This window comes from Streptomyces sp. NPDC047042 (assembly GCF_040644035.1).
GTDB lineage: Bacteria > Actinomycetota > Actinomycetes > Streptomycetales > Streptomycetaceae > Streptomyces.
Genome location: NZ_JBEYVP010000041.1, coordinates 56,395 through 104,923, shown reverse-complemented (window position 1 = coordinate 104,923; position 48,529 = coordinate 56,395). Strand labels below are relative to the sequence as shown.

Annotated in this window: 46 protein-coding genes (1 of these 46 cut by a window edge); 18 read left to right on the top strand and 28 right to left on the bottom strand. The window is 70.8% G+C overall.

From position 1 onward, the window contains the following. Nucleotides 1-219: 219 nt before the first annotated feature. Nucleotides 220-1,011, bottom strand: coding sequence for an ABC transporter permease (locus tag ABZ855_RS37905; protein WP_360814900.1), 792 nt, complete (start codon nt 1,009-1,011; stop codon nt 220-222). Next, nucleotides 1,008-1,820, bottom strand: a complete 813-nt coding sequence (locus ABZ855_RS37900; RefSeq protein ID WP_360814897.1) for an ABC transporter ATP-binding protein — start codon at nt 1,818-1,820, stop codon at nt 1,008-1,010. Before ABZ855_RS37900 ends, ABZ855_RS37905 begins: the two co-directional genes overlap by 4 nt. Before the next feature lie 249 nt (nt 1,821-2,069). On the opposite strand from ABZ855_RS37900, the gene ABZ855_RS37895 reads away from it, so the two are divergent. Next, nucleotides 2,070-3,626: a SulP family inorganic anion transporter gene (locus ABZ855_RS37895; protein WP_360814894.1), complete on the top strand. Its 1,557-nt coding sequence runs from the start codon at nt 2,070-2,072 to the stop codon at nt 3,624-3,626. On the opposite strand, the gene ABZ855_RS37890 is transcribed toward ABZ855_RS37895, so the two are convergent. From ABZ855_RS37890 to ABZ855_RS37880, 3 genes are all read right to left on the bottom strand, one after another. Beyond that, nucleotides 3,533-4,399 (bottom strand): class I SAM-dependent methyltransferase, encoded by an 867-nt coding sequence (locus ABZ855_RS37890; protein WP_360814891.1) that lies wholly within the window; start codon nt 4,397-4,399, stop codon nt 3,533-3,535. The two genes, ABZ855_RS37895 and ABZ855_RS37890, sit on opposite strands and share 94 nt — an antisense overlap. Nucleotides 4,400-4,574: 175 nt before the next feature. Then, a complete protein-coding gene (locus ABZ855_RS37885; protein WP_360814909.1) occupies nt 4,575-5,003 on the bottom strand; it encodes an EamA/RhaT family transporter in 429 nt (142 codons plus the stop codon). Nucleotides 5,004-5,152: 149 nt separating this feature from the next. After that, nucleotides 5,153-5,497 (bottom strand): SH3 domain-containing protein, encoded by a 345-nt coding sequence (locus tag ABZ855_RS37880; protein WP_360814888.1) that lies wholly within the window; start codon nt 5,495-5,497, stop codon nt 5,153-5,155. A gap of 184 nt (nt 5,498-5,681) precedes the next feature. Between ABZ855_RS37880 and ABZ855_RS37875 the strand changes: the two genes are divergently transcribed. After that, a complete protein-coding gene (locus ABZ855_RS37875) occupies nt 5,682-7,844 on the top strand; it encodes a serine/threonine-protein kinase (protein WP_360814885.1) in 2,163 nt (720 codons plus the stop codon). A gap of 102 nt (nt 7,845-7,946) precedes the next feature. On the opposite strand, the gene ilvD is transcribed toward ABZ855_RS37875, so the two are convergent. The 5 genes from ilvD to ABZ855_RS37850 all read right to left on the bottom strand — a co-directional run bounded on the left by ilvD (nt 7,947) and on the right by ABZ855_RS37850 (nt 12,727). After that, nucleotides 7,947-9,800, bottom strand: a complete 1,854-nt coding sequence (gene ilvD, locus ABZ855_RS37870; protein WP_360814882.1) for a dihydroxy-acid dehydratase — start codon at nt 9,798-9,800, stop codon at nt 7,947-7,949. Between the two features lie 79 nt (nt 9,801-9,879). Next, nucleotides 9,880-10,200: a hypothetical protein gene (locus ABZ855_RS37865; RefSeq protein WP_360814880.1), complete on the bottom strand. Its 321-nt coding sequence runs from the start codon at nt 10,198-10,200 to the stop codon at nt 9,880-9,882. Then, the gene (locus tag ABZ855_RS37860) at nt 10,200-10,817 is read right to left on the bottom strand and encodes a TetR family transcriptional regulator (RefSeq protein ID WP_360814877.1); all 618 of its coding nucleotides are present in this window, start codon (nt 10,815-10,817) and stop codon (nt 10,200-10,202) included. The genes ABZ855_RS37865 and ABZ855_RS37860 overlap by 1 nt, the downstream gene beginning before the upstream one ends. Next, nucleotides 10,814-11,638 carry a sugar phosphate isomerase/epimerase gene (locus ABZ855_RS37855; RefSeq protein ID WP_360814874.1) on the bottom strand — a complete coding sequence of 275 codons (825 nt, stop codon included), beginning with the start codon at nt 11,636-11,638 and terminating at the stop codon, nt 10,814-10,816. Before ABZ855_RS37855 ends, ABZ855_RS37860 begins: the two co-directional genes overlap by 4 nt. Nucleotides 11,639-11,794: 156 nt before the next feature. After that, complete coding sequence (locus tag ABZ855_RS37850; protein WP_360814871.1) at nt 11,795-12,727, bottom strand: Ppx/GppA phosphatase family protein; 933 nt, start codon at nt 12,725-12,727, stop codon at nt 11,795-11,797. 83 nt (nt 12,728-12,810) lie between these two features. Between ABZ855_RS37850 and ABZ855_RS37845 the strand changes: the two genes are divergently transcribed. Continuing rightward, nucleotides 12,811-13,605: a hypothetical protein gene (locus tag ABZ855_RS37845; protein WP_360814869.1), complete on the top strand. Its 795-nt coding sequence runs from the start codon at nt 12,811-12,813 to the stop codon at nt 13,603-13,605. 13 nt (nt 13,606-13,618) lie between these two features. On the opposite strand, the gene ABZ855_RS37840 is transcribed toward ABZ855_RS37845, so the two are convergent. Beyond that, entirely contained in the window at nt 13,619-15,445 is a 1,827-nt protein-coding gene (locus ABZ855_RS37840; protein ID WP_360814866.1) for a hypothetical protein, read from the bottom strand. A gap of 208 nt (nt 15,446-15,653) precedes the next feature. On the opposite strand from ABZ855_RS37840, the gene radA reads away from it, so the two are divergent. Beyond that, nucleotides 15,654-17,063, top strand: a complete 1,410-nt coding sequence (gene radA / locus ABZ855_RS37835) for a DNA repair protein RadA (protein WP_360814863.1) — start codon at nt 15,654-15,656, stop codon at nt 17,061-17,063. Between the two features lie 81 nt (nt 17,064-17,144). Next, entirely contained in the window at nt 17,145-18,269 is a 1,125-nt protein-coding gene (gene disA, locus ABZ855_RS37830) for a DNA integrity scanning diadenylate cyclase DisA (protein ID WP_319210309.1), read from the top strand. Between the two features lie 46 nt (nt 18,270-18,315). On the opposite strand, the gene ABZ855_RS37825 is transcribed toward disA, so the two are convergent. Beyond that, nucleotides 18,316-19,194 carry a hypothetical protein gene (locus ABZ855_RS37825; protein ID WP_360814859.1) on the bottom strand — a complete coding sequence of 293 codons (879 nt, stop codon included), beginning with the start codon at nt 19,192-19,194 and terminating at the stop codon, nt 18,316-18,318. A gap of 307 nt (nt 19,195-19,501) precedes the next feature. Here ABZ855_RS37825 and ABZ855_RS37820 point away from each other — a divergent pair, with 307 nt between their 5' ends. The 5 genes from ABZ855_RS37820 (at nt 19,502) to cseC (ending at nt 24,209) form a co-directional block, all read left to right on the top strand. Continuing rightward, nucleotides 19,502-20,413 (top strand): A/G-specific adenine glycosylase, encoded by a 912-nt coding sequence (locus ABZ855_RS37820; RefSeq protein WP_360814856.1) that lies wholly within the window; start codon nt 19,502-19,504, stop codon nt 20,411-20,413. A 236-nt stretch (nt 20,414-20,649) separates the two neighbouring features. Then, entirely contained in the window at nt 20,650-21,192 is a 543-nt protein-coding gene (locus ABZ855_RS37815; RefSeq protein ID WP_319210306.1) for a SigE family RNA polymerase sigma factor, read from the top strand. Nucleotides 21,193-21,413: 221 nt separating this feature from the next. Beyond that, entirely contained in the window at nt 21,414-22,079 is a 666-nt protein-coding gene (locus tag ABZ855_RS37810) for a hypothetical protein (protein WP_360814852.1), read from the top strand. A gap of 28 nt (nt 22,080-22,107) precedes the next feature. Next, nucleotides 22,108-22,815: a two-component system response regulator CseB gene (gene cseB / locus ABZ855_RS37805; protein WP_360814849.1), complete on the top strand. Its 708-nt coding sequence runs from the start codon at nt 22,108-22,110 to the stop codon at nt 22,813-22,815. Between the two features lie 11 nt (nt 22,816-22,826). After that, nucleotides 22,827-24,209, top strand: coding sequence for a two-component system sensor histidine kinase CseC (gene cseC / locus ABZ855_RS37800; RefSeq protein WP_360814846.1), 1,383 nt, complete (start codon nt 22,827-22,829; stop codon nt 24,207-24,209). Nucleotides 24,210-24,390: 181 nt separating this feature from the next. On the opposite strand, the gene ABZ855_RS37795 is transcribed toward cseC, so the two are convergent. Next, nucleotides 24,391-26,028 carry an MDR family MFS transporter gene (locus ABZ855_RS37795; protein WP_360814843.1) on the bottom strand — a complete coding sequence of 546 codons (1,638 nt, stop codon included), beginning with the start codon at nt 26,026-26,028 and terminating at the stop codon, nt 24,391-24,393. Between the two features lie 144 nt (nt 26,029-26,172). Between ABZ855_RS37795 and ABZ855_RS37790 the strand changes: the two genes are divergently transcribed. Next, nucleotides 26,173-26,760, top strand: a complete 588-nt coding sequence (locus ABZ855_RS37790) for a TetR/AcrR family transcriptional regulator (RefSeq protein WP_360814840.1) — start codon at nt 26,173-26,175, stop codon at nt 26,758-26,760. Between the two features lie 233 nt (nt 26,761-26,993). Here ABZ855_RS37790 and ABZ855_RS37785 read toward each other — a convergent pair whose 3' ends face one another. Then, nucleotides 26,994-27,590 carry a M23 family metallopeptidase gene (locus ABZ855_RS37785; RefSeq protein ID WP_360814837.1) on the bottom strand — a complete coding sequence of 199 codons (597 nt, stop codon included), beginning with the start codon at nt 27,588-27,590 and terminating at the stop codon, nt 26,994-26,996. Between the two features lie 457 nt (nt 27,591-28,047). Between ABZ855_RS37785 and ABZ855_RS37780 the strand changes: the two genes are divergently transcribed. After that, nucleotides 28,048-28,689 (top strand): HAD family acid phosphatase, encoded by a 642-nt coding sequence (locus ABZ855_RS37780; RefSeq protein WP_360814834.1) that lies wholly within the window; start codon nt 28,048-28,050, stop codon nt 28,687-28,689. A 135-nt stretch (nt 28,690-28,824) separates the two neighbouring features. Here the strand turns inward: ABZ855_RS37780 and ABZ855_RS37775 are convergent, their stop codons facing one another. Next, complete coding sequence (locus ABZ855_RS37775; RefSeq protein WP_360814831.1) at nt 28,825-31,353, bottom strand: ATP-dependent Clp protease ATP-binding subunit; 2,529 nt, start codon at nt 31,351-31,353, stop codon at nt 28,825-28,827. Nucleotides 31,354-31,794: 441 nt separating this feature from the next. Between ABZ855_RS37775 and ABZ855_RS37770 the strand changes: the two genes are divergently transcribed. Beyond that, nucleotides 31,795-32,472, top strand: a complete 678-nt coding sequence (locus ABZ855_RS37770) for an SCO3374 family protein (RefSeq protein ID WP_360814828.1) — start codon at nt 31,795-31,797, stop codon at nt 32,470-32,472. On the opposite strand, the gene ABZ855_RS37765 is transcribed toward ABZ855_RS37770, so the two are convergent. The 10 genes from ABZ855_RS37765 to ABZ855_RS37720 all read right to left on the bottom strand — a co-directional run bounded on the left by ABZ855_RS37765 (nt 32,451) and on the right by ABZ855_RS37720 (nt 40,587). Beyond that, complete coding sequence (locus ABZ855_RS37765; protein WP_053742239.1) at nt 32,451-32,786, bottom strand: Lsr2 family protein; 336 nt, start codon at nt 32,784-32,786, stop codon at nt 32,451-32,453. The genes ABZ855_RS37770 and ABZ855_RS37765 overlap by 22 nt on opposite strands. 227 nt (nt 32,787-33,013) lie before the next feature. Continuing rightward, nucleotides 33,014-33,547 carry an amino-acid N-acetyltransferase gene (locus ABZ855_RS37760; RefSeq protein WP_053742238.1) on the bottom strand — a complete coding sequence of 178 codons (534 nt, stop codon included), beginning with the start codon at nt 33,545-33,547 and terminating at the stop codon, nt 33,014-33,016. 9 nt (nt 33,548-33,556) lie between these two features. After that, complete coding sequence (locus ABZ855_RS37755; RefSeq protein WP_360814824.1) at nt 33,557-33,994, bottom strand: BlaI/MecI/CopY family transcriptional regulator; 438 nt, start codon at nt 33,992-33,994, stop codon at nt 33,557-33,559. A 78-nt stretch (nt 33,995-34,072) separates the two neighbouring features. Next, nucleotides 34,073-34,255 carry a hypothetical protein gene (locus tag ABZ855_RS37750; protein WP_319210289.1) on the bottom strand — a complete coding sequence of 61 codons (183 nt, stop codon included), beginning with the start codon at nt 34,253-34,255 and terminating at the stop codon, nt 34,073-34,075. Nucleotides 34,256-34,340: 85 nt separating this feature from the next. Next, nucleotides 34,341-34,976, bottom strand: a complete 636-nt coding sequence (locus ABZ855_RS37745) for a hypothetical protein (RefSeq protein WP_360814906.1) — start codon at nt 34,974-34,976, stop codon at nt 34,341-34,343. 117 nt (nt 34,977-35,093) lie between these two features. Beyond that, nucleotides 35,094-35,891, bottom strand: a complete 798-nt coding sequence (locus tag ABZ855_RS37740) for a type III pantothenate kinase (RefSeq protein WP_006383273.1) — start codon at nt 35,889-35,891, stop codon at nt 35,094-35,096. A 10-nt stretch (nt 35,892-35,901) separates the two neighbouring features. After that, nucleotides 35,902-36,879 carry a carboxylating nicotinate-nucleotide diphosphorylase gene (nadC, locus tag ABZ855_RS37735; protein WP_360814819.1) on the bottom strand — a complete coding sequence of 326 codons (978 nt, stop codon included), beginning with the start codon at nt 36,877-36,879 and terminating at the stop codon, nt 35,902-35,904. A 5-nt stretch (nt 36,880-36,884) separates the two neighbouring features. Next, entirely contained in the window at nt 36,885-38,639 is a 1,755-nt protein-coding gene (locus ABZ855_RS37730) for an L-aspartate oxidase (RefSeq protein ID WP_360814816.1), read from the bottom strand. After that, a complete protein-coding gene (gene panC, locus ABZ855_RS37725; protein WP_360814813.1) occupies nt 38,636-39,670 on the bottom strand; it encodes a pantoate--beta-alanine ligase in 1,035 nt (344 codons plus the stop codon). Before panC ends, ABZ855_RS37730 begins: the two co-directional genes overlap by 4 nt. Then, a complete protein-coding gene (locus ABZ855_RS37720) occupies nt 39,667-40,587 on the bottom strand; it encodes a DUF2520 domain-containing protein (protein ID WP_360814810.1) in 921 nt (306 codons plus the stop codon). Before ABZ855_RS37720 ends, panC begins: the two co-directional genes overlap by 4 nt. A 194-nt stretch (nt 40,588-40,781) precedes the next feature. Here ABZ855_RS37720 and ABZ855_RS37715 point away from each other — a divergent pair, with 194 nt between their 5' ends. Next, entirely contained in the window at nt 40,782-41,936 is a 1,155-nt protein-coding gene (locus ABZ855_RS37715; RefSeq protein WP_360814807.1) for a beta-eliminating lyase-related protein, read from the top strand. 68 nt (nt 41,937-42,004) lie between these two features. Then, nucleotides 42,005-43,105 (top strand): DUF5937 family protein, encoded by a 1,101-nt coding sequence (locus tag ABZ855_RS37710; protein ID WP_360814804.1) that lies wholly within the window; start codon nt 42,005-42,007, stop codon nt 43,103-43,105. A 42-nt stretch (nt 43,106-43,147) separates the two neighbouring features. Here ABZ855_RS37710 and ABZ855_RS37705 read toward each other — a convergent pair whose 3' ends face one another. Beyond that, on the bottom strand, nt 43,148-43,819 hold the full coding sequence (locus ABZ855_RS37705; protein WP_360814802.1) for a response regulator transcription factor: 672 nt from the start codon (nt 43,817-43,819) through the stop codon (nt 43,148-43,150). 59 nt (nt 43,820-43,878) lie between these two features. After that, nucleotides 43,879-45,078, bottom strand: a complete 1,200-nt coding sequence (locus ABZ855_RS37700) for a sensor histidine kinase (RefSeq protein ID WP_360814799.1) — start codon at nt 45,076-45,078, stop codon at nt 43,879-43,881. 131 nt (nt 45,079-45,209) lie between these two features. Here ABZ855_RS37700 and ABZ855_RS37695 point away from each other — a divergent pair, with 131 nt between their 5' ends. Then, entirely contained in the window at nt 45,210-46,199 is a 990-nt protein-coding gene (locus ABZ855_RS37695; protein WP_360814796.1) for an SAM-dependent methyltransferase, read from the top strand. A gap of 5 nt (nt 46,200-46,204) precedes the next feature. Here ABZ855_RS37695 and ABZ855_RS37690 read toward each other — a convergent pair whose 3' ends face one another. Continuing rightward, nucleotides 46,205-47,374 (bottom strand): NADH-quinone oxidoreductase subunit D, encoded by a 1,170-nt coding sequence (locus tag ABZ855_RS37690; protein WP_360814793.1) that lies wholly within the window; start codon nt 47,372-47,374, stop codon nt 46,205-46,207. Nucleotides 47,375-47,405: 31 nt separating this feature from the next. Here ABZ855_RS37690 and ABZ855_RS37685 point away from each other — a divergent pair, with 31 nt between their 5' ends. Both ABZ855_RS37685 and ABZ855_RS37680 read left to right on the top strand, forming a co-directional pair. After that, nucleotides 47,406-47,921, top strand: coding sequence for a PH domain-containing protein (locus ABZ855_RS37685; RefSeq protein WP_360814790.1), 516 nt, complete (start codon nt 47,406-47,408; stop codon nt 47,919-47,921). Beyond that, a protein-coding gene (locus ABZ855_RS37680; protein ID WP_360814787.1) for a PH domain-containing protein crosses the window boundary here: on the top strand, nt 47,918-48,529 show its 5' end (the start). Its footprint extends 735 nt past the window's final position; the window shows 612 of its 1,347 coding nt (coding positions 1-612); the start codon lies at nt 47,918-47,920; its stop codon lies off the right edge, out of view. The genes ABZ855_RS37685 and ABZ855_RS37680 overlap by 4 nt, the downstream gene beginning before the upstream one ends.

Here is a 48,529-nt window from a genome sequence, read left to right as displayed (position 1 = left end):
GGCTTGGGGGCCGCCGCGCGGGGGGGGCTGCTCTGCGGGGCGGGCGGGGTTTTGGGGGGGGGGGGGGGGGGGGGGGGGGCGGGGGGGGGGCCATTTTTTCGCCCCCGCCGCCCCTACCCGTCCCATCCCGTTCCTGGGGGCTGCCGCCCCCAGACCCCCCTACGGCCCTGAACGGGCCTCGTCCTCAAACGCCGGACGGGCTGACAGTGCCGGCCGGGGTCATTGGGTTCGGCGGCGGAGGGTTGCTGCGCCCAGGGTCAGGACCAGTAGGGCGCAGAGGGCGACGATCAGAGTGTCCCGTACGAAGGCGGCTGTGATGTCCGTGTGGGTGAGGACCTCGTTCATGCCGTCCACCGCGTAGGACATGGGGAGGACGTCGGAGATCGCCTCCAGGACCGGGTGCATGTTGGAACGGGGGGTGAAGAGGCCGCACAGGAGGAGCTGGGGGAAGATCACCGCCGGCATGAACTGGACCGCCTGGAACTCCGACGACGCGAAGGCCGATACGAAGAGGCCGAGGGCGGTGCCCAGGAGTGCGTCGAGCAGGGCCACCAGGAGAAGCAGCCAGGGGGAGCCCGTGACGTCCAGGCCCAGGAGCCAGACCGCCAGGGCTGTGGCCAGGGCCGACTGGATGATCGCGAGGACTCCGAACGCGAGGGCGTAGCCGGCGATCAGGTCTCCCTTGCCCAGGGGCATCGCGAGGAGGCGTTCCAAGGTGCCCGAGGTGCGTTCGCGGAGCGTGGCGATCGAGGTCACCAGGAACATCGTGATGAGGGGGAAGATCCCGAGGAGGGATGCCCCGATTCCGTCGAAAGTGCGTGCGCTGCCGTCGAAGACGTAGCGCAGGAGGAGCAGGAGCAGGCTCGGGAGCACGATCAGCATCGCGATGGTGCGGGGGTCGTGGCGGAGTTGGGCCAGGACGCGGATCGCGGTGGCTGTGGTTCGGGAGGCGTTCAGGGCGGTTGTGGGTGCCGAAGAAGAGGTGGTTTGTGTAGGGGTGGTCGTGGTCACCGGGTCTGCTCCTTCTCTTTCTTCTCTTCCTTCTTCTCTTGCTTCTTTTCCTTGTTCGCCTCGTCCACCAAGTGCAGGAACGCCTCTTCGACTGTTTCCGTCGCTGTGCGGGTGCGGAGGGTCTCGGGGGTGTCGTCGGCGAGTAGTTCGCCGTCTCGCATGAGGAGGAGGCGGTGGCAGCGCTCGGCCTCGTCCATGACGTGGGAGGAGATGAGGAGCGTCGCTCCGCGGGTGGCCGCGATGGTGTGGAAGAGGGACCACAGGTCTCGGCGGAGGACCGGGTCGAGGCCCACCGTCGGCTCGTCCAGGACCAGGAGTTCGGGGGCGCCGAGGAGGGCCACCGCCAGGGAGACACGGTTGCGCTGGCCGCCGGAGAGGTTGCCGGCGAGGGCGTCGGCGCGGGTGGTGAGGTCGACGTCGGCGATGGCGCGGTTGACGTTCTCGTGGCGGCGGTCTGCCGCTGCGCGGCCCGGGTCGAGGATCGCGGCGAAGTAGGCCAGGTTCTGGCGGACCGTCAGGTCGTCGTAGACCGAGGGGGCCTGGGTCACGTAGCCGATACGGGTGCGGAGCTCGGCGTGGCCGGCGGGGCGGCCGAGGACCTCCAGGGTGCCGGTGACCTTGGCCTGGGTGCCGACGATCGCCCGCATGAGGGTCGACTTTCCGCAGCCCGAGGGGCCCAGCAGGCCGGTGATCTGGCCGCGCGGGACCGTGAAGTCGAGGCCGCGCAGGACCTTTCGGGTGCCTCGTACGACGGTGAGGGCTTCGGCTTGTACGGCCCTTCCGGGGGGAGGGTCGTTGAAATTCATCATGTGATGAATAGTGCTCGCGGTCCGGCCGTGCGTCAAGCGAGTTGGAGGGGGCCGGTCGGCGGTGGGGGCGCAGGCGCGCGGTGGGGGTGTCGGAGGGGCGCGGTCCGGTTCGGGTGACTCCCAGGGCTTCCTTTGACTCCGGATCGTGGGGGCGGGGGCGCGGAAGTGGGTGCTCTGTCCGCCCTCCTTGCCGACAATGGGTTTCATTCGCCGTGCACTGCTTCCTTCGTTGTCGGAGGTGCTTTCGTCATGCGTTTTGGCGTGCGCAAGGCCGATCTGCCGGTTTCTTTCTTGGCCTTTCTCGTGGCGTTGCCTCTGTGCGTGGGCATCGCCGTCGCCTGCGGTGTGCCCGCCGAGTTGGGGGTGGTCACGGCGGTCGTCGGCGGGCTCGTCGGCGGGGTGGTACCCGGGAGCAGCGTTCAGGTGAGCGGGCCTGCGGCGGGGCTCACCGTGCTCGTGTACGGGGCTGTGCAGGCGTACGGGGTCGCCGTGCTCGGGGTGCTCGTGTTCGCGGCCGGGTTGGTGCAGCTCGGGCTCGGGGCGTTGCGGCTCGGGCGGTGGTTCCGGGCCGTGTCCGTGTCGGTCGTCCAGGGGATGCTTGCCGGGATCGGGATCGCGCTGGTCGCCGGGCAGTTGTACGCCCTGGGTGATGTGCGCGTGCCCGCGACCGCGCTCGGGGCGGTGGGCGGGCTGGGCTCGCTTCCCGGGGACGTCGATCCCGTGGCGTTGGGCGTCGGCGGCGCCACCATCGTCGTACTCCTGCTGTGGCGGCGTTGGGGACGGGCGGCGCGGCTGGTGCCCGGGCCGTTGGTGGCGGTGGCGTTGGCCTCGGGGGTGACCTCGGTGTGCGATCTGGACGTGCGGCGGGTGGAGGTTCGGGGGCTGGTGGCCGCCGTACGGGTGCCGGAGCCGGCGGATTTCGGGCGGCTCGGGGAGGTGGGGGTGGTCGGGACGGTCGTCGGGCTTGCTCTGCTCGCTTCCGCGCAGTCGTTGTTCGGGGCGGTTGCTGGAGAGCGGTTGCCTCGGGGGCGAGAGGGTCAACCAAGGCGACAGGGGCAACGGGTTGATTTTGATCGGGAGTTGATGGCTCAGGGGGTTGCGAACGCTGTGTGCAGGGTGCTGGGGGCGTTGCCTTTGGCTGCGGGGGGTGTGGGTGAGCTTTCTCGGGGTGGGCCACGGGCGACGGTGGCGCGGGTGCTCTATGGGGGGTGGTTGCTCGTCTTCGTGGGGGTGTTGTTTGTGGTGCCTGAGGTGCTTGGGGTGGTTCCGGTGGCTGCGTTGGCCGGGCTGCTGGTGTGGGCCGGGTGCGGGCTTGTGCCGGTGCGGGAGGTGGGGGTGCTGTGGCGGGAGCATCGGGGGGAGGTGTGCGTGTTCGGGGTGACCGCCGGTGCCGTCGTTGTGGCGGGGTTGTTCCAGGGGGTGGTGGTCGGGCTTGCGCTTGCCGTGGGGAAGACCGCCTGGGACGTCAGCCGTGTGCGGGTGGAGGTCGGTGAGCGGGGTGACGGCGTGGTCGTCGTACGGGTCGTCGGGCATGCCACGTTTCTGCGGTTGCCCAAGTTGCTGGATGAGTTGGAGGCGCTCGAGGCGCTGGAGGCGCCGGGTGGGCTGCGGAATCTGCCCCCGGGGCGGGAAGTGCGGCTGGAGTTGGACGGGCTCCGGCACGTTGATCACGCTTGTGCGGCGGCCCTGGAGGGGTGGGCCGCCGCACGGGGTCACGTGGTGGGTGTGGTGGCGGGTCTGGTGGCGGGTCTGGTGGCGGGCTCTGCGGTGAGTGCGGTGGTCGCCAGCAACAGGTCCACCTCGTAGGTCTCCTCGACCGTTTCCGACGGGAAGAGCTTGAGCAGGAGGTTGCGTTCCTCGGCCAGGAACGCCTCGGTCTCCGCCTTGTCGTGGACCAGGAACAGTGAGTGGCTGCCGATGTTCGCCAGGTGCGTGTCGATCGGGACTCGGCGGCTCCAGCGGAGTTGGCGGCGGGCGAAGTCGAGGCGGCCCGAGGGGTCCGCGGCTCGGCTGCCGGCTTCGCTCTGCTCCACGGCCGGGTTGATGCCGAAGAAGTACTTGATGCGGTTCGCCTGCGCGGCGATCCACGGGACGTCCACGGCGTACGTGTTCCACCACAGGGCGAGTGCGCCGCCCGGGCGCAGGACGCGCAATGCCTCCGGGATGGCCTGGTCCGGGTCTGTCCAGTGCCAGGACTGGGCGTAGGTGAGGAAGTCGAGGGAGGCGTCGGCCAGGGGGAGGGCGTTGCCGTTGCCTCGGACGATCGGGACGTCGGGGAGGGTGCGGCGGAACTGGGCTGCCATGCCGTCGCCGGGTTCCACGGCGATGACGTGGGCGCCGCGGGCGTGGAGGAGGGCGGTGGATATGCCGGTGCCGGCGCCGATGTCTGCGACGCGGGAGCCGGTCAGGGGGTGGGCGGCCAGGTGTTCTATGGCGTCCAGGAGGGTCGGGGGGTAGGAGGGGCGGTTTTTGGCGTATTGGGCTGCGGCTGCGTTGAAGGAAGTGGCTCGGGTGGGGGTTGGGGGGTCGGTGGGGGTGGGGGGTTCGGTGGGAGTGGGGGGTTGGGTTGAGGCCGTCATGTGGACATGGTGACTGGGGTGTTGGGGAGGGGGGTGGGGTTTGGGGAAGTGTTTTCTCGCCCCCGCCGCCCCTACCCGTCCCATCCCTTTCTGGGGGCTGCGCCCCCAGGCCCCCCTACGGCCCTGAACGGGCCTTGTCCTCAAACGCCGGACGGGCTGAGGGTGCGGGTGGGAATCAGGGGCGCCTTTGTTTCTTGGCCGGGTTGCCTGTTCTGCGGGTGTGTTGGGTTCGGGCCGCTTCGTATTCCTGGCGGTGCAGGGACTCGCCTGGGGCCTCTTTCAGGGAGCGGAGGAAGTAGGCCGTCAGGGCACCTACGAAGCCGACTGCCAGGAGGCCCCGGAGTGAGGCCTGGCGGGACGGGTCCGGGCGGGTTGTGAAGGCGCCCCAGGTGTGGCCGAACGTCAGGGCGCTGCACACCGCGAACATCACCACCATCAGCAGGGACACCAGGCCCCCTACCTCCGCGATCCGCAGGCCCTCGTAGGCGAAGCGCAGGATCAGGCAGGAGGCGATCGTCGCCGTCAGCGCGCCCGCGGCCACCCCTGCCCGGCGGGCCGTGTAGCCGGCGTCGTGCTCCACCCAGGTCGTGCCGAAGAAGCGGATGGGTTCGGGGCGGGGGGCCGGGCGGGTGCCGCCTGTCGGGGCCGTCGAGGCCGTCGGGTCCGGCTTGCCTGGTTTTGCGGTCTTGTCGCTCACCGTTCGATTATGGGCAGCCCGGGCACCGGTGCCGGTGCCCGGGTGCGGTGTGCGGGTCAGGAGCAGTGCGCTGCCACGTAGCCGTCGCTGCCTGTCAGGACGTACGCGTCCGAGACGTACTCGCCGTTGTCGATGTTGTCCCAGATGTTCGACGTGCCGTACGGACCGGCGATGGCCTCGCCGGGGCGCTGGCAGAAGATCGGGACCCGGGCGCCCTCGGAGAGTACGCGGATGATCGTGTAGCTGGTGCCCGGGCCGCTGCGGACGTTGAGGCGGTAGCCGGGGGCGACCGCGTAGGTGCGGACGGACGTCGTCGTGACCTTCAGTTCCGTACGGCTCGCGGCGGCTTCCTGCTCTGTCGCCTCGTCGGCCCTTCTCTCCCCGATGTGCTCTGTGGACATGGAAAACCCTCCCCCGTCGTACGCCCATGGCTGTCATGGGATCGGGGTGATACCCCTAAATCCGGCCATGAAACACATGTACGAAACCCGTACACCAACATCAGCAAGCCGCCTCTGTCCGCCACCCCTCATCGACTAGGCTCCGTGCGTCGCGCGCGCGGCCGAACAGCACGGGGGTGAGTCCATGACGCCACAGCGGAACTCCGGAACCGGCGCGGAAGCGGAATTTCCGGAGTACGCCGGTCAGTACCGTCTGGAGTCACGGCTGGGCTCCGGCGGCATGGGCGTGGTGCATCTGGCCCGGAGTACGTCCGGGATGAAGCTCGCCGTCAAGGTCGTGCATGGCGAGTTCGCCAAGAATCCCGAGTTCAGGGGGCGGTTCCGGCAGGAGATCGCCGCCGCCCGGCGCGTCAGCGGTGCCTTCACCGCGCCCGTCGTCGACGCCGATCCCGATGCCGAACGGCCTTGGATGGCCACCCTGTTCATTCCCGGCCCGACCCTTGCCGACGAGGTGAAGCGGAACGGGTCCATGAGTGCCGGCCAGTTGCGGCGGCTGATGGCCGGGCTCGCCGAGGCACTGCGGGACATCCACCGGGTCGGAGTCGTCCACCGGGACCTGAAACCCAGCAATGTGCTGCTCGCCGAGGACGGTCCGAAGGTCATCGACTTCGGCATTTCTCGGCCGAAGGACAGCGAACTGCGCACCGAGACAGGGAAGTTGATCGGCACGCCGCCGTTCATGGCTCCCGAGCAGTTCCGGCGGCCACGTGAGGTGGGTTCCGCCGCCGACATCTTCGCCCTCGGGTCGGTGATGGTGCACGCGTCGACCGGGCGCGGGCCGTTCGACTCCGACAGCCCTTATGTCGTCGCCTACCAAGTCGTGCACGACGAGCCCGACTTGACCGGCGTGCCCGCCAACCTCGCCCCGCTGGTGCTGCGTTGCCTCGCCAAGGAGCCCGAGGACCGTCCGACTCCCGATGAACTGATGCGGGAGCTGCGGTCCGTTGCCGCCTCTTACGACACCCAGACGTTCGAGCCCGAGGAGCGGCGGCGCGACGGCAGTCGCTCCTCCAAGTCGCCCGGCACAGCTTCGCCTGCGGCTGCTTCTGCCGACTCCCCCTCCGCCTCCGGGAGTTCGGGGTCGCGGCGGCCGCGCAAGCGCGTGTTCCTCGCGGCGGGGGCGCTCGTTCTCGCCGCCGGGTGTGTGTTCGCCTCGGTGCAGGTGTTCGGGAGTGATCCGGTCGCTCAGACCAAGGGCCCTTCCGCCGGGGCCGGTTCGACGACCGCGGCGGCCGGTTTCCGGGCGTGGGCGGTGCGGCCGGACGACGACGGCAACGCCGGCATGCCCCAATGCACGTACGGCGCAGGGAAGTTGTTCTGCGCCCAGCAGGGTCTCGTCTCCGCCATCGACCCCGACGACGGCACCGTCCTGTGGCGGCATCCGATCGACGCCTCCATCATTCCGAGCCGCCCGCCCGTCCTGTCGGGCGGCCTCGTGCACCCCCCGCTGGACTCGGGACCCCGCATCGAGGCGCTCGACCCCGCTACGGGCGCCCCGCGCTGGCAGGAGACCTTTCCGGGCCGCGTCGGCCTCCGGTACGCCGGCGGTATGGCCCTTCTGACCGGCCCCGACGGGAAGGTCACCGGCGTCGACAGCGCGTCCGGCGACAGCAAGTGGAAGCGGCGCGTCGCCGGTCTGAGCGGCCCGGAGCTGTTCTCCTTCGCCGGTGACCGGCTCGCGTACGCCACCGCCAAGGTCGCGGGCGGGGCGGCGGCCACCCGGGTCGCCGCGCTGGACCCGGGCACGGGTGACGTGCGCTGGCAGGACAGCTTGGCCGGGCGGCTGAAGCCCATCGGCACCACCGACGCGGGCAGCTCCGTCTTCTTCGCCGCCCTCGACACCGTGGCCGGGGAGACGGTCGCCGTCCTCGACTACGACCCGGCGACCGGCGCCTCCCGCAAGGTCGAGGTGGAGGTTGCGCTCCAGCGGGCCCATGCGGTCGTACGGGGGAACACGGTCTATCTGCTGGCCGCCGGGGGCTCGATGTTCGCCCTGGACCTGAAGGCGGGGAAGCAACTGTGGCGGCTGGAGACGTCCGTGACCCTCGGCTCCGCGCCGGCTGTGGACGGGCGGTATGTGTACTTCACCTCCGCCGACGGACGCCTCCTCGCGGTGAACGCCCGTACGGGCAGGCTCGCGGGGCAGACCTCGCCCCGGCTCGGCGCGGACTCGGACACGATCGCCGCCGCGCTGCCCGCCCCCGTCGTCGCCGGCGGACGCGTCTACGCGAGCGCGCCCGACGGTTCCGTCTTCGCCGTGGACGCGGCGGACCCGGCCGCCTGGTGACGCTCGTACCGGAAACGCGTGAGACATGAGAAAGGGCCGCTCGTCGGGGATCCTCGGGGAGCGGCCCTTCTCATGCGGATGTGCGCGGATGTACGACCGGGGTCAGCCCAGCTTGGACACGTCCCGCACCGCGCCGCGGTCGGCGCTCGTCGCCATCGCCGCGTACGCGCGCAGGGCCGCGGAGACCTTGCGCTCGCGGGAGACGGGGGCGTAGACGCCGTTCAGGGCCTGCTCGCGGCGGGCCAGCTCGGTGTCGTCGACCAGCAGCTCGATCGTGCGGTTCGGGATGTCGATGCGGATGCGGTCGCCGTCCTCGACGAGGGCGATGGTGCCGCCGGAGGCCGCCTCGGGGGAGGCGTGTCCGATGGAGAGGCCCGAGGTGCCGCCGGAGAAGCGGCCGTCCGTGATGAGGGCGCAGGTCTTGCCGAGGCCGCGGCCCTTGAGGAACGAGGTCGGGTAGAGCATCTCCTGCATACCGGGGCCGCCCTTGGGACCCTCGTAGCGGATGACGACGACGTCGCCGTGCGTGATCTGCTTGTTGAGGATCTTCTCGACGGCCTCTTCCTGCGACTCGCAGACGACCGCGGGGCCCTCGAAGGTCCAGATCGACTCGTCGACGCCGGCCGTCTTCACGACACAGCCGTCGACGGCGAGGTTGCCCTTGAGGACGGCCAGGCCGCCGTCCTTCGAGTACGCGTGTTCGGCGCTGCGGATGCAGCCGCCGGCGGCGTCCGTGTCCAGGGCCTCCCAGCGCTCCGACTGGGAGAAGGCCTGGGCGGAGCGGACGCAGCCCGGCGCCGCGTGCCACAGCTCCACGGCCTCCGGCGACGGCGAGCCGCCACGCACGTCCCATGTCTTCAGCCAGTCGGCGAGGGACGCGCTGTGAACCGAGTTCACGTCCTCGTTGAGGAGTCCGGCGCGGTGCAGCTCACCGAGGAGGGCGGGGATGCCGCCGGCGCGGTGCACGTCCTCCATGTAGTACGTGCGGTCCTTGGCGACGTTCGGCGCGACCTTCGCAAGGCACGGGACGCGGCGCGAGACCTCGTTGATGTCGTCCAGGCCGAACGGGACGCCCGCCTCCTGGGCGGCGGCCAGCAGGTGCAGGATCGTGTTGGTGGAGCCGCCCATCGCGATGTCGAGGGCCATGGCGTTCTGGAAGGCCGCGAAGGTGGCGATGCTGCGGGGCAGGACCGTCTCGTCGTCCTGCTCGTAGTAGCGGCGGGTGATGTCCATCACCGTGCGGGCCGCGTTCTCGTACAGGGCCTTGCGGGCCGTGTGCGTGGCCAGGACCGAGCCGTTGCCGGGGAGGGCGAGGCCGATGGCCTCCGCGAGGCAGTTCATCGAGTTGGCCGTGAACATGCCGGAACAGGATCCGCAGGTCGGACAGGCGTTCTCCTCGATACGGAGGATGTCCTCGTCCGAGATCTTCTCGTTCACGGCGTCGGAGATCGCGTCGACCAGGTCGAGCGTACGGACCGTGCCGTCGACGAGGGTCGCGCGGCCGGACTCCATCGGGCCGCCGGAGACGAAGACCGTGGGGATGTTGAGCCGCAGGGCGGCGTTCAGCATGCCCGGGGTGATCTTGTCGCAGTTGGAGATGCAGATCAGGGCGTCGGCGCAGTGGGCCTCGACCATGTACTCGACGCTGTCCGCGATGAGGTCGCGGGAGGGCAGGGAGTACAGCATGCCGCCGTGGCCCATCGCGATGCCGTCGTCGACGGCGATCGTGTTGAACTCGCGGGCGATGCCTCCGGCGGCGGTGATGGCCTCGCTGACGATGCGGCCGACCGGCTGGAGGTGGGTGTGGCCGGGCACGAACTCCGTGAAGCTGTTCGCGACCGCGATGATCGGCTTGCGCCCGATGTCGGCGCCCGGTACACCGGAGGCGCGCATAAGGGCGCGGGCGCCCGCCATGTTGCGGCCGTGGGTGACTGTGCGGGACCTCAGCTCGGGCATCTTCGCTCGCCTCGCTACTTCGAAGAGTGTGACTCCGTCGAGGGTACGCCGGTTATCCACGGGTTGGACGGGGAGTCCGTCATGCGGGATGGGTGTCTCGTTTTTGGGTGCGGGTCGGTGGGGGCTTTTCGCGCAGTTCCCCGCGCCCCTGGAAGACGATGGCCGCGTCCCGGGTTTCGGGTGCGGGTCCGTGGGGGCTTTCGCGCAGTTCCCCGCGCCCCTGAAAGGCGATGGCCGCGTCCCGGGTTTCGGGTGCGGGTCCGTGGGGGCTTTCGCGCAGTTCCCCGCGCCCCTGGAAGACGATGGCCGCGTCCCGGGTTTCGGGTGCGGGTCCGTGGGGGCTTTCGCGCAGTTCCCCGCGCCCCTGGAAGGCGATGGCCGCGTCCCGCCGCTGAAACATCAGGCGTTGGTCAGGTGGGACTGGATTGCTGGGGCCACTCTGGTGATGATCTCGTCCGGGTTTGCCGAGGCCAGGGGTTCTACCTTGATGACGTAGCGGAGCATCGCGATTCCGACCAGTTGGGCGGCGGCCAGTTCGGCTCGGAGTTCGGCGTCCGGGAGGTTCAGCTGGACTGCGAGGCGGCGCAGGAGCTGGGCGGAGATCAGGCGGCGGAAGACTCCGGCGGCCGCCTCGTTGTTCATGGCGGAGCGGACGATCGCGAGCAGCGCCTTGCGGGTGGCCGGGTTCTCCCAGACGCCGAAGAAGAAGCGGGCCAGCCGCTCACCGACGCCGTCCAGGGGGCCTTCGGCGATCGAGCCGGGGGCGCTCAGGAGAGGGCCGACGGCGACCTCGATGGACGCCTCGAAGACCTGCTCCTTGGTGCCGAAGTAGTGGTGGACCAGCGCCGAGTCCACTCCCGCCGACTTGGCGATGCCGCGTACGGACGTCTTCTCGTACCCCCGTTCGGCGAACTCCTCGCGGGCCGCCGTCAGGATGCGGTCGCGGGCGGCGGGGGCGTCGGCGGAGTCCGTACGGGAGGGGCGTCCCCGTCCGCGACGGGGTTCCGTGCCGGTCATGGGCGCGGGACCTTCACCGCCGAGGCCAGATGGAGGCGGGTGAAGGCGAGCGCCTCGGCGAGGTCGGCCTCGCGCTCGACCCCTGACATCGCGCGCCGGGTGTTCACCTCTATGACCACGTGCCCGTCGAAACCGGTCAGCGCGAGCCGTTCGAGCAGTTCGGCGCAGGGTTGCGTGCCGCGGCCGGGGACCAGGTGCTCGTCCTTGTTGGAGCCGTTGCCGTCGGCGAGGTGGACGTGGCCGAGCCTGTCGCCCATGAGGTCGACCATTTCCAGGGCGTCGCTGCGGGCGGTCGCGGTGTGGCTCAGGTCGATCGTGAAGTGCCGGTAGTCGTCCTTGGTGACGTCCCAGTCGGGGGCGTACGCGAGCATCTCGCGGTCGCGGTAGCGCCAGGGGTACATGTTCTCGACGCCGAACCGGACGTCCGTCTCGTCGGCCATGCGCCAGATGCCGGTGACGAAGTCACGCGCGTACTGGCGCTGCCAGCGGAAGGGGGGGTGTACGACGACGGTCGACGCGCCGAGCTTCTCGGCGGCCGCCTGGGCGCGCTGGAGCTTGGTCCAGGGGTCGGTGGACCAGACGCGCTGGGTGATGAGGAGGCAGGGCGCGTGGATGGCGAGGATGGGGATCTGGTGGTAGTCGCTCAGTCTGCGCAGGGCTTCGATGTCCTGGCTGACAGGGTCCGTCCAGACCATGACCTCGACGCCGTCGTATCCGAGACGCGCGGCGATCTCGAAGGCCGTCGCCGTCGACTCCGGGTACACGGAGGCTGTGGACAGGGCGACCTTCGCATCCGGGATGCGTACGACTGGCTCCGCCATGGGGACAGGTTACGGGGTGCGCGAGTTGGTCGGGGTTGGGGTGCCTGTTCGCCGTCGGGGGATCCGTTGTCGGGGGCGTGCGGGTGCGTTGTGGCTTGTCGCGCAGTTCCCCGCGCCCCTAGGTACGCCCGAGCGCGGGTCTGTTGAGAAGTACCGTTACTCCGTGCCCATGTGGTCCAGGCGGCGGAGGATCACGCCCTCTCTCAGGGCCCAGGGGCAGACTTCCAGGGTTTTCACGGCGAAGAGGTCCATCGCAGCCTCGGCGACCAGGGCTCCCGCGAGGAGCTGGCCGGCTCGGCCTTCCGAGACTCCGGGGAGGGCTGCTCGTTCCGCTGTCGTCATGGAGGCGAGTTCGGGGACCAGGGTCGCCAGGGACTCGCTCTTCAGTTCGCGCTGGACGTACAGGCCCTCCGTGGAGCGGGCCGCGCCGGCCAGGCGGGCGAGCTGCTTGAACGTCTTCGACGTGGCGACGACGTGGTCCGGAGCGCCGAAGCGGCTGAACTCGCCCACCGTACGGGCGATCTGGGCGCGTACATGGCGGCGCAGCGACCTGATGTCGTCGGGGTCGGGCGGGTCGCCGGGGAGCCAGCCCGCGGTCAGGCGGCCGGCGCCGAGGGGGAGGGAGACTGCGGTGTCGGGCTCCTCGTCGATGCCGTAGGCGATCTCCAGGGAGCCGCCGCCGATGTCGAGGACGAGGAGTTTGCCCGCCGACCAGCCGAACCAGCGGCGGGCGGCGAGGAAGGTGAGGCGGGCCTCCTCGGAGCCGGTCAGGACCTGGAGCTCGACGCCTGTCTCGGCCTGCACGCGCGCGAGGACGTCGTCGGCGTTGCTGGCCTCGCGCACGGCGGAGGTGGCGAACGGCAGCAGGTCCTCGACGCCCTTGTCCTCGGCCGCCTGGAGCGCGTCCTGGATCACGGCTACGAGTTTGTCGACCCCCTTGGGGCCGATGGCTCCGGCGTCGTCGAGGAGTTGGGCGAGCCGCAGCTCGACCTTGTGCGAATGCGCGGGCAGGGGGCGTGCGCCGGGGTGCGCGTCCACCACCAGCAGATGCACCGTGTTCGATCCCACGTCGAGGACACCGAGTCTCATGGGCGGAACGCTACTGCCAGCCGCGCCCGCGTCGGCCCCCGGAGCGGTGCCGGAAGGGGCCCCGAGCGACTTACCCTGGTCTCGTGCCCAAGACGAAAAAGACAAAGGCCGACAAGTCGGCGGTGGTGAGCGACGAGAAGGGGCTCGACTTCGCGCGCGCGTGGGTGGAGTTCCCTGATCCGGCGGACGAGGAGCAGGTCTTCCGCTGCGATCTGACCTGGCTGACCTCCCGCTGGAACTGCGTCTTCGGAAGCGGCTGCCAGGGCATCCAGGCCGGCCGCGCGGACGACGGCTGCTGCACGCTGGGTGCCCATTTCTCCGACGAGGACGACGAGAAGCGCGTCGCCGGATTTGTGGCGCGTCTCACGCCCGACATCTGGCAGCACCACGACGTCGGCACCGAGTCGGGCTGGACGTCGGAGGACGAGGAGGGCTCGCGGCAGACCCGGCCCTACCAGGGGTCCTGCATCTTCCAGAACCGGCCCGGGTTCGCGGGCGGCGCGGGCTGCTCGCTGCACATCCTGGCGCTGCGCGAGGGCCGGGAGCCGCTGGAGACCAAGCCGGACGTCTGCTGGCAGCTTCCGGTGCGCCGGACGTACGACTGGATCGACCGGCCCGACGACACGCGCGTGCTCCAGGTGTCGATCGGTGAGTACGACCGGCGCGGCTGGGGGCCGGGCGGCCACGACCTGCACTGGTGGTGCACATCGGCGACCTCGGCGCACGGCGCGGGCGAACCGGTGTACGTGTCGTACCGGCCGGAGCTGGTCGAGCTGATGGGCAAGGCGGGGTACGACCGGCTGGTGGAGCTCTGTGAGGAGCGGCTGGCCTCGCAGCTGCCGCTGCTGGCTCCGCATCCCGCCGATCCCGTTCGCTGAGGCGGGCGGGGGATCAGGACGCCATCGAGGGGCTCGGGCTGCCGCTGTCGACGGGCGGCGAGGAGCCCCCGGGGTCGGCCGGGGTCGAGGTCACCGAGGCCGTCGGGGTGGGTGTCGGGGTGGGTTCCGGGTCGGGTGACGAGGACGGCGGCGGGTCGCTGGGCGGCGGGGTCGCGGGCGCCGAGGTCGTGGGGGCGGGGGTCGTGGGAGCCGGGGGCGTGGGAGCCGGGGGCGTGGGGCGGGGCGGGCCGGGGGCCGGTGGGTTCGCGGGCGTCGGGTCGGGGAGTGTGGGCGCGGTGCCGTACCCCTCGATGGAGACGACGGCGGACGCCGGTGCGATCGACACCCGCGCGCTCCAGTGACCGGCCGGCTCGCGCAGAGGATCGACGTACACCTTGATCGTGAACGACTCGCCGGGCCGCAGCGTTCCCGCCGACCGGCTCGGGTACAGCCAGGACGCCCCGGTGTACGCCGTCCAGCGCACGGGTGTGTGCCCGGACGCGGTGAGGGTGATGAGCGTCGTGTCGCCGTCGCTGGAGGCCTCCACGGTGAGCACGCCGGGGCTCTCCTTGGCGCCGGGGACCGCGCTGATCACCTCCACGGAGACGTCCGGAGTGCCGTGGTCCTTCCTGACGGGGCCGTTGCCGGGGCCGGTGCCGGCGCTGCCCGCGTTCCCGGCGTTCTCGTAGCCGCCGCCCGACTCGCCGTCGAGGGTGTCGGGGCGCTGAGCCTCGCTCGCGGTGGCCGACCGGTCCCCCGGGATGCCCTCTCCGGTCACCGGCGCCCCGCGGTAGGCGGCCCACAGGGCGAGCACGGGGGCGGCGACCACGGTGGCGACGACCGTGGTCGTGACGGCACGCGCGCGTAGGCGGTCCCTTCGGGCGGCGCGGTCCTTGGGGTCCATCGGGAAGCCGCGCCGGTCGAAGCGCGGGGCTGCGGCGCCCCGCGCGCGCGGGAGGTGCGCCATCGCGACGTGGAGGGCCGCGCGGGGTGCCTCCAGGACGGGCAGTTCGGCGGGCGGCGCGACCTCGGCGCCGGGCCAGGTGGCGGGGGCGGCCCGCTCGGCGGTGCGGCGGCAGCGCGGGCAGTCGTCGACATGCCGGACCAGTTCGCGGCGCAGTGCGCTGCTGAGCACCAGCTGCTGGTCGCCGGTGAGGCGGGAGACGCTCGGACAGGTGCCGGTCTCGACGACGGCGAGGGCCGCGCGGGTGCGTTCGACCTCGCAGGCGGCGGAGGCCAGCAGTTCGCGGGCGGCGGTGGCGTCGAGGCCCAGGACGGCGGCGACCTCGGGGGCGGCGAGCTTGTGGCGTACGGCCAGTTCGAGAGCCTCGCGCTGTTCGGGGGTGGTGCCGGCGGCCTCCGGCCAGGCGAGCTGGGCCAGTTCACGGCGGTGCGCCTCCTGGACCTCCTCGGAGACGGGAACGGCGCCGGAGGCGGCGGAGTCCGGGGCCGCCTGGGACGTCGGGGCGGCGGACGTCTGCCGCTTGCCGCGCCGGCCGGCCGCGTGCGTGTTCTGACGTTTCTGCTTGGCCTCGGCGAGCTTGCGCAGACAGGCCCAGCGGGCCAGGGCGTACAGCCAGGCCCTGCGGTCACCCGCGGACTCCGGGCCGCGCGGGCTACGGCGCTCGGCGACCGCGAGGACGTCACCGAGGGCGGCGGTGGCCGTGTCGTGGTCGCACAGGACGGACAGGCAGTAGGTGAACAGGCCGTCCAGATACGGCTCGTAGCGCGCGGGCGGGCGCTGGACCAGCGTGCGCCCCGCCGACCGGTCGCGCGCCTCACGGTGCGCCCGGTGCGCACCGGTGCTGCGGGTCGGGGTGTCCGGACTGCTGCTCGTCATCCGTGCGACCGTAGGCCCCTTACGCCGACCCCTTCGCCCCCCTTGAGCACTTTTAATCCGTACGGGTGAAACGATCCCTCAATAGGGGACAGGAACTCCGTATTCCGTGGCCTGTTCCTGACCTGACGTGGCCGGTTGTCGCCGGGAGCCCGGCTTCCGGCACCCGTCGGCGGCGGCGATGTCAGTGGTCCCGGATACGGTTCGTCTCATGGCTGCCCGTACGAAGACCGCGAAGGACCGACCGTCCTACCGCTGCACCGAGTGCGGCTGGCAGACGGTCAAATGGCTCGGCCGCTGCGGCGAGTGCCAGGCGTGGGGCACTGTGGAGGAGTACGGCGCGCCCGCGGTGCGTACGACGACACCGGGCCGTGTCACCAACTCCGCGCTCCCCATCGGCCAGGTCGACGGCCGCCAGGCAACGGCCCGCTCCACCGGCGTGCCCGAGTTCGACCGCGTACTGGGCGGCGGGCTGGTCCCGGGCGCCGTGGTCCTGCTGGCCGGTGAACCGGGCGTGGGCAAGTCGACGCTCCTCCTCGACGTGGCGGCGAAGTCGGCGAGTGACGAACACCGCACGCTCTACATCACCGGTGAGGAGTCCGCGAGCCAGGTCCGGCTGCGCGCCGACCGCATCAAGGCGATCGACGACCACCTGTACCTGGCCGCGGAGACGGACCTGGCGGCGGTGCTGGGCCACCTGGACGCGGTGAAGCCGGCCCTCCTGATCCTCGACTCCGTCCAGACCGTGGCCTCGCCCGAGATCGACGGCGCCCCGGGCGGCATGGCACAGGTCCGCGAGGTCGCCGGGGCGCTGATCCGCGCGTCCAAGGAGCGCGGGATGTCGACACTCCTTGTGGGCCATGTCACCAAGGACGGCGCCATCGCGGGCCCGCGCCTCCTGGAGCACCTGGTGGACGTCGTCCTGTCCTTCGAGGGCGACCGGCACGCGCGCCTGCGTCTCGTGCGGGGCGTCAAGAACCGCTACGGCACGACGGACGAGGTCGGCTGCTTCGAACTGCACGACGAGGGCATCACGGGCCTCGCCGATCCGAGCGGCCTGTTCCTGACCCGGCGGGCCGAGCCGGTGCCGGGCACCTGTCTGACCGTCACCCTGGAGGGGCGGCGCCCGCTCGTCGCCGAGGTCCAGGCGCTCACCGTGGACTCGCAGATCCCCTCCCCCAGGCGTACGACGTCGGGTCTGGAGACGTCCCGGGTGTCGATGATGCTCGCGGTTCTCGAACAACGGGGCAGGATCAGCGCGCTCGGAAAGCGGGACATCTATTCGGCGACGGTCGGCGGGGTGAAGCTCTCCGAGCCCGCCGCGGACCTCGCGATCGCCCTCGCGCTGGCCTCCGCCGCGAGTGACACCCCGCTGCCCAAAAACCTGGTGGCGATCGGCGAAGTGGGCCTCGCGGGCGAGGTCAGACGGGTGACGGGGGTCCAGCGCCGGCTGGCCGAGGCCCACCGTCTGGGCTTCACCCACGCCCTCGTTCCGTCGGACCCGGGCAAGATCCCCGCCGGTATGAAAGTCCTTGAAGTCGCCGACATGGGGGACGCCCTGCGGGTGCTCCCGAGGTCGCGTAGGCGAGAGGCCCCACGGGACGAGGAGGACCGCCGGTAGACTTTGCGCAGGTCTCGCCCGTCCGTACGAACAACGTGTGCGGAACGGCAGCGCCTCAGAACCTGCGACCGGAGGAGTGCAGTGGCAGCCAACGACCGGGCAGCAGCTCCCGGAAAGTACGGTGGGAGCTCCGGTGCCGATGGCCTGATGCGCGCCTCACTGAGCGCCGTGGCACCCGGCACGGCGCTGCGCGACGGGCTTGAACGGATTCTCCGCGGCAACACCGGCGGACTCATCGTGCTGGGCTCCGACAAGACCGTCGAGGCGATGTGCACGGGCGGTTTCGTCCTGGACGTCGAGTTCTCGGCGACCCGGCTGCGCGAGCTGTGCAAGCTCGACGGCGGCATCGTGATCTCCTCGGACCTGTCCAAGATCCTGCGGGCCGGCGTGCAGCTGGTCCCCGACCCGACGATCCCCACCGAGGAGACCGGCACCCGGCACCGCACCGCCGACCGCGTCTCGAAGCAGGTGGGCTTCTCTGTGGTCTCCGTCTCCCAGTCCATGAGACTCATCGCGCTGTACGTGGACGGCCAGCGCCGCGTCCTGGAGGACTCGGCCGCGATCCTCTCCCGCGCGAACCAGGCCCTGGCGACCCTGGAGCGCTACAAGCTCCGCCTCGACGAGGTCGCGGGCACGCTCTCCGCCCTGGAGATCGAGGACCTGGTGACGGTCCGGGACGTCTCCGCGGTGGTGCAGCGCCTGGAGATGGTCCGCCTCATCGCGACGGAGATCGCAGGGTACGTGCTCGAGTTGGGCACCGACGGACGGCTTCTGGCCCTCCAGCTGGAGGAGTTGATCGCGGGCGTGGAGCCGGAGCGCGAACTGGTGGTCCGGGACTACGTTCCCGAGCCGACCGCCAAGCGCTCCCGCACGGTCGACGAGGCGCTCGCCGAACTCGACGCGCTCAGCCACGCCGAACTGCTCGAACTCTCCACGGTGGCCAAGGCCCTGGGCTACACCGGCTCGCCCGAGACCCTCGACTCGGCGGTCTCCCCCCGCGGCTTCCGCCTGCTGGCGAAGGTGCCGCGGCTGCCCGGCGCGATCATCGACCGTCTGGTGGAGCACTTCGGCGGCCTGCAGAAGCTGCTGGCGGCGAGCGTCGACGACCTCCAGACGGTGGACGGGGTCGGCGAGGCGAGGGCACGCAGCGTCCGGGAGGGCCTGTCACGACTGGCGGAGTCGTCGATCCTCGAGCGGTACGTGTAACTCCCGCCGACCTCGCTGACTCTCGCTGTTTCCTGCTGACTCCCGCTCAGTCCTTGTCCAGTACGAAGGACGTCTGGGCCTTCGGGAATCCCGGGGCCTGTGCCTCCACGAGGTAGGTGTCGGCCGTCGCCGACCCCGCCTTCGGGGTGGCGCACTCGGGGGCGCTCGCCCTGCGGTCCCACTCGAAGGTGTACGTGATGCTGTCGCCGGCCGAGACCCGGAACAGCAGGCCGGCGGTGTCCTTGGGGCAGTCGTCCGAGGACCAGATGTCGTCGTCGCTGCTGGTCTGCGTGATCGTCACCACGGCCGACTTCGGGCCGAGGTCGATCTTGCAGTCGTTGGCGGAGGAGTTCTTGGCGACGAGCTGGAAGGTGGGCGTCTCGTCGGGTGCGTAGGCGTTCTGCACACTGCGCAGGCTCAACCGGACGACGGCCGCTGTGCAGTTGGGCAGGGTGGAACCGGCCGGAAGGGTGTCGCCGCTGCCGACGCTGCCGTTGACGCCGTCGTCCGCACCGGCGCCGCCGGCACCGGTCCCGGCGGAACCGCTGCCGGAGCCGCTGCTGTCGGAGCCGCCGGTACCGCCTGAGTCCCCGGACCCGGCGGACCCCTCGGACCCCCCTGACCCGGAACCCGAGCCGGATCCCGATCCCCCGCTGTCCGAACCGCCGCCCGAACCGCTCGACTCGTCGCGTCCGCCCGGGGCTTGGCTGATCGCGGGGCCCGAACCGGAGGGTCCCGGGGTGATCGTCTGCACTGGAGCCTTGCCGTTGGCGCCGTCCGTGCGGTGGTCACCGCCTCCGCCGCCGGAGGCGAGCAGCCAGATGCCCAGCAACGTCAACAGGGCGAGCGCAGACAGCAGAACGGCCCTCCGTCGCCAGTAGATGGAGGAGGGAAGCGGCCCGACCGGATTGCGCATAGATCCCACGGCGCAAACTGTACGAGAGATCGGACACTCCACTCGCCCCACCCGCCGCCGGGACCTCAACTTTTCCGGATCATCATCCCGGCAAACCCCGTCCGGCGGACAGCAGTTCACACCAGAGGGTTTCTCGCCCCCGCCGCCCCTACCCGTCCCATCCCTGAGGGCTGCCGCCCCCAGACCCCCGCGCACTACTCAGCCCCTCCGGCGTTTGAGGAGCGGGGGTTCGGGGGCAGCGCCCCCGAGACGGATGGGACGGGTAGGGGCGGCGGGGGCGAAAACAACCACCCCACATGGCAGGATCGGAATCGCCATGACTGCGCCCACAAAACCCCCGCACCGAATCGCCGACGGCACCCCCCTCCATTCCCCCGTCATCCACTGGTTCAACGACCACGCCCGCGACCTCCCCTGGCGCCACCCCGACGCCGGCCCCTGGGGCGTGATGGTCAGCGAGTTCATGCTCCAGCAGACCCCCGTCACCCGCGTACTCCCCGTCTACGAGCAGTGGCTCGCCCGCTGGCCCCGCCCCGCCGACCTCGCCGCCGCCCCCTCCGGCGAAGCAGTCCGCGCCTGGGGCCGCCTCGGCTACCCGCGCCGCGCCCTGCGCCTGCACGGCGCCGCCGTCGCCATAACGGAACGCCACGGTGGCGACGTACCCACCGACCACGCACAGCTCCTCGCCCTGCCCGGCATCGGCGAGTACACCGCCGCGGCCGTCGCCTCCTTCGCGTACGGCCAGCGGCACGCCGTACTGGACACCAACGTGCGCCGGGTCTTCGCCCGTGCCGTCACCGGCGTCCAGTACCCCCCGAACGCCACCACCGCCGCCGAACGCAAGCTCGCCCGCGCCCTGTTGCCCGACGACGAGCACACGGCCGCCCGCTGGGCAGCCGCCTCCATGGAACTCGGCGCGCTCGTCTGCACGGCCAGGAACGAGACCTGCCACCGCTGTCCGATCGCCGCCCAGTGCGCCTGGCGGCTCGCCGGCAAGCCCGAGCACGACGGACCCGCCCGGCGCGGTCAGACGTACGCGGGCACGGATCGTCAGGTACGCGGCAAGCTGCTCGCCGTACTCCGCGAAGCCCACACCCCCGTACCGCAGGCCGCGCTCGACAGTGTGTGGCACGAGCCGGTGCAGCGGGCCCGGGCTCTCGACGGCCTGGTCTCCGACGGTCTGGTGGAACCCCTGCCGGGCGGGCTGTACCGCCTGCCGCACAGCTGAAACACATACTCGGGGTTCTGTAACGGCCCCCAAATCGCCCTATACCCCCACCAATTGCCCTTCCCGCTTACCCCTTCCCTATTTCCGTTACACAACCGACGGACAGCCGCGCGCTCCCCGCAGGCTGGCTCGGACAACCCCGTGACAACCCCTCCGTAGCTTCATCCCTGTACGGACCACAAGGCGGAAAGCCGGCCGGCAGACGGGTCGGAAACGGGGAGCGGGAGGCGGTCGACATGGCGCAGCAGGGCGAGGTGCTCGAGTTCGAGGAGTACGTCCGCACACGGCAGGACGCGCTGTTGCGCAGCGCCCGTCGACTGGTCCCGGACCCCGTCGACGCTCAGGACCTGCTGCAGACGGCGCTCGTGCGTACGTACGGCCGCTGGGAGGGCATAGCGGACAAGCGGCTCGCGGACGCCTACCTCCGCCGGGTGATGATCAACACCCGGACCGAGTGGTGGCGGGCGCGGAAGCTGGAGGAGGTGCCCACCGAGCAGCTCCCGGACGCGTGTGTGGACGACTCCACCGAGCAGCACGCGGACCGTGCACTTCTGATGGATGTCATGAAGGTGCTCGCACCCAAGCAACGGAGTGTCGTCGTGCTGCGACACTGGGAGCAGATGTCCACGGAGGAGACGGCCGCCGCCCTCGGCATGTCGGCCGGAACGGTCAAGAGCACGCTGCACCGGGCGCTCGCCCGGCTCCGGGAGGAGCTGGAGGCCCGCGATCTGGACGCACGCGCGCTGGAGCATGAGGAGCGGGAGCGTTGCGCGGCCTAGGCACAGGGGCGACCGATCCCGGGATCCCACGGACACGGACGGGACGGACGGGGACGGACGCGAACGACGAGGACGCGGGCTCGGGCACGGGCACGAACACGGGCACGGGCACCGGCTCGCTCCCGTCGGCGGGCCAGGGGCCGCCCGGTGCCGGTATGCGTAAGGACCCCGGTGGGGGTCCGGGATCACGGGGATGGCCGGGGCACGCCCCGGGGCTGCCCATGGGGCCGGCCCTGTCCGCCCCTCTCCGGCGGGCTTTTCAAGCGGTGATCGCGGCGACGGCCGTGCTCGCCGCTTTCGCCCTGTTCGTCTCCGCCTGCGCCACCGGCGGCACGGGCGCGCGTGACGAGGGCCCGGCGGGCGCGGACGCCGTCACGGGCAGGCTGAACCCGTCCCCGATGGCCTCGGCGTACGCCACTCCGGACGATGTGAACGCGGTCAGACTCGTGCTGGCCGATCCGGGGGTCGCGCCCTCGGTCAAGCGTGCACTGAAGCCGTGCGTGGGGAACGAGTACCCGGTCGACGTGTCGTACGGAAACCTGACCGGCGGAATCGCGGACGACGTCGTCGTCAATGTCATGACCTGCAGCGACGTGGTCGGCGTCGGTTCCTATGTGTATCGCCGGGACGATGACGGCGGTGGTGCGGACGACGGGTACCGCAACGTCTTCAGGGCCGAGGAGCCTCCGGTGTACGCGGAGATCGACCGGGGCGACCTGGTGGTCACCAAACAGGTGTACAAGAAGGACGACCCCGTGACGAGCCCGTCCGGTGAGAATGTGATCACCTATCACTGGACCGCGGGCCGCTTCACGCTGGAGTACCGCACCCACAACGAGTACAGCAGCGCGGTCGACGGCGACACACCGACGACGCCCCCGAACTGACACCAGACGAGAACTGAGAGCACCCGGGATGGCAGACCAGACCCACGTCCTGTTCGTCGAGGACGACGACGTCATCCGCGAGGCCACCCAACTCGCCCTGGAGCGGGACGGCTTCGCGGTCACGGCCATGCCCGACGGGCTGTCCGGCCTGGAGGCGTTCCGCGCGGACCGGCCCGACATCGCCCTCCTGGACGTCATGGTCCCCGGTCTCGACGGGGTCAGCCTGTGCCGTCGTATCCGCGACGAGTCCACCGTGCCGGTGATCATGCTGTCGGCGCGCGCCGACTCCATCGACGTGGTCCTGGGCCTGGAGGCGGGCGCCGACGACTATGTGACGAAGCCCTTCGACGGCGCCGTCCTGGTCGCCCGGATCCGCGCGGTCCTGCGCCGCTTCGGACACGCGAGCGGCCCGAACGCGGCGGCCGCGGAGGGCAGCGCGCCCGTGACCGGCGGGGTGCTCGTCTTCGGCGACCTGGAGATCGACACCGAGGGCATGGAGGTCCGCAAGGACGGCCGGACGGTGGCCCTGACCCCCACCGAGATGCGGCTGCTGCTGGAGTTCTCGTCCGCGCCGGGCACGGTCCTCTCCCGCGACAAACTCCTCGAACGCGTGTGGGACTACGGCTGGGGCGGTGACACCCGCGTCGTCGACGTCCATGTGCAGCGGCTGCGTACGAAGATCGGCCAGGACCGGATCGAGACGGTCCGCGGCTTCGGCTACAAGTTGAAGGCCTGAACGGACCGCCCATGCACACCAGGAACACGCAGCTCAGGGACAGGCAGTCCAGGGACAGGCGATTCAGCCGGTTGACTTCGTTCGCGGGGCTGCACACCGGGCTGAGGTGGAAGCTGAGCGCCGCCATCGCGCTGGTCGGCGCGCTGGTGGCGGTCACCCTGAGCCTGGTCGTGCACAACGCCGCCCGGGTCTCGATGCTGGACGGCGCCCGCGATCTCGCCGACGAACGCGTCCTGATCGGGCAGAGCAACTACAACCTGTCGGGCCGGCCCAACTTCCCCGGCATCAGGGTCGACGACCCGAACCTGCCCGAGGAACTGCGGGAGAAGGCGGCGCAGGGCCGCCGGGCGACCTATGTGACCGACCGGCCGGACGGGGTGCCGGACATCTGGGCGGCCGTACCGCTCAAGGACGGGCACATCATGTCGCTGCACACCGGGTTCACCGACCGCAGTACGGACATCATGGCCGACCTCGACCAGGCGCTGATCATCGGCTCGATCGCCGTCGTCCTCGGCGGCAGCGCGCTCGGTGTGCTCATCGGCGCCCAGTTGTCGCGCCGGCTGCGCAAGGCGGCGGCCGCCGCGAACCGGGTCGCCAGGGGCGAGACGGACGTACGGGTGCGGGACGCCATCGGCGGTGTCGTACGCGACGAGACCGACGACCTCGCCCGGGCGGTGGACGCGATGGCGGACACCCTCCAGCAGCGGCTGGAGGCGGAACGACGGGTCACGGCCGACATCGCGCACGAGCTGCGTACACCGGTGACGGGTCTGCTGACGGCCGCCGAACTCCTGCCGCCCGGGCGCCCGACCGAGCTGGTCCTGGACCGGGCGAAGGCCATGCGCACGCTGGTCGAGGACGTCCTGGAGGTGGCCCGTCTCGACGGCGCGTCGGAGCGCGCGGAGCTGCAGGACATCATGCTGGGCGAGTTCGTGGTCCGGCGGGTGCTCGCGAAGGACCCGGAGATCGCCGTGCACGTGGTGCACGAGTCGGAGGTCACGACCGATCCCCGGCGGCTGGAGCGTGTGCTGTTCAACCTGCTGGCCAACGCGGCACGGCACGGCAAGGCGCCCATAGAGGTCTCGGTGGAGGGCCGGGTCATCCGCGTACGGGACCACGGCTCCGGTTTCCCCGAGGACCTCCTGGCGGACGGCCCCAGCCGCTTCCGTACGGGAAGCAGCGACCGTTCGGGCCACGGCCACGGCCTCGGCCTCACCATCGCGGCGGGCCAAGCCCGAGTGCTCGGCGCCCGCCTCACCTTCCGCAACATACGCCCACCCGGCGCCCCGGAAGACGTCCCCGCAGAGGGCGCGGTAGCGGTCCTGTGGCTCCCGGAACACGCCCCGACCAACACAGGCAGCTACCAGATGCTGCCCCGTGCGAGCAGATGACTGCCTTGAGGCGCCGGCCCGCACCCCCAGCCCGTCCGGCGTTCGAGGACGAACCGGCCCGCACCCCCAGCCCGTCCGGCGTTCGAGGACGAGGCCCCTTCAGGGCCGAAAGGGGGGTCTGGGGGCACAGCCCCCAGAAGGGATGGGACGGGTAGGGGCGGCGGGGGCGACCCCCAGACGGTCAGACCGCCTCAGCCGCGACCCCGCCCCCGGGGGCCCCATCCTTCTCCGGCCCCGCCCCCTTCAACGGAACCTCCCGAACAAACACCGCAGCCACCAGCACAGCAACAGCCACCACAGCCCCCAGCAAGAACGCCGAGTGCGTCCCCGAAGACACCGCGTACTGATACGCCTCCCGCGCCGCCGCGGGCAACTTCGCCAGACTCGCCGCATCCAACTGCGCCGACTGCTCAGTCACCTTGGACCCCAGCGCCCCGGCCCGCTCGTGCATCACGTCCTGCACCCGGCTGTTGAACAACGCCCCCATGATCGCGACCCCGAACGAGGACCCGAGCGTACGGAACAGCGTGGTCGTGGAGGACGCGACACCCATGTCCTTCATCTCGACGCTGTTCTGCGCGACCAGCATGGTGATCTGCATCAGACAGCCCATGCCCGCCCCCGCCACGGCCATGTACAGCCCGGACGTCAGCCGCGAGGTGTCCGTGTCCATCTGCGCGAGCAGATACAGCCCGACGCTCAGCAGCACACCACCGGCCACCGGGAACACCTTGTACTTGCCGGTGCTCGTCGTCACCCGCCCCGCGATCATGGACACGACCATCATCGCCGCCAGCATCGGAAGCAGCAACAACCCGGAGTTGGTAGCGGACGCGCCCTGCACGGACTGCTGGTACAGCGGCAGGAACAGCACCGCGCCGAACATCACGAACCCGGTGACGAAGCCGATGAACGACATCAGCGTGAAGTTGCGGCTGCGGAAGATGTGCAGCGGAATGATCGGCTCGGCGGCCTTGGTCTGCCAGAACACGAACCCGACGAGCGAGGCGACGCCGATCCCGATGAGCTCCATGATCACGGCGGAGCCCCACGCGTACTCCGTACCGCCCCAGGTCGTGACGAGCACGATGGAGGTGATGCCGATGGTCAGCAGCGCGACGCCCGGATAGTCGATCCGCGTCTTGGAGCGCTTCTTCGGCAGGTGCAGTACGGCGCTGATGGCGGCGAGCGCCACCACACCCAGCGGCAGGTTGATGTAGAACGACCAGCGCCAGCCCAGGTGGTCCGTGAGCGCTCCACCGACCAGCGGTCCGCCGATCATGGCGAGCGCCATCACACCGGCCATCAGGCCCTGGTACTTGCCGCGCTCACGCGGCGGTATCAGGTCGCCGATGATCGCCATGACCCCGACCATCAGGCCACCGGCACCGAGTCCCTGTACGGCGCGGAAGCCGATCAGCTGTCCCATGTCCTGGGCCATACCGCTGAGCGCCGACCCGATCAGGAAGAGCACGATCGAGCTCATGAAGACGCCCTTGCGCCCGTACATGTCGCCGAGCTTGCCCCAGATCGGGGTGGAGGCGGCGGTGGCGAGCGTGTAGGCGGTCACGACCCAGGCCAGGTGTTCGAGCCCACCCAGTTCACCGACGATCGTCGGCATCGCCGTACCGATGATCATGTTGTCCAGCATGGCGAGCATCATCGCGATCATGAGCGCGAGCAGCACCACCCGCACACTCCGCGGCTGCTTGCCCTGCTCATCCTGCTTGCCCTGCTCGCTCTGGCCGCCCTGCCCGCCCCGCTGATCAAGCCCGGCCTTCTCGTCCTGCTCGTCCTCAACCGCTTGCGCGTCCGCCATCGTCTCCGCCCACTCCCCCACGTACTCCTACTTACTTGCCGCCCGGCAAGTTGGCTACACTGGGGAAGCTAGACCCCTAACTAGCCGGGCGTCAAGTAAGTTTTTTACCAAGGGCGCGCCCGCAGCAGAAGCCGGAGTACGAGCATGGACCGCACCAAACAGCGCCGCCGTGGGGACACCCGCCAGCGCATCCAGGACGTGGCGCTCGAACTCTTCGCCGAACAGGGTTACGAGAAAACCTCGTTGCGGGAGATCGCCGAGCGCCTCGATGTCACGAAGGCGGCGCTCTACTACCACTTCAAGACCAAGGAAGAGATCATCGTCAGCCTGTTCGAGGATCTGACGAAACCGATCGAGGAGCTCATCGAGTGGGGCCGGCAGCAGCCGCACACCCTCGCCGTGAAGCAGGAAATCGTCCGCCGTTACGGCGAGGCACTCACCCACGCCGCCCCGCTCTTCCGCTTCATGCAGGAGAACCAGGCGACGGTCCGGGATCTGAGCATCGGCGACATGTTCAAGACGCGCATGCTCGGCATACGGAAGATCATCATCGACCCGGACGCCCCCCTGGTCGACCAGGTCCGCTGCATCAGCGCGATGTTCACCCTGCACGCCGGGATGTTCGTCCTCCAGGACCTCGCGGGCGACGAGGAGGAGAAGCGCAAGGCGGTCCTGGAGGTCGCGATCGGCCTGGTAACCCAGGCGCACGAGGGCACGACCCAGCCCTCGTAGCCGACCGCGACCCCTCGCCGGCGACGACCTCCGACCGCCTCCGACGACCTCCGACTGCCACCGGTCGGTGCCGATCGCCGCCGACCGCCATCGATCGCCGCCGACCCCCTCCGGCCACCTCCGACCGCCATCGATCGCCGTCAAGCCCCGCCGACCCCCGCCGATCGCCGCCGATCGCCGCCGACTCCCGCCGACCCCCGCAGATCGCCGTCGACCCCGCCGATCGCTGTCGGCTAGACCTTCACGCCCTTGGCCCGCAGAAACGCGACCGGGTCGACCGCGGAGCCGTAGTTCGCGGTCGTACGGATCTCGAAGTGCAGGTGCGGCCCGCTGGAGTTGCCCGTGTTGCCGGACAGGGCGATGCGCTGCCCGGTCGTCACGACCTGGCCGATCCGCACGCCGATCCGCGAGAGGTGGGCGTACTGCGAGTACGTCCCGTTGCCGTGCCGGATGACGATGGCGTTGCCGTACGCCGGTCCGTCACCGGCGCCGTTGCCGCCGGCCTTGACGACGGTACCGCCGTGCGCGGCGACAACCTTGGTACCGCTCGGGACGGCAAAGTCCTGGCCGGAGTGGGTGGACGACCACATGTTGCCCGCCTGGTTGAAGCTCGCGCTCAGCCGGTACTTCCGGACCGGGTCCACCCAGGTGGCGGCCTTCTTGGCGGCGGCCTGAACCTTTACGGCACCCGTCGCACCGGTCTCGGCGGCGGCCGCGACTCCGGCCACCCCCATCACGACCGATGCTCCGAGGCCGACGGCCAGAACGGAGACGCGGGAGACACGGGAAACGCGGGAGACACGGGACGGGCTGGTGGCGCGCTGGAACATCGGGACCTCATGGGGACGGGGACAGAAAAGCCACCCGGCACGAGCGTTCCCGCCGGATGGGCAAACCCTTGGTACCCCCACCCCCCACTTCGCCTCAAACTCCCCCACTACGACTCAAAATAGTATTGAGCCACCAATTACCCCACTTATTGACAAAACAACACCCCCTTCCACCCCGCACCAGCCCTCCACAAACCGGAATCCACCTACCCGACAACCCACTAATCACCCTAGTAACGGACATTTCGCCTGTGCGTCATGTCACCGGACCGCAAGATCCGAAAACCCATGACTGTGACGCGCCTAACGCGCGAATAAACCCCTTCCGGCTACTGGCACCTCACCGCTACCCGTGAGTAATGTGCCCTTCCCATCAGCGCCACTCACTCCAGTAAGCATGCCCCTGACATCTCCATGCCCTGGTACCGCCCGCCCTACGTGAGAGGACCCCATCCCGATGACAAGAGGCTCCTGGACGCCCTGGACGCGCCGCATCGGTCTGACCGCGGCCGCCGCGATCGCCGCCGTGACACTGACCGGCCCGGGCACCGCCCAGGCCGCGACCACCGCGTCCACCGCGTCCGTGTCGGCGGCCGCCGCCGAGGACGTCGACTACGCCACCTGGCAGCGGGACTGCCAGGCCGTGATGGACCAGGCGCTGCCCTATCTGCAGCAGCGCATCGCCGCCGCCCCCGCGGGTGAGAAGCCGGCGATCGTCTTCGACATCGACAACACCACCCTGGAGACCGACTTCGGCTTCAGCTACCCCTCGCCGGCCAACGCGCCCGTGCTGAAGGTCGCCCAGTACGCCCAGGACCACGGCGTGGCCCTCTTCTTCGTCACCGCGCGCCCGGACATCGCCAAGCCGGCCACGCAGTACAACCTCACGAACGTCGGCTACAAGGTGACCGGCCTGTACGCCCGCAATCTGATCGACCTCTTCAAGAACGTGGCCGACTACAAGACCGCGCAGCGCGTCGACATCGAGTCGAAGGGCTACACGATCATCGCCAACATCGGCAACAGCGCCACCGACCTGTCGGGCGGCCACGCGGAGAAGACGTACAAGCTGCCGGACTACGACGGCCAGCTGTCGTAAGCCACAAGCCGCAGCCACAGCCACAGCCGTGGGCATGCGAGAGGGGCCGGTGCTGGAAAGCACCGGCCCCTCTCGTTCAGGCAGAACCTTCGGGCAGAACCCTCAGGCGGAACCCTCAGGCGAACCCCCGGAGGGTCACGCCTCCTTGCTCAGGTTCGGTCCGGCACCGCCGGCCGCCTGCTCGATCGGCGGGACGTCGGGCAGCGCCGACTTCTCCTCACCCCGGAAGGTGAAGGTCGCGTTCTCGCCCTCGCCCTCCGTGTCGACGACCACGATGTGACCGGGGCGCAGCTCGCCGAAGAGGATCTTCTCGGAGAGCGAGTCCTCGATCTCGCGCTGGATCGTGCGACGCAGCGGGCGCGCGCCCAGGACGGGGTCGTAACCCTTCTTGGACAGCAGCTCCTTGGCGGCCTGGGAGAGCTCGATGCCCATGTCCCGGTCCTTGAGGCGCTCGTCCACCTTGCCGACCATCAGGTCGACGATCTGGAGGATGTCCTCCTGGGTGAGCTGCGGGAAGACGACGACGTCGTCGACGCGGTTGAGGAACTCGGGGCGGAAGTGCTGCTTGAGCTCGTCCGAGACCTTGTTCTTCATGCGCTCGTAGTTGGACTTCTTGTCACCGGAGGCCGCGAAGCCCAGGTTGAAGCCCTTCGAGATGTCCCGCGTGCCGAGGTTGGTCGTCATGATGATGACCGTGTTCTTGAAGTCCACGACCCGGCCCTGGGAGTCGGTCAGACGACCGTCCTCCAGGATCTGCAGCAGCGAGTTGAAGATGTCCGGGTGGGCCTTCTCGACCTCGTCGAACAGGACGACGGAGAACGGCTTGCGGCGGACCTTCTCGGTCAGCTGGCCGCCCTCTTCGTAACCCACGTATCCGGGCGGGGAACCGAAGAGACGCGACACCGTGTGCTTCTCGCTGAACTCCGACATGTCGAGGGAGATCAGCGCGTCCTCGTCACCGAAGAGGAACTCGGCCAGGGCCTTGCTCAGCTCGGTCTTACCGACACCGGACGGGCCGGCGAAGATGAACGAACCACCGGGACGCTTCGGGTCCTTCAGACCGGCCCGCGTACGACGGATCGCCTTCGAGAGCGCCTTGACGGCGTCCTTCTGGCCGATGACCCGCTTGTGGAGCTCGTCCTCCATGCGCAGCAGGCGGCTCGACTCCTCCTCGGTCAGCTTGAAGACCGGGATGCCGGTGGCGGTCGCGAGGACCTCGGCGATCAGCTCGCCGTCGACCTCGGCGACGACGTCCATGTCGCCGGCCTTCCACTCCTTCTCCCGCTTGGCCTTCGCGGCGAGGAGCTGCTTCTCCTTGTCACGCAGGGAGGCGGCCTTCTCGAAGTCCTGCGAGTCGATCGCGGACTCCTTGTCGCGGCGCACGCCGGCGATCTTCTCGTCGAACTCGCGCAGGTCCGGCGGAGCGGTCATCCGGCGGATGCGCATCCGGGAACCGGCCTCGTCGATGAGGTCGATCGCCTTGTCGGGCAGGAACCGGTCCGAGATGTACCGGTCGGCGAGCGTCGCCGCCTGCACCAGGGCCTCGTCGGTGATCGAGACGCGGTGGTGCGCCTCGTACCGGTCGCGCAGGCCCTTGAGGATCTCGATCGTGTGGGGGAGGGAAGGCTCCGCCACCTGGATCGGCTGGAAGCGGCGCTCGAGGGCCGCGTCCTTCTCGAGGTGCTTGCGGTACTCGTCGAGCGTGGTCGCACCGATGGTCTGGAGCTCACCACGGGCCAGCATCGGCTTGAGGATGGAGGCCGCGTCGATGGCGCCCTCGGCGGCACCCGCGCCGACGAGCGTGTGCAGCTCGTCGATGAACAGGATGATGTCGCCGCGGGTGCGGATCTCCTTGAGGACCTTCTTCAGGCGCTCCTCGAAGTCACCGCGGTAGCGGGAGCCGGCGACCAGCGCGCCGAGGTCCAGGGTGTAGAGGTGCTTGTCCTTGAGGGTCTCGGGCACCTCGCCCTTGACGATGGCCTGGGCGAGACCCTCGACGACGGCGGTCTTGCCGACGCCGGGCTCACCGATGAGGACCGGGTTGTTCTTCGTACGGCGGGACAGCACCTGCATGACCCGCTCGATCTCCTTCTCGCGCCCGATGACCGGGTCGAGCTTGGACTCACGAGCGGCCTGGGTGAGGTTCCGGCCGAACTGGTCGAGGACCAGGGACGTCGAGGGGGTGCCCTCGGCGGGGCCGCCACTGGCGCCGGCGGTCTCCTTGCCCTGGTAGCCGGAGAGCAGCTGGATGACCTGCTGCCGCACCCGGTTGAGATCTGCGCCCAGCTTGACGAGGACCTGGGCGGCGACGCCCTCGCCCTCGCGGATCAGGCCGAGCAGGATGTGTTCCGTGCCGATGTAGTTGTGGCCCAGCTGAAGGGCCTCGCGGAGCGACAGCTCCAGGACCTTCTTGGCACGGGGGGTGAAGGGGATGTGCCCGGACGGGGCCTGCTGCCCCTGCCCGATGATCTCCTCCACCTGCTGGCGGACCGCCTCGAGCGAAATCCCGAGGCTCTCCAGGGCCTTAGCGGCGACACCCTCACCCTCGTGGATCAGGCCCAGGAGGATGTGCTCGGTGCCGATGTAGTTGTGGTTGAGCATCCGGGCTTCTTCCTGAGCCAGGACGACAACCCGCCGCGCGCGGTCGGTGAACCTCTCGAACATCGTTAATCGCTCCTCAGAGCGGTCAGGCAGTAAGGGGACGCTCCCCTCCCTGTCCTTCCGCAGCTTAGTCCCGCAAGCGGGGACCGCTCATTCCAACTGCCGACACCGGACCGAGAACCAACACAGCCTCCTGACCCCGTACGCCGACATATGCTCCAACCCGATCGTGCGAGACGATGTTCCCGCAGGCCAGGCAGTTACCCTCACTATCAGTACGCCGATGGCGAACGTGAGACGGCCTTTTCTGCGTGTCGCCCCCTCCCACTAGGGATGTCTTACCCGTACGGACTGACACTCCATGCCGGATGCACGGGTTCCCTCCGCTACGGGCGAACAACCTTGCGCCGCCGACCGGCTCCGCACACGGCCGAAATCGGCACTCTGCGCATCCGTCGGGACACCCAGCGTAACTCGCGGCCTCTCGCGGCGGTTGGCTTTGGCATGGTCTCCGCTGTCCCCCTTCCCTTTCCGCGTCGTCCTCTTGATACGGGTGACACCACGAGTGGTCTCACCGGTGCCCCCACTGGCATTGTCCCGAGCGGCGGCCCGAGTGGCACCCCGGGAGATGTCCGGCATTGGTACGAGAACGAACTGGGGTGGGCGACAGTGCCCGGTTCGGGTGTCGAAGGACTCCCGCTGCGACTGATCACGGGCCTGCGCTTCGACGTACTGGACGTGCCGGCGGAAGCGGGCCTCGCCGCACTGCGGCACCGGGGGCGGGCGCGGGAGCCGCGTTCTCCGGTGGCGCTGAGCGGGGACCGGATGCTGCTGCTGGTGGCCGCAGGCAGCGCGGACGAGTTGCCGGGGCTGCTGGACTGGCTGGAGTGGGGCCGGCTCGCGGTGGACCTGAGGGCGACCGGCGCCGACGGCGACATCGAGGCGCCCCGGCCGCCCGGCGCGGCGGGCGGCCTGCGGGGCCGGACAAATCCGCAGGGGGCCGCTGTCTGGCTGCGGCCCCCTGATTCAGGGTGCGGGACACAGATCCCGCTGCCGACGATGTCGGCCCTGGGGGGCGTCGGAGGCGCCCCCGATCTCGTACGGCTGGTGGACACGCTGGCGACGCAATGCCATCGCGTCCGACTGCGGCGCGCGTGCGCTCAGCCGTTGGCCTTCTCGTAAGCCTCGCGAATGGACGCGGGAACACGGCCACGGTCGTTGACCTCGTATCCGTTCTCCTTCGCCCAAGCACGGATCTGCGCGGTGTCCTGGCTGCCGCCGGAAGCGACACGCGCCTTTCCGCGACCACCCGAAGCACGGCCACCGGTACGTCGGCCGCTCTTGGCGTAGGGGTCGAGAAGACCGCGGAGCTTGTCAGCATTGGCGGTCGTGAGGTCGATCTCGTACGTCTTGCCGTCCAACGCGAACGTCACGGTCTCGTCGGCCTCGCCGCCGTCGAGGTCGTCGACAAGAAGGACCTGAACCTTCTGTGCCACCGGATTTCCTTTCATCGATAACTTGGGAGCCGAGGCCCGCGGCGTGCGCCGCTGTTTCGCGTCCCCTGTTATATGCAGTACTGCAGTACATCGGAAAGCAAACCGCTTTTGCCGGAAAAACACAAACCCCCGGGAGAGACCGACCTGCCTTCCCGCGACCGGAAACGTACGCGTTTCGGACATAGGGAACCTGGGCAGGGCGGCTGACAGAAATTGCTCATGCCCGATCACAGATGCAGAAGCATCCGGCTGTTGCCCAAGGTGTTCGGTTTCACTCGTTCGAGACCGAGGAACTCCGCGACGCCCTCGTCATAGGAACGCAGCAGCTCGGCGTAGACATCGGTGTCGACGGGTGTCTCGCCGATCTCCACGAAGCCGTGCTTGCCGAAGAAGTCCACTTCAAAGGTCAGACAGAAAACGCGACGAACACCCAGCCAGCGGGCGGTTTGCAGCAACTTCTCCAGCAACTGATGCCCCACACCGGAACCCCTGAGGTCCGGGTTCACGGCAAGAGTGCGGACTTCGGCAAGGTCTTCCCACATGACATGGAGTGCACCGCACCCCACGACCTCGCCGTTGTCGTCGCGTTCCGCGACCCAGAACTCCTGGATGTCCTCGTAAAGCGTCACCGTCGCTTTGTCGAGCAGGATACGGCCACGGACGAACGAGTCAAGGAGTCCGCGTACGGCCTGGACATCGCTGGTCCTGGCCCGCCGGACGGTGATGGCTTTCGCTGGGACTTCGGGACGCGTCGCTGACATGAGCGGACGCTATCGCCCGGTGGGACCTTGCACCGAGGCGGGGTTCTGGTAGTGGGTTTGTTCCACGGGTTCCGCAGGTTGTGCGGCTTCCGCCTCTTCGGGGCCTTGGACGATGCGAACGGCATCCCTGAGGGCGAGCCGCTGTTCTTCGCTCATCATGCCGAAGAACGCGACGAGAGCGGCGGCGGGGTTGTCACTCTGCGACCACGCGTCGTTCATCAGAGCGGCCGCGTAGGCGGCACGCGTGGAGACCGCCTCATATCGATAGGCCCGGCCTTCCGCCTCGCGACGGACCCAGCCCTTCTGATGGAGATTGTCCAAAACGGTCATCACCGTGGTGTACGCGATGGACCGTTCCTGCCGAAGGTCTTCCAGGACTTCTCGAACGGTGACCGGGCGGTTCCACTTCCACACCCGCGTCATCACCGCGTCTTCGAGTTCTCCCAATGGGCGAGGCACAACTCAGCACACTAGTGGGAGAAACGACGAATAGCGCGACGGACGTGCGTCTTCGCCGCCAAATACCTACGAAACGGTGCGATCCGGGCCGGCCTGCCGGGTCTGCTCGACCTGGGCGAGGGCCGCGTCGACGACGGCGTCCTCCTTGGCCTTGTTGGCACCGCCCTGACTCTTCACCATCGTGACGATCACGGCGATGAAGAGCACGGCCATCACTACGGGGGGCACGAGCGCGGAGACGTAGTCCATGGGGTCCAGAGTAGCCAGGACCGCCGAAAGGCCCGGGCGGGGGGCCCGGGCCTTTCGTGGTTCCAGCTCCGCGCGAGCGGTCCGCTCAGCCCGCGGCGAGCTGCTGCGGGGGATTCGCCGGCGGGGTCGGCTTGCGGCGGGGGAAGACCTCGCCCGGGGTGGGGACGGGACGGCCGGGCTTGGGGGCGGCGGGCCGGGGCGCCGGGGCCGGCCGCTCCTGGGGCTGCTTCTCCGCGGGCCTCTCGCCGGGTTTCCTGGCGGGCTCCTGAGCGGCGCGACCGCCGGGCAGGGCCAGCAGGCGGGTACGGGAGGCGGGCACCGTGGGCGCGACCGGCGCGCGGCCGGCCGTTCTGGCGCCCAGCCTGGCCCGTACGTCCCGCTCCGCGTGCCGCATACAGCGGTCCAGGAGGGCGGCGGCGATCGGGTTCCCCCGCAGGGCCCGGAGGGCGGCGAGGTCGTCCGGGTCCGGTCTGTACCCGGCACTCAGCGCCTCCTCCAGCAGCGTGAGGAAGCCGGCGGCGGTTCCGGGCAGGGCGGCGCGGTAGCGGGCGAGGTCGGCCACGAGGAAGGCCCGCAGCCTCATTCCCTCGTGCGCCGCCTCGTCGACGGACTCGGCTAGCCGGAGACAGTCCTGGACGTCCTCTGCGGAGGCGGGGCCGGGGTGGAGGGCGAGGGCGAGAGCGCGACGGAGCACACGCAGCTCCTCCGCACCGAACGCCATGCCGCCGCGAGATCCGAATGGCGTGGGCATGCGGCGACGATACGCGCTAATCAGACAAATTCGACATCGGAGAGCGGGTGTGGCGCCGGGAGCCACCCAGGTGGCCGTGCCATGTGGTCACATACGGGACACGTTCCGCTCGTACACCAGTCGCAGCCCGATCAGCGTCAGCCACGGCTCGTGCTCGTCGATCACCGACGCCTCGCCGAGCACCATCGGCGCAAGACCGCCCGTGGCGATCACCGTCACGTCGTCCGGGTCCTCCGCCAGCTCCTTGGCCATCCTGGTCACGACACCGTCGACCTGACCGGCGAAGCCGTAGATGATGCCCGCCTGCATCGCCTCGACCGTGTTCTTGCCGATCACCGCGCGGGGGCGCGCCACCTCGATCTTCCTGAGCTGCGCCCCCCGCACCCCGAGCGCCTCGACGGAGATCTCGATCCCCGGCGCGATGACCCCGCCGACGTACTCCCCGCGCGCGGAGACCGCGTCGAACGTGGTCGCCGTACCGAAGTCGACGACGATCGCGGGGCCGCCATAGAGCTCGACGGCGGCGACCGCGTTGATGATGCGGTCCGCGCCGACCTCCTTCGGGTTGTCGGTGAGGATCGGTACGCCGGTCTTCACACCGGGTTCGACCAGCACCGCCGGCACATCGCCGTAGTACCGCCGGGTCACCTCACGCAGCTCGTGCAGCACCGAGGGCACGGTCGCGCAGATGGCGATGCCGTCGATGCCGTCGCCCAGCTCGTCGCCGAGGAGGGGGTGCATGCCCATGAGGCCCTGGAGGAGGACCGCCAGTTCGTCGGCCGTGCGGCGCGCGTCCGTGGAGATGCGCCAGTGCTCGACGATCTCGTCGCCGTCGAAGAGGCCGAGGACGGTGTGCGTGTTTCCCACGTCGATGGTCAGCAGCATGGCCGTGTACCTACTCCGCCGCTCGCAGGTCGAGACCGATGTCGAGGATCGGCGCGGAGTGGGTGAGGGCGCCGACCGCCAGGAAGTCGACACCGGTGTCGGCGTACTCCTTGGCGTTGTGCAGGACGAGCCGGCCCGAGACCTCGAGGAGGGCGCGGCCGTCGACGAGCGCCACGGCCTCGTCGCACTCGCCGGGGGTGAAGTTGTCCAGGAGGATCAGGTCGGCGCCCGCGTCAAGCACCTCGCGCAGCTGGTGCAGGGTGTCGACCTCGACCTCGATCGGTACGTCCGGGAAGGCCTCCCGTACGGCCTCGAAGGCCTGGGCGACGCCGCCCGCGGCGACCACGTGGTTGTCCTTGACGAGTGCCGCGTCCGACAGGGACATGCGGTGGTTGACGCCGCCGCCGCAGCGGACCGCGTACTTCTCCAGGGAGCGCAGACCGGGAGTGGTCTTGCGGGTGTCGCGGACGCGGGCCTTGGTGCCCTCCAGGACGTCCGCCCACGCGCGCGTGGCGGTCGCGATGCCCGACAGACGGCACAGGAGGTTGAGGGCGCTGCGTTCGGCCGTCAGGAGGTCACGGGTGCGGGTGGTGACGCTGAGCAGCTTCTGGCCGGCCTCGACGCGGTCGCCGTCCTCGACGTGCCGCTCGACCTCGAACTCGTCGGTGCAGACCACGGAGACGACCGCCTCGGCGATCCGCAGACCGGCGACGACGCCCCCTTCGCGGGCGGTGAAGTCGGCGGTGGCGCGGGCGTCCTCGGCGATGGTCGCGACGGTCGTCACGTCCACCCCGTTGTCGAGGTCCTCCTGGATGGCGACGTTGGCGATGTCCTCGACCTCGAGCGGGTCGAGGCCGGCGTCGGCGAGGAGGCCGGCGAGCGCGGGGTCGAGGCCGCACTCCAGGTACACGTCGTCCGATTCGGCGCCGCAGGCGCAGCCGTCGCCGCAGCCGCCGCTCTGGGCGAGGGGAAGGTCGGGGGTGCTCACTTCTGTCACTGCTCCTGGGGACGGTGCTCCGGCTGATGATGCCGGGTCGGGGGGAAGTCTGCGGTGTCGGTGGTGTGTACGGCCAGCGTCCGGTCGGGATTCAGCCGTACGACGATGTGGCGCTGCCAGGTGGTGTCGTCGCGCTCGGCGTGGTCCTCGCGCCAGTGGCAGCCCCGGGTCTCCTCGCGCAGCCGGGCGGCGGCGACCAGGACGCGGGCCACGCACAGGAGGTTGGTGGCCTCCCAGGTGTCGACGCCGGGCTCGGCGGTCTTGCCGTTCTCGTCGAGGGCGTCACGGGCGTCGGTGTGCAGTTTCTGGATGGCCGCGGCGGCGGTGTCCAGGGAGGCCGCCGAGCGAAGTACCCCGGCGCCGTCGGTCATGATCCGCTGGATCGCGAAGCGGGCCTCCGGCGCGAGGAGCGGGTGCGCGGGCTTCTCGGGGTGCGGTACGGGAGCCGGTACGCGCGCGTGGAGGCCGTTTCCGGCGTGGGCCTCGGTGATGTCGGCGACGATGCGCTCGGCGTAGACCAGGCCCTCGAGGAGGGAGTTGGAGGCGAGCCGGTTGGCGCCGTGGACGCCGGTGCAGGCGACCTCTCCGCACGCGTACAGGCCGGGGACGGTCGTACGGCCCCGGGAGTCGGTGCGGACGCCGCCGGAGGCGTAGTGGGCGGCCGGGGCGACCGGGACGGGCTCGGTGACCGGGTCGATGCCGTGGGCGCGGCAGGCGGCGAGGATCGTCGGGAAGCGGTGCTCCCACATGTGGGCGCCGAAGTGCCGGGCGTCCAGGAACATGTGTTCGGCGCCCTGTTCCTGCATGCGGCGCATGATGCCCTTGGCGACGATGTCCCGGGGCGCGAGTTCGCCGAGTTCGTGCTGGCCGGTCATGAAGCGCACGCCGTCGCCGTCGACGAGATGGGCGCCCTCACCGCGTACCGCCTCGGAGACGAGCGGCTGCTGGCCCTCGGCGTCGGCGCCCAGGAAGAGCACCGTGGGGTGGAACTGGACGAACTCGAGGTCGCTGACCTCGGCGCCCGCGCGCAGGGCGAGGGCGACGCCGTCGCCGGTCGACACGGACGGGTTGGTGGTCGCCGAGAAGACCTGGCCCATGCCGCCGGTGGCGAGGACCACGGCGGGGGCGTGGACGGCCCCCACGCCGTCGTGCTGGCCCTCTCCCATGACGTGCAGGGTCACACCCGCCGTACGGCCGTCGGCGTCCGTCAGGAGATCCAGGACGAGCGCGTTCTCGACCGTGCGCAGGCCCCGCGCGCGTACGGCCTCGACGAGCGCGCGGGAGATCTCCGCGCCGGTCGCGTCACCGCCCGCGTGCGCTATCCGGCGCCGGTGATGGCCGCCCTCGCGGGTCAGTTCGAGTCCGCCTTCGGAGGACTCGTCGAAGTGGGCGCCGGTCTCGATGAGCCGTCGTACGGCGTCCGGGCCCTCCGTGACGAGGATCCGTACGGCCTCCTCGTCGCACAGGCCCGCGCCGGCCACCAGGGTGTCGTCCAGGTGCTGTTCGGGGGTGTCGCCCTCGCCCAGCGCCGCCGCGATGCCGCCCTGGGCCCAGCGGGTGGAGCCGTCGTCGAGGCGGGCCTTGGTGACGACGACGGCCTTCAGGCCGGCCGCGTCGCAGCGCAGGGCGGCGGTGAGGCCGGCGACCCCGGAGCCGACGACCACGACGTCCGCGGAGATGGCCCAGCCGGGGGCGGGGGCGTGCAGCCGTATACCGGTGGAGGTACCGGCGGTGGGGCCTGTGGTGCTCACGAGGCGGCTCCGGGGGTTCCGAAATGGAGAGGGATGTTGTCGATCAGCCGGGTCGTCCCGACCTTGGCTGCGACGGCGAGGACGGCTTCGCCCGTGAAGTCGTCCGGGATCTCGGTGAAGTCGGCGGGGTCGACCAGGGCGAGGTAGTCGAGGACCAGCGGGGGCCGCAGCCTGGCCGCCTCGTCCAGCAGGAGGCGGGCGGCGGCCCGGATCGCGGCGGGACCGCCGCCGGGGCCCTTCGCGACGGCGTGTGTGTCGGCGGCGGCCCGGGACTCGCCGATCGCGCTGAGCGCCTGGGCACGCGCGTGCGTGGCGGGCACTTCGCGGGCCCGCGCGCGCAGCGCCTCCTGGGCGGCGTGCCGGTCGGCGCCGGCGAACAGGGCCTGGGAGAGCGCGAGCGCCGTACGCCGGTCCTCCGGGGACAGATAGCGGTTGCGGCTGGACAGGGCCAGGCCGTCGGCCTCGCGGACGGTGGGTACGCCGACGATCTCCACGCCGAAGTTCAGGTCGCGGACCATCCGGCGGATCATGGCGAGCTGCTGGGCGTCCTTCTGCCCGAAGAACGCCACGTCGGGCCGGGTGAGGTGGAGGAGCTTGCCGACGACGGTGAGCACACCGTCGAAGTGCCCGGGGCGGGTGGCGCCTTCCAGCCGCTCCCCCATGGGGCCCGCGCTGATGCGGACCTGGGGTTCGCCGCCGGGGTAGACCTCGTCGACGGAGGGGGCGAACACGACGTCCGCACCGGCCTGTTCGGCGAGGGCCAGATCGGCGTCGAGGGTGCGCGGGTAGCGGTCGAGGTCCTCGCCCTTGCCGAACTGAAGGGGGTTCACGAAGACGGTGACGACGACCTCACCGTCGGGGCCGGCGATTTCGCGCGCGGTGCGGACAAGGGTGGCGTGACCCTCGTGCAGGGCACCCATGGTCATGACGACGGCACGCGTGCGTGCGTGCTGTGTGGCGTCATCCTTGTCGGGGATGCGCTCTGACGCGCGGAGGCCGAGTTCGGCTGCCGTGTGCAGCAAGCGGGTCATCGGGCGCCTCCCTCGGTGCCGTGGCCGAGTACCCCGAGGAGGTCCTCGGCGAGTTCCGGCTTGAGCAGGCCGTGGGCGAGGGCGCGGTCGGCGGTCGCGCGGGCCATCGCCAGATAGGCGGGGACGCTCTGCGGGGAGTGCTTGCGCAGCTCCGTGACATGCGCGGCGACGGTGCCCGCGTCCCCGCGCGCGACGGGCCCGGTGAGTGCCGCGTCCCCGGAGCGCAGCGCGTTGTCCAGGGCGGCGCCCAGAAGGGGGCCGAGCATCTTGTCGGGGGCGTCGACACCGGCCGCGCGGAGCAGCTCCATGGACTCGGCGACGAGGGTGACCAGGTGGTTGGCGCCCAGGGCGAGGGCCGCGTGGTAGAGCGGGCGGCTCTCCTCCTCGATCCATTCGGGCTCGCCGCCCATCTCGATGACGAGGGCCTCGGCGGCCAGCCGCAGTTCGGGGCGGGCGGTGACCCCGAAGGAGCACCCGGCGAGCCGCTGGACGTCCACGGGAGTGCCGGTGAACGTCATGGCGGGGTGCAGGGCCAGCGGCAGCGCGCCGGCCCGGAGGGCGGGGTCCAGTACCTTCGCGCCGTACCGCCCCGAGGTGTGCACGAGCAGTTGGCCGGGCCGGACGGCGCCGGTCTCGGCGAGCCCCTCCACGAGGCCGGGCAGGGCGTCGTCCGGGACGGTCAGCAGGACCAGCTCGGCGCGCTCCATGACCTGGGCCGGCGACACGACGGGCACGTCCGGGAGCAGTTGGGCGGCCCTGCGGACGGAGGCGTCGGACACCGCGGACACGGCCACCGGACGGTGCCCGGCGAGTTGCAGGGACGCGGCAAGGGCGGGGCCCACGCGTCCGGCGCCGACCACGCCGACGGTGAGTCGCGCGGGACGGTCCCTGGGATCTGGCTGTTGGAATGTACTCACTCGACGGCGGCCTTCCCGTTCCAGTCCGCTCGGGGTACCGGACGATGTACCGGACGATTTCTCGTCATGTTAACGCGATTGGTCCGAGGGGCGTCCGGTTGTCCACAGGCTGTGGGCGAACGCACGCCCTCCGTGCACACGGTCGACGGAAATCCGGGTGCCCGCCCGGCCCCGCGCGCGGGATGATCCGCGACATGAGCGATACGGCGGACGAGGGCGAGAAGCACGTCGGGGACGAGCAGCGGCTGCGGCGCCGGGCCGCGCTCCGGGGCGCCGAACGGGTCCTGGCGCGCCCGGGGTTCCTGGGGACGATCGGGCAGCGGCTGGCGGTGCTCGACGAGGCGAGGGAGTCGTACGACCTGGACGAACCGTCCGACATCTATGGCGGGGGGATCGTCGAGACGCTGGAGGAGCGGGTCGCCGGGCTGCTGGGCAAGGAGGCCGCCGCCTTCTTCCCGACCGGCACGATGGCCCAGCAGGTCGCCCTGCGCTGCTGGGCGGGCCGCACCGGCAACCCCGCGGTGGCCCTGCACGCGCTCGCCCACCCCGAGGTGCACGAGCGGAACGCGTTCAGCACCGTCAGCGGACTGCGCCCGCTCCGGGTGACGAGCGAGACCCGGCCGACGACGGCCGACGAGGTGCGCGACTTCGGCGAGCCCTTCGGGACGCTGATGCTGGAACTGCCCCTGCGGGACGCCGGTTTCGTGCTGCCGACCTGGGAGGAGCTGTCCGAGGTGGTGGCGGCGGCGCGGGAACGCGACGCGGTGGTGCACTTCGACGGGGCCCGGCTGTGGGAGTCCACCACCCACTTCGGGCGCCCCCTGGACGAGATCGCGGGCCTCGCGGACAGCGTCTACGTGTCGCTCTACAAGTCCCTCGACGGTTACGGCGGCGCCGTCCTGGCGGGCCCGCGGACCCTCGTCGACGAGGCGAAGGCCTGGCGCCACCGGTACGGCGGCGACATCTTCCAGCAGTTCCCGACCGTCCTGTCCGCCCTCGTCGGCCTGGACCGGGAGCTGCCCCGCCTGCCCGAGTACGTGGCCCACGCGCGCGTGGTCGCCGCCGCGCTGCGCGAGGGCCTCGCGGCGGCCGGGGTGCCCTGGGCGCGCGTCCATCCGGAGGTGCCGCACACGAACGAGTTCCAGGTCTGGCTGCCGTACGACCAGGAGGCCGCCGCGGATGCGGCGATCCGGCAGGGCGAGGAGACGAAGACCTTCCTGTTCTCCAACGGATGGGACCGGGGCGGCCCGGGCCTCGCGGTCACCGAGGTGTTCGTGCGTGCCGCCGGCCTGGAGTGGACGGCGGACGACGTGAAGGCGGCGGTGACGGAGTTCGTGGAGCGGCTGTAGGGGCCGCCGCAGGGGCCCGCGCCCGCGTTCCCGGGGGCGTTGTCAGTGGTGGGGTGCACCATGGCGGGATGAGCGTGAGCATCGACCTGTGCGGCCTGGGGCGGGAGCGGATCACCGTCGTGCCCTCCCCGCTGGCCGAACTCGGCATGGCGCTGCACGCGCTGACCGAGCCGGGGCACCACCCCCGGCTGCAGGGCTGGGCGACGGGCGTGACCGCCGGACTCGACCCGCATCTGGCCGACCGGTTGTGCGAGGCCGACTTCCTGTGGCGCTCCACGTTCCCGGACATCTTCCTGCCGTACGCGGGTCTGGGCGCGGGCACGCTCCCCGCCGGCGCGCTCGAGGCGGAACTCGACCAGCTGGACCGGCTGACGGACGAACAGTTCGTGGACGCGTGCCTGGAGTTCACCTGCGGACTGCCCTACGACGAGCAGGGCGCCGGCGCGCTCAACGACCCCGGGGCGCGGCGACGGGCCCTGGAGCTGGCCGTTTCGCGCGGCCCCCAACAGGTCCGGTTCACCCGGCGCCTGCTGGACGATCCGCCCCGGATCCGCACCTGGCTGCGACAGCTGTTCGCGGACTGCGAGGAGGCCTTCTTCGCCGAGACCTGGTCCCGGCTGCGGCCACAGCTCACGGCGGACGCCCGCCACAAGACGGACCTCCTGCGCCACAAGGGGCTGCCGGAGGCGCTCGCGTCGGTGTCGTCCGCGGTCACGCTCGACGAGGAGGCGGGCCGGATCACCGTCGACAAGCTGGGCGACGGCCACACGACGGCGGCGGGCAGCCTCCTGCTCGTCCCGACGAGCCTGGGGTGGCCCCATCTGATGGTCCTGCACCGGTACGGCTGGCAGCCGGTCCTGCACTACCCGGCGGGCTCCCCCGAACTGGCCGCCCCTCCCTCGGTGGAGCAGCTCGGCCTGCGGCTGACCGCGCTGTCCCACCCGGTGCGGATGCGGCTCTGCCGCCAGCTGGCCCGCAGCTCGTTCACCACGACCGAGCTGGCGCGGACGCACAACATGACGGCCCCCGAGATATCCCGGCACCTCGCCGTCCTCAGAAAGGCCGGCCTGACCACCACCCGCCGCCGCGGCCGCTACGTCCTGCATCAGCTGGACGTGACGATGGTGGCCCGGCTGGGCAGCGACTTCCTCGAGGGCATCCTCAGATAGCCGGCGGACTCCCCGTGCACGACCAGCGGCGGCGCGGTCAGGTCAGCCGGCGCCGCCCGCCCGCACGAGCCCCGTCTCGTACGCGAGGACGACCACCTGCACCCGGTCCCGCAGGCCCAGCTTGGTCAGGATGCGGCCCACATGGGTCTTCACGGTCGCCTCCGACAGCACCAGCCGGGCCGCGATCTCGCCGTTCGACAGGCCCTGGGCGACGAGGATCATGACCTCGCGCTCACGGCTGGTGAGCCGTTCCAGCTCCTTGTGCTGGTGCCGCTCGCCGCTGCTCGGCAGCATGGGCGCGAACCGGTCGAGGAGCCGCCGGGTCGTCGAGGGGGCCACGACCGCGTCGCCGCTGTGCACGGAGCGGATGGCGGTGAGGAGTTCGCCGGGCGGCACGTCCTTGAGCATGAAGCCGGACGCGCCGGCCTTCAGCCCGGAGAAGGCGTACTCGTCGAGGTCGAAGGTGGTCAGGATCAGCACCTTGGGCGGGTTGTCGCCCTGGCAGACGCGCCGGGTGGTCTCCACACCGTCGAGCTTCGGCATGCGTACGTCCATCAGCACCACGTCGACCTCGGTCTCGCGCAGCACCTGGAGAGCCTCGACGCCGTCGCCCGCCTCCGCCACGACCTCCATGTCCGGCTGGGCGTCGAGCACCATCCGGAACCCGGTGCGCAGCAGCACCTGGTCGTCGACGAGCATCACACGGATGTGCATGGCGGGGTCCTCCGGTCGGTACCTGTCGAACGCGGACGCGTCCGTCGAACGTGCACGTGTCAGTGGGCGGGTTTGAGCGGCAGCAGGGCGCTGATACGAAATCCGCCGCCCGGGCGCGGGCCCGCGTCCAGGGTGCCGCCCACCATGCCGACGCGCTCGCGCATGCCGATCAGGCCGTGTCCCTGTCCGTCGACGCCGCCCTCCTCGTAGTGCTCGTGCGGGGCGCCCTTGCCGTCGTCCTCGACGAGCAGGCCGAGTCCGTCGTCGAAGTAGACCAGGCGCACGCTCGCCCCGGTGTTCGGGCCGCCGTGCTTGCGGGTGTTGGTGAGCGCCTCCTGCACGATGCGGTACGCCGTCAGCTCGACCCCGCTGGGCAGCGGGCGCGGGGTGCCCTCGACCTTGTAGTCGACGGGCAGGCCCGACGTACGGCACTGCTCGATCAGGTCGTCGAGCTGTTCGACGTCGGGCTGCGGAACGTACTCGCCGCTCTCCTGGTGCTCGCCGGTGCGCAGCACGCCCAGCAGCCGGCGCATCTCGGCGAGGGCCTGGCGGCCGGTGCCCGAGATGGTCTCCAGGGCCTTCTTGGCCTGGTCGGGGGCGGTGTCGAGGACGTAGGCGGCGCCGTCGGCCTGGACCACCATCACGGAGACGTTGTGCGCGACGACGTCGTGCAGTTCGCGGGCGATCCGGGCGCGCTCGGCGGCGACCGCGACCTTGGCCTGCGCCTCGCGCTCCTTCTCCAGGCGGGCGGCGCGCTCCTCCAGCTGGGCGAAGTAGGCGCGGCGGGTGCGCAGCGAGTCACCGAGCACCCAGGCGAGCGCGAAGGGCACCGCCAGGAAGACCACCAGGGCGAGGTTGCCCGCGGTGCTCGACCTTTCCTCCGGCCAGCGCAGCTGGGCCAGCGGGGCCGCGCACAGACCGCCGATCAGCGCGAACCGTGAGGCCCAGCGGGGTCCGCTGGCCGCCACGGTGTAGACGATCACCAGCAGGGCGAAATCGCCGAGCAGCGGCTCGACGTCCAGGGCCAGTTGGGCCACCCCGACAACGGCGGCCAGCACGAGCATCCGCTCGGGCATCCGCCGGCGCAGGGCGATCACCAGGGACAGCAGGACCGACAGGACGGCGTACACCGCCATGGGCGGGGCGTGCGGAGAGTCCTTGACGGCTCCGCCCAGCACGGAGAGCCCGAGCAGGAAGACGGCCCAGAAGCCGTCGACCCAGGTCGGGTGTCTGCGGAGGAAGTCATAGACGCTTTGCACGTAACCCAGCGTAGGGAAGCGATGTGTGTGCATGGGTCAACCGGAGGGTCGATCCGAAACGCCGCCGCGTACTCCCCAAGGTGGAGACCCCGTCCCCTGGGTGGCGGGTCCGAAGGCCCTAGCCTGACGCCGTGGCAGGAGAGACGGCGGGCGAGTGGCGTGGCTGGCGGGCGGCGGCGCGGGAGGCGCTCTACGGCGAACACGGGTTCTACCGCCGGCCCGAGGGACCCGCCGGGCACTTCCGTACGTCGGTCCACGCCTCGCCGCTCTTCGCCGGCGCCGTGGCACGGCTGCTGTGCCGGGTCGACGAGGCGCTGGGCCGCCCGGCCTCGCTCGGCTTCGTCGACATGGGCGCGGGCCGGGGCGAACTCGTCACCGGTGTCCTCGCCGCCCTGCCCGCGGAGGTGGCCGCACGCGCGCGCGGGTACGCCGTCGAGCTGGCCGACCGCCCAGCCGGCCTCGATCACCGCGTGGAGTGGCTGACCGAGCCGCCCGGCGGCGTCACCGGTGTGCTGTTCGCCAACGAGTGGCTGGACAACGTCCCCGTGGAGGTGGCGGAGGTCGACGCGGCGGGCACCGCGCGCGTGGTCCTCGTACGCCGGGACGGGACCGAGCGGCTCGGGGAGCCGGTCGCCGGTGCGGACGCGCGGTGGCTGGAGCGGTGGTGGCCCCTGCCGGCGGAGCCGGGGTCGCGGGCCGAGATCGGGCTCCCCAGGGACACCGCCTGGGCCGCCGCCCGGGCCACGGTCGAGCGGGGGCTCGCCGTCGCCGTCGACTACGCGCACACGGCCGGCGCCCGGCCGCCCTTCGGGACGCTCACCGGCTTCCGGGGCGGACGTGAGAGCGCGCCCGTGCCGGACGGCTCCTGCGACCTGACGGCCCATGTGGCGCTGGACGCCTGCGCGGGCCCGGGAGCCCGCCTGCTGACCCAGCGGGAGGCCCTGCACGCCCTCGGGGTGACCGGAGGACGCCCCCCGCTGTCCCTGGCCTCCACGGACCCCGCCGCGTACGTACACGCCCTGGCGGGCGCCGGAGAGGCCGCCGAGCTGACGGCGACGGGCGGACTCGGGGACTTCGGGTGGCTGGTGGAGCCGCGGGGCATCCCCGACCCGCTCCTCTGAGTTTCTTATTTGTCGATGTCGCCGACCACGAAGAACAGCGACCCGAGGATCGCCACCATGTCCGCGACGAGCGTCCCGGGCAGCAGGACCGCCAGCGCCTGGATGTTGTTGTAGGAGGCCGACCGCAGCTTCAGCCGGTATGGGGTCTTCTCGCCCTTGCTGACGAGGTAGTAGCCGTTGATGCCGAGCGGGTTCTCGGTCCACGCGTACGTGTGCCCCTCGGGCGCCTTCAGGACCTTCGGCAGGCGCTGATTGATCGGGCCGGGCTCCAGTTCCGCGAGCCGGTCCAGGCAGGCGTCGGCCAGGTCGAGGGCGTTGTGCGTCTGCTCCAGGAGGCATTCGAAGCGGGCGAGACAGTCGCCCTCCTGCCGGGTCACCACCTTCAGGGTGTCCTGGAGCTCCCCGTACGCCAGATACGGCTCGTCGCGGCGCAGGTCGAAGTCCACGCCCGAGGCGCGCGCGATCGGCCCGCTCACCCCGTACGCGTGCACGGCCTGAGGCGAGAGCACGCCCACGCCGCGCGTGCGCGCCCGGAAGATCTCGTTGCCGAGCACCAGGTCGTCGAACCGGTCCATGCGGGAGCGCACGGACGAGACGACGGCACGCGCGCGTGTGGTCCAGCCCGCCGGAAGGTCCTCCTTGAGGCCTCCGACGCGGTTGAACATGTAGTGCATGCGCCCGCCGGAGAGCTCCTCCATGACGTGCTGGAGTTCCTCGCGCTCCGTGAACGCGTAGAAGATCGGGGTGATCCCGCCCAGTTCCAGCGGGTACGAGCCCAGGAACATCAGGTGGTTGAGCACCCGATTGAGCTCCGCGAGCAGCGTGCGGGTCCACACCGCGCGCGTGGGGACCTCCATGCCGAGCATCCGCTCCACGGCGAGGACCACGCCCAGCTCGTTGGAGAAGGCCGACAGCCAGTCGTGCCGATTGGCCAGCATGATGATCTGACGGTAGTCACGTGCCTCGAAGAGTTTCTCCGCCCCGCGGTGCATATAGCCGATCACCGGCTCCGCGTGCTGGATCCGCTCGCCGTCCAGCACGAGCCGCAGCCGCAGCACGCCGTGCGTGGACGGGTGCTGGGGCCCGATGTTGAGCACCATGTCGGTGCTCTCCGCGGCGCCGCCGACACCGACGATGGTCTCCGTGCGCTGCGTGGACTCCGTCGAGGGACTCATGGACACAGTCTGTCGTACGTACGCTTGCGGCATGGAGACGGGGAGCCCGGGGGCCACGGGCGAAACGCGCGGCGAGGGGCACGGCGAGCCGCTGTGGACCGGGCTGCCGAGGGACCTGCTGCGGATGCGCCGACTGCTGCTGGTGGTCTGGCTGGCGCCGCTGACGCTCGCGGCGGGGCTGCTGCCCGGCCTGCTCGCCGGCCCCGGCTGGGCGGCCTTCGCACTGCTGCCGCTGGGCCTGCTGCTGTGGGGCTGGGGGATGCTGGGCCGCAACTGGGCCTCCTGGCGGTACGCCGAGCGCGCCGACGACCTGCTGATCAGCAGGGGTGTGCTGTGGCGCGAGGAGACGATCGTGCCGTACGGGCGGATGCAGCTGGTCGAGGTGACGTCCGGGCCCGTCGCACGGCACTTCGGGCTGGCGAGCGTGCAGCTGCACACGGCGGCGGCCGCGAGCGACGCGCTGATCCCCGGCCTCGAACCGGCGGAGGCGGAACGGCTGCGGGACCGGCTCACCGAGCTCGGCCAGGCCCGATCGGCGGGGCTGTGACCACCCCCGGCACCGACACGGACGTACCCACCGAGGGCGGCGGACAGCCGGTCGCCGAGCAGCGGCTGCACCCCGTCACCCCGCTGAGGCGGGCGTGGGCGCCGGTCGCCGTCGTCATCGGATGGGCCGCGCACGACCCCAACCAGGCCCAGCGGCAGCTGACCCGGCTGACGACCACGACCCTGCTGCTCGGCCTCGCCGTGTGCCTCGTCGGAGGCGCCCTGTACGGCTTTCTGACCTGGTGGTTCACCCACTTCGCGGTGACCGACACCGAACTGCGTATCCGGACCGGCCTGTTGTTCCGGCGCACCGCGCACATCCGGCTCGAGCGCATCCAGGCCGTCGACATCACCCAGCCGCTGCTGGCCCGGGTCGCGGGCGTCGCCAAGCTCAAGCTGGACGTCGTGGGGACGGACAAGAAGGACGAGCTGGCCTATCTGGGCGAGGGGCACGCGCGTGCCCTGCGGGCCGAACTCCTGGCTCGCGCCGCCGGGTTCGCGCCCGAGACCGCGCACGAGGTGGGCGAGGCACCGGCCCGGCAGCTGCTGCACATCCCCGGGCGCGTGCTCGCCGTCTCCCTGGTGCTGACCGGCGCGACCTGGGTGTCC

Coding starts and splice junctions, on each gene's coding strand:
- ABZ855_RS37900 (WP_360814897.1), bottom strand. CDS start 1,820: ATGATGAATTTCAACGACCCTCCCCCCGGAAGGGCCGTACAAGCCGAA.
- ABZ855_RS37895 (WP_360814894.1), top strand. CDS start 2,070: ATGCGTTTTGGCGTGCGCAAGGCCGATCTGCCGGTTTCTTTCTTGGCC.
- ABZ855_RS37890 (WP_360814891.1), bottom strand. CDS start 4,399: ATGACGGCCTCAACCCAACCCCCCACTCCCACCGAACCCCCCACCCCC.
- ABZ855_RS37880 (WP_360814888.1), bottom strand. CDS start 5,497: ATGTCCACAGAGCACATCGGGGAGAGAAGGGCCGACGAGGCGACAGAG.
- ABZ855_RS37875 (WP_360814885.1), top strand. CDS start 5,682: ATGACGCCACAGCGGAACTCCGGAACCGGCGCGGAAGCGGAATTTCCG.
- ilvD (WP_360814882.1), bottom strand. CDS start 9,800: ATGCCCGAGCTGAGGTCCCGCACAGTCACCCACGGCCGCAACATGGCG.
- ABZ855_RS37865 (WP_360814880.1), bottom strand. CDS start 10,200: ATGTTTCAGCGGCGGGACGCGGCCATCGCCTTCCAGGGGCGCGGGGAA.
- ABZ855_RS37860 (WP_360814877.1), bottom strand. CDS start 10,817: ATGACCGGCACGGAACCCCGTCGCGGACGGGGACGCCCCTCCCGTACG.
- ABZ855_RS37855 (WP_360814874.1), bottom strand. CDS start 11,638: ATGGCGGAGCCAGTCGTACGCATCCCGGATGCGAAGGTCGCCCTGTCC.
- ABZ855_RS37850 (WP_360814871.1), bottom strand. CDS start 12,727: ATGAGACTCGGTGTCCTCGACGTGGGATCGAACACGGTGCATCTGCTG.
- ABZ855_RS37840 (WP_360814866.1), bottom strand. CDS start 15,445: ATGACGAGCAGCAGTCCGGACACCCCGACCCGCAGCACCGGTGCGCAC.
- radA (WP_360814863.1), top strand. CDS start 15,654: ATGGCTGCCCGTACGAAGACCGCGAAGGACCGACCGTCCTACCGCTGC.
- ABZ855_RS37820 (WP_360814856.1), top strand. CDS start 19,502: ATGACTGCGCCCACAAAACCCCCGCACCGAATCGCCGACGGCACCCCC.
- ABZ855_RS37815 (WP_319210306.1), top strand. CDS start 20,650: ATGGCGCAGCAGGGCGAGGTGCTCGAGTTCGAGGAGTACGTCCGCACA.
- ABZ855_RS37810 (WP_360814852.1), top strand. CDS start 21,414: ATGGGGCCGGCCCTGTCCGCCCCTCTCCGGCGGGCTTTTCAAGCGGTG.
- cseB (WP_360814849.1), top strand. CDS start 22,108: ATGGCAGACCAGACCCACGTCCTGTTCGTCGAGGACGACGACGTCATC.
- cseC (WP_360814846.1), top strand. CDS start 22,827: ATGCACACCAGGAACACGCAGCTCAGGGACAGGCAGTCCAGGGACAGG.
- ABZ855_RS37795 (WP_360814843.1), bottom strand. CDS start 26,028: ATGGCGGACGCGCAAGCGGTTGAGGACGAGCAGGACGAGAAGGCCGGG.
- ABZ855_RS37790 (WP_360814840.1), top strand. CDS start 26,173: ATGGACCGCACCAAACAGCGCCGCCGTGGGGACACCCGCCAGCGCATC.
- ABZ855_RS37785 (WP_360814837.1), bottom strand. CDS start 27,590: ATGTTCCAGCGCGCCACCAGCCCGTCCCGTGTCTCCCGCGTTTCCCGT.
- ABZ855_RS37780 (WP_360814834.1), top strand. CDS start 28,048: ATGACAAGAGGCTCCTGGACGCCCTGGACGCGCCGCATCGGTCTGACC.
- ABZ855_RS37775 (WP_360814831.1), bottom strand. CDS start 31,353: ATGTTCGAGAGGTTCACCGACCGCGCGCGGCGGGTTGTCGTCCTGGCT.
- ABZ855_RS37770 (WP_360814828.1), top strand. CDS start 31,795: ATGGTCTCCGCTGTCCCCCTTCCCTTTCCGCGTCGTCCTCTTGATACG.
- ABZ855_RS37760 (WP_053742238.1), bottom strand. CDS start 33,547: ATGTCAGCGACGCGTCCCGAAGTCCCAGCGAAAGCCATCACCGTCCGG.
- ABZ855_RS37750 (WP_319210289.1), bottom strand. CDS start 34,255: ATGGACTACGTCTCCGCGCTCGTGCCCCCCGTAGTGATGGCCGTGCTC.
- ABZ855_RS37745 (WP_360814906.1), bottom strand. CDS start 34,976: ATGGCGTTCGGTGCGGAGGAGCTGCGTGTGCTCCGTCGCGCTCTCGCC.
- ABZ855_RS37740 (WP_006383273.1), bottom strand. CDS start 35,891: ATGCTGCTGACCATCGACGTGGGAAACACGCACACCGTCCTCGGCCTC.
- panC (WP_360814813.1), bottom strand. CDS start 39,670: ATGACCCGCTTGCTGCACACGGCAGCCGAACTCGGCCTCCGCGCGTCA.
- ABZ855_RS37715 (WP_360814807.1), top strand. CDS start 40,782: ATGAGCGATACGGCGGACGAGGGCGAGAAGCACGTCGGGGACGAGCAG.
- ABZ855_RS37710 (WP_360814804.1), top strand. CDS start 42,005: ATGAGCGTGAGCATCGACCTGTGCGGCCTGGGGCGGGAGCGGATCACC.
- ABZ855_RS37705 (WP_360814802.1), bottom strand. CDS start 43,819: ATGCACATCCGTGTGATGCTCGTCGACGACCAGGTGCTGCTGCGCACC.
- ABZ855_RS37690 (WP_360814793.1), bottom strand. CDS start 47,374: ATGAGTCCCTCGACGGAGTCCACGCAGCGCACGGAGACCATCGTCGGT.
- ABZ855_RS37685 (WP_360814790.1), top strand. CDS start 47,406: ATGGAGACGGGGAGCCCGGGGGCCACGGGCGAAACGCGCGGCGAGGGG.